Annotated in this window: 49 protein-coding genes (2 of these 49 only partly in view); 31 read left to right on the top strand and 18 right to left on the bottom strand. The window is 56.2% G+C overall.

Translation table 11 applies throughout. The features are described from left to right. A protein-coding gene (locus B9Y90_RS10110; RefSeq protein ID WP_085541146.1) for an AraC family transcriptional regulator crosses the window boundary here: on the top strand, positions 1 to 147 show its end. Its footprint begins 795 nt before the window's first position; 147 of the gene's 942 nt are visible here — the last part of the coding sequence; its start codon lies off the left edge, out of view; it ends in the stop codon at positions 145 to 147. Between the two features lie 5 nt (positions 148 to 152). On the opposite strand, the gene B9Y90_RS10105 is transcribed toward B9Y90_RS10110, so the two are convergent. Further along, positions 153 to 1,421 (bottom strand): chloride channel protein, encoded by a 1,269-nt coding sequence (locus B9Y90_RS10105; RefSeq protein ID WP_139827378.1) that lies wholly within the window; start codon positions 1,419 to 1,421, stop codon positions 153 to 155. Between the two features lie 120 nt (positions 1,422 to 1,541). Next, positions 1,542 to 2,885, bottom strand: a complete 1,344-nt coding sequence (locus B9Y90_RS10100) for an MFS transporter (RefSeq protein ID WP_085541145.1) — start codon at positions 2,883 to 2,885, stop codon at positions 1,542 to 1,544. A 130-nt stretch (positions 2,886 to 3,015) separates the two neighbouring features. Between B9Y90_RS10100 and B9Y90_RS10095 the strand changes: the two genes are divergently transcribed. Next, on the top strand, positions 3,016 to 3,909 hold the full coding sequence (locus B9Y90_RS10095; RefSeq protein WP_085541144.1) for a LysR substrate-binding domain-containing protein: 894 nt from the start codon (positions 3,016 to 3,018) through the stop codon (positions 3,907 to 3,909). Between the two features lie 65 nt (positions 3,910 to 3,974). Here B9Y90_RS10095 and fabF read toward each other — a convergent pair whose 3' ends face one another. Genes fabF through B9Y90_RS10075 form a run of 4 tightly spaced genes read right to left on the bottom strand, consistent with a single transcriptional unit; the run spans position 3,975 to position 8,415 of the window. Beyond that, positions 3,975 to 5,252 (bottom strand): beta-ketoacyl-ACP synthase II, encoded by a 1,278-nt coding sequence (fabF, locus tag B9Y90_RS10090; RefSeq protein ID WP_085541143.1) that lies wholly within the window; start codon positions 5,250 to 5,252, stop codon positions 3,975 to 3,977. Between the two features lie 18 nt (positions 5,253 to 5,270). After that, positions 5,271 to 6,833 (bottom strand): DHA2 family efflux MFS transporter permease subunit, encoded by a 1,563-nt coding sequence (locus B9Y90_RS10085; protein ID WP_085541142.1) that lies wholly within the window; start codon positions 6,831 to 6,833, stop codon positions 5,271 to 5,273. After that, a complete protein-coding gene (locus tag B9Y90_RS10080) occupies positions 6,830 to 7,873 on the bottom strand; it encodes an HlyD family secretion protein (RefSeq protein ID WP_085541141.1) in 1,044 nt (347 codons plus the stop codon). The genes B9Y90_RS10085 and B9Y90_RS10080 overlap by 4 nt, the downstream gene beginning before the upstream one ends. Beyond that, positions 7,873 to 8,415 (bottom strand): winged helix-turn-helix transcriptional regulator, encoded by a 543-nt coding sequence (locus tag B9Y90_RS10075; RefSeq protein WP_085541140.1) that lies wholly within the window; start codon positions 8,413 to 8,415, stop codon positions 7,873 to 7,875. Before B9Y90_RS10075 ends, B9Y90_RS10080 begins: the two co-directional genes overlap by 1 nt. A 272-nt stretch (positions 8,416 to 8,687) precedes the next feature. Here B9Y90_RS10075 and B9Y90_RS10070 point away from each other — a divergent pair, with 272 nt between their 5' ends. From B9Y90_RS10070 to B9Y90_RS10045, 6 genes are all read left to right on the top strand, one after another. Then, entirely contained in the window at positions 8,688 to 9,851 is a 1,164-nt protein-coding gene (locus B9Y90_RS10070) for a methyl-accepting chemotaxis protein (RefSeq protein ID WP_085541139.1), read from the top strand. Between the two features lie 269 nt (positions 9,852 to 10,120). Beyond that, entirely contained in the window at positions 10,121 to 11,671 is a 1,551-nt protein-coding gene (locus tag B9Y90_RS10065; RefSeq protein WP_085541138.1) for a methyl-accepting chemotaxis protein, read from the top strand. Between the two features lie 247 nt (positions 11,672 to 11,918). Continuing rightward, a complete protein-coding gene (locus tag B9Y90_RS10060; protein WP_085541137.1) occupies positions 11,919 to 12,770 on the top strand; it encodes an SDR family NAD(P)-dependent oxidoreductase in 852 nt (283 codons plus the stop codon). Between the two features lie 95 nt (positions 12,771 to 12,865). After that, complete coding sequence (locus B9Y90_RS10055; RefSeq protein ID WP_176227859.1) at positions 12,866 to 13,435, top strand: TetR/AcrR family transcriptional regulator; 570 nt, start codon at positions 12,866 to 12,868, stop codon at positions 13,433 to 13,435. A gap of 104 nt (positions 13,436 to 13,539) precedes the next feature. Then, positions 13,540 to 14,460, top strand: coding sequence for an SDR family NAD(P)-dependent oxidoreductase (locus B9Y90_RS10050; protein WP_085541135.1), 921 nt, complete (start codon positions 13,540 to 13,542; stop codon positions 14,458 to 14,460). A 58-nt stretch (positions 14,461 to 14,518) separates the two neighbouring features. Next, positions 14,519 to 15,196 (top strand): NAD-dependent epimerase/dehydratase family protein, encoded by a 678-nt coding sequence (locus tag B9Y90_RS10045; protein WP_085541134.1) that lies wholly within the window; start codon positions 14,519 to 14,521, stop codon positions 15,194 to 15,196. On the opposite strand, the gene B9Y90_RS10040 is transcribed toward B9Y90_RS10045, so the two are convergent. Further along, on the bottom strand, positions 15,193 to 16,386 hold the full coding sequence (locus tag B9Y90_RS10040; protein WP_085541168.1) for a TCR/Tet family MFS transporter: 1,194 nt from the start codon (positions 16,384 to 16,386) through the stop codon (positions 15,193 to 15,195). The two genes, B9Y90_RS10045 and B9Y90_RS10040, sit on opposite strands and share 4 nt — an antisense overlap. A gap of 65 nt (positions 16,387 to 16,451) precedes the next feature. On the opposite strand from B9Y90_RS10040, the gene B9Y90_RS10035 reads away from it, so the two are divergent. Both B9Y90_RS10035 and B9Y90_RS10030 read left to right on the top strand, forming a co-directional pair. Next, on the top strand, positions 16,452 to 17,090 hold the full coding sequence (locus B9Y90_RS10035; RefSeq protein ID WP_085541133.1) for a TetR/AcrR family transcriptional regulator: 639 nt from the start codon (positions 16,452 to 16,454) through the stop codon (positions 17,088 to 17,090). A 63-nt stretch (positions 17,091 to 17,153) separates the two neighbouring features. After that, entirely contained in the window at positions 17,154 to 17,774 is a 621-nt protein-coding gene (locus tag B9Y90_RS10030; RefSeq protein WP_085541132.1) for a LysE family translocator, read from the top strand. On the opposite strand, the gene B9Y90_RS10025 is transcribed toward B9Y90_RS10030, so the two are convergent. Continuing rightward, positions 17,771 to 18,544 (bottom strand): AraC family transcriptional regulator, encoded by a 774-nt coding sequence (locus tag B9Y90_RS10025; RefSeq protein ID WP_085541131.1) that lies wholly within the window; start codon positions 18,542 to 18,544, stop codon positions 17,771 to 17,773. The two genes, B9Y90_RS10030 and B9Y90_RS10025, sit on opposite strands and share 4 nt — an antisense overlap. A gap of 93 nt (positions 18,545 to 18,637) precedes the next feature. Between B9Y90_RS10025 and B9Y90_RS10020 the strand changes: the two genes are divergently transcribed. Then, positions 18,638 to 19,765 (top strand): multidrug effflux MFS transporter, encoded by a 1,128-nt coding sequence (locus B9Y90_RS10020; protein ID WP_139827377.1) that lies wholly within the window; start codon positions 18,638 to 18,640, stop codon positions 19,763 to 19,765. 48 nt (positions 19,766 to 19,813) lie between these two features. On the opposite strand, the gene B9Y90_RS10015 is transcribed toward B9Y90_RS10020, so the two are convergent. Genes B9Y90_RS10015 through B9Y90_RS10000 form a run of 4 tightly spaced genes read right to left on the bottom strand, consistent with a single transcriptional unit; the run spans position 19,814 to position 24,200 of the window. Then, entirely contained in the window at positions 19,814 to 21,259 is a 1,446-nt protein-coding gene (locus B9Y90_RS10015) for an NAD-dependent succinate-semialdehyde dehydrogenase (protein ID WP_085541129.1), read from the bottom strand. Further along, positions 21,256 to 22,299 carry an aldo/keto reductase gene (locus B9Y90_RS10010; protein WP_039287402.1) on the bottom strand — a complete coding sequence of 348 codons (1,044 nt, stop codon included), beginning with the start codon at positions 22,297 to 22,299 and terminating at the stop codon, positions 21,256 to 21,258. The genes B9Y90_RS10015 and B9Y90_RS10010 overlap by 4 nt, the downstream gene beginning before the upstream one ends. Before the next feature lie 9 nt (positions 22,300 to 22,308). Then, positions 22,309 to 22,812 carry a formaldehyde-activating enzyme gene (gene fae / locus B9Y90_RS10005; RefSeq protein WP_008458495.1) on the bottom strand — a complete coding sequence of 168 codons (504 nt, stop codon included), beginning with the start codon at positions 22,810 to 22,812 and terminating at the stop codon, positions 22,309 to 22,311. Between the two features lie 26 nt (positions 22,813 to 22,838). Further along, positions 22,839 to 24,200 carry an MFS transporter gene (locus B9Y90_RS10000; RefSeq protein WP_085541128.1) on the bottom strand — a complete coding sequence of 454 codons (1,362 nt, stop codon included), beginning with the start codon at positions 24,198 to 24,200 and terminating at the stop codon, positions 22,839 to 22,841. A gap of 242 nt (positions 24,201 to 24,442) precedes the next feature. Between B9Y90_RS10000 and B9Y90_RS09995 the strand changes: the two genes are divergently transcribed. The 4 genes from B9Y90_RS09995 (at position 24,443) to B9Y90_RS09980 (ending at position 28,984) form a co-directional block, all read left to right on the top strand. Then, complete coding sequence (locus B9Y90_RS09995) at positions 24,443 to 25,345, top strand: LysR substrate-binding domain-containing protein (protein ID WP_039287395.1); 903 nt, start codon at positions 24,443 to 24,445, stop codon at positions 25,343 to 25,345. Positions 25,346 to 25,698: 353 nt separating this feature from the next. Beyond that, complete coding sequence (gene wzz(fepE) / locus B9Y90_RS09990; RefSeq protein ID WP_085541127.1) at positions 25,699 to 26,820, top strand: LPS O-antigen length regulator Wzz(fepE); 1,122 nt, start codon at positions 25,699 to 25,701, stop codon at positions 26,818 to 26,820. Positions 26,821 to 26,914: 94 nt separating this feature from the next. Further along, a complete protein-coding gene (locus B9Y90_RS09985) occupies positions 26,915 to 27,613 on the top strand; it encodes an aspartate/glutamate racemase (protein WP_085541126.1) in 699 nt (232 codons plus the stop codon). Positions 27,614 to 27,817: 204 nt separating this feature from the next. Beyond that, a complete protein-coding gene (locus tag B9Y90_RS09980) occupies positions 27,818 to 28,984 on the top strand; it encodes an MFS transporter (RefSeq protein ID WP_039287386.1) in 1,167 nt (388 codons plus the stop codon). A 1-nt stretch (position 28,985) separates the two neighbouring features. Here B9Y90_RS09980 and B9Y90_RS09975 read toward each other — a convergent pair whose 3' ends face one another. After that, complete coding sequence (locus tag B9Y90_RS09975) at positions 28,986 to 29,909, bottom strand: LysR family transcriptional regulator (protein WP_085541125.1); 924 nt, start codon at positions 29,907 to 29,909, stop codon at positions 28,986 to 28,988. Between the two features lie 308 nt (positions 29,910 to 30,217). On the opposite strand from B9Y90_RS09975, the gene lysA reads away from it, so the two are divergent. Further along, positions 30,218 to 31,480, top strand: coding sequence for a diaminopimelate decarboxylase (gene lysA / locus B9Y90_RS09970; RefSeq protein ID WP_085541124.1), 1,263 nt, complete (start codon positions 30,218 to 30,220; stop codon positions 31,478 to 31,480). On the opposite strand, the gene B9Y90_RS09965 is transcribed toward lysA, so the two are convergent. Beyond that, positions 31,472 to 32,503: a LacI family DNA-binding transcriptional regulator gene (locus B9Y90_RS09965; protein WP_071842682.1), complete on the bottom strand. Its 1,032-nt coding sequence runs from the start codon at positions 32,501 to 32,503 to the stop codon at positions 31,472 to 31,474. The genes lysA and B9Y90_RS09965 overlap by 9 nt on opposite strands. Before the next feature lie 150 nt (positions 32,504 to 32,653). Here B9Y90_RS09965 and B9Y90_RS09960 point away from each other — a divergent pair, with 150 nt between their 5' ends. Further along, positions 32,654 to 33,103 carry a GNAT family N-acetyltransferase gene (locus B9Y90_RS09960; protein ID WP_085541123.1) on the top strand — a complete coding sequence of 150 codons (450 nt, stop codon included), beginning with the start codon at positions 32,654 to 32,656 and terminating at the stop codon, positions 33,101 to 33,103. Here the strand turns inward: B9Y90_RS09960 and galR are convergent. Beyond that, positions 33,100 to 34,110 carry an HTH-type transcriptional regulator GalR gene (gene galR / locus B9Y90_RS09955; RefSeq protein ID WP_039287369.1) on the bottom strand — a complete coding sequence of 337 codons (1,011 nt, stop codon included), beginning with the start codon at positions 34,108 to 34,110 and terminating at the stop codon, positions 33,100 to 33,102. The two genes, B9Y90_RS09960 and galR, sit on opposite strands and share 4 nt — an antisense overlap. Before the next feature lie 661 nt (positions 34,111 to 34,771). Here galR and aas point away from each other — a divergent pair. Beyond that, positions 34,772 to 36,931, top strand: coding sequence for a bifunctional acyl-ACP--phospholipid O-acyltransferase/long-chain-fatty-acid--ACP ligase (aas, locus tag B9Y90_RS09950; protein WP_039287364.1), 2,160 nt, complete (start codon positions 34,772 to 34,774; stop codon positions 36,929 to 36,931). Then, a complete protein-coding gene (gene lplT / locus B9Y90_RS09945) occupies positions 36,924 to 38,120 on the top strand; it encodes a lysophospholipid transporter LplT (RefSeq protein ID WP_039287361.1) in 1,197 nt (398 codons plus the stop codon). Before aas ends, lplT begins: the two co-directional genes overlap by 8 nt. 33 nt (positions 38,121 to 38,153) lie before the next feature. Here lplT and B9Y90_RS09940 read toward each other — a convergent pair whose 3' ends face one another. The 3 genes from B9Y90_RS09940 to mutH all read right to left on the bottom strand — a co-directional run bounded on the left by B9Y90_RS09940 (position 38,154) and on the right by mutH (position 40,403). Then, on the bottom strand, positions 38,154 to 39,197 hold the full coding sequence (locus tag B9Y90_RS09940; RefSeq protein ID WP_085541122.1) for an NADP(H)-dependent aldo-keto reductase: 1,044 nt from the start codon (positions 39,195 to 39,197) through the stop codon (positions 38,154 to 38,156). Positions 39,198 to 39,339: 142 nt separating this feature from the next. Continuing rightward, a complete protein-coding gene (locus B9Y90_RS09935) occupies positions 39,340 to 39,558 on the bottom strand; it encodes a YgdI/YgdR family lipoprotein (RefSeq protein WP_008458470.1) in 219 nt (72 codons plus the stop codon). A gap of 158 nt (positions 39,559 to 39,716) precedes the next feature. Further along, entirely contained in the window at positions 39,717 to 40,403 is a 687-nt protein-coding gene (gene mutH / locus B9Y90_RS09930; RefSeq protein WP_085541121.1) for a DNA mismatch repair endonuclease MutH, read from the bottom strand. A 687-nt stretch (positions 40,404 to 41,090) separates the two neighbouring features. On the opposite strand from mutH, the gene rppH reads away from it, so the two are divergent. The 12 genes from rppH to recD all read left to right on the top strand — a co-directional run. After that, positions 41,091 to 41,621 carry an RNA pyrophosphohydrolase gene (rppH, locus tag B9Y90_RS09920; RefSeq protein ID WP_008458467.1) on the top strand — a complete coding sequence of 177 codons (531 nt, stop codon included), beginning with the start codon at positions 41,091 to 41,093 and terminating at the stop codon, positions 41,619 to 41,621. Between the two features lie 12 nt (positions 41,622 to 41,633). After that, a complete protein-coding gene (gene ptsP / locus B9Y90_RS09915) occupies positions 41,634 to 43,880 on the top strand; it encodes a phosphoenolpyruvate--protein phosphotransferase (protein ID WP_039287351.1) in 2,247 nt (748 codons plus the stop codon). Positions 43,881 to 44,054: 174 nt separating this feature from the next. Beyond that, the gene (lgt, locus tag B9Y90_RS09910) at positions 44,055 to 44,927 is read left to right on the top strand and encodes a prolipoprotein diacylglyceryl transferase (protein WP_008458462.1); all 873 of its coding nucleotides are present in this window, start codon (positions 44,055 to 44,057) and stop codon (positions 44,925 to 44,927) included. Positions 44,928 to 44,933: 6 nt separating this feature from the next. After that, positions 44,934 to 45,728 carry a thymidylate synthase gene (thyA, locus tag B9Y90_RS09905; RefSeq protein WP_085541120.1) on the top strand — a complete coding sequence of 265 codons (795 nt, stop codon included), beginning with the start codon at positions 44,934 to 44,936 and terminating at the stop codon, positions 45,726 to 45,728. Between the two features lie 186 nt (positions 45,729 to 45,914). Beyond that, on the top strand, positions 45,915 to 46,382 hold the full coding sequence (locus tag B9Y90_RS09900) for a prepilin peptidase-dependent protein (RefSeq protein ID WP_085541119.1): 468 nt from the start codon (positions 45,915 to 45,917) through the stop codon (positions 46,380 to 46,382). Beyond that, positions 46,376 to 46,936: a prepilin peptidase-dependent protein gene (locus tag B9Y90_RS09895; RefSeq protein WP_085541118.1), complete on the top strand. Its 561-nt coding sequence runs from the start codon at positions 46,376 to 46,378 to the stop codon at positions 46,934 to 46,936. Before B9Y90_RS09900 ends, B9Y90_RS09895 begins: the two co-directional genes overlap by 7 nt. Then, positions 46,933 to 47,367 carry a DUF2509 family protein gene (locus B9Y90_RS09890; RefSeq protein WP_085541117.1) on the top strand — a complete coding sequence of 145 codons (435 nt, stop codon included), beginning with the start codon at positions 46,933 to 46,935 and terminating at the stop codon, positions 47,365 to 47,367. The genes B9Y90_RS09895 and B9Y90_RS09890 overlap by 4 nt, the downstream gene beginning before the upstream one ends. Further along, a complete protein-coding gene (locus B9Y90_RS09885) occupies positions 47,349 to 47,690 on the top strand; it encodes a prepilin-type N-terminal cleavage/methylation domain-containing protein (protein WP_085541116.1) in 342 nt (113 codons plus the stop codon). Before B9Y90_RS09890 ends, B9Y90_RS09885 begins: the two co-directional genes overlap by 19 nt. Positions 47,691 to 47,697: 7 nt before the next feature. Continuing rightward, positions 47,698 to 51,069 (top strand): exodeoxyribonuclease V subunit gamma, encoded by a 3,372-nt coding sequence (gene recC, locus B9Y90_RS09880; RefSeq protein WP_085541115.1) that lies wholly within the window; start codon positions 47,698 to 47,700, stop codon positions 51,067 to 51,069. A 149-nt stretch (positions 51,070 to 51,218) separates the two neighbouring features. After that, on the top strand, positions 51,219 to 54,104 hold the full coding sequence (gene ptrA / locus B9Y90_RS09875; protein WP_039287333.1) for a pitrilysin: 2,886 nt from the start codon (positions 51,219 to 51,221) through the stop codon (positions 54,102 to 54,104). Next, complete coding sequence (gene recB / locus B9Y90_RS09870; protein ID WP_085541114.1) at positions 54,104 to 57,649, top strand: exodeoxyribonuclease V subunit beta; 3,546 nt, start codon at positions 54,104 to 54,106, stop codon at positions 57,647 to 57,649. The genes ptrA and recB overlap by 1 nt, the downstream gene beginning before the upstream one ends. Further along, positions 57,646 to 57,671, top strand: the 5' portion of a protein-coding gene (recD, locus tag B9Y90_RS09865; protein WP_085541113.1) for an exodeoxyribonuclease V subunit alpha. The gene runs 1,816 nt beyond the window's last position; only the first 26 of its 1,842 coding nucleotides appear in the window; the start codon lies at positions 57,646 to 57,648; its stop codon lies beyond the right edge, outside the window. The genes recB and recD overlap by 4 nt, the downstream gene beginning before the upstream one ends.

Raw genomic sequence — 57,671 nt, 5'->3', positions numbered from 1 at the left:
CGTGTGGGATACGAAAGTGTGTCGCAGTTCAGCCGCGAATTTAAGCGTCTTTTTGGACTTACGCCGCTTAACGAGGTGGCGCGTATGCGGCAGCATTTCGCCATGCCGGCCCCGCGCGCAGAGCCGGCATTTATCTCTTCCCACTGAAGAGGTTAGTACCTGTATTTCTTATCCAGAACCCGGCAGGTGGTGTAAGCCCCTGCGGCGCAAAGCAGCGCGGGAGCAAAATAGCTATGATCCATATGGGTAAACTCCATCACCAGTGCCACGGCGGTGACCGGCATCTGCATCGAAGCGGCTAAAAACGCCGTGCCACCGACCAGCGCAAAGCTGCCCACGTCCCCGCCAGGGAAGACCAACTGCCAGACCATCGCCAGCAGCAGGCTCAGCAAAGCGCCCACCGTTAAGCCCGGTGTCAGCAGCCCACCCTCAGCGCCGCCTCGCAGGACGGCGAGGATCACCAGCATTTTCAGCGCCAGTAAAATCGCCGCGAAGTTAAAGTTCAGGCCGTTACTGATGGCGAGCTGCATCGGGCCTTTGCCGTTGCCCGGCAGCTGCGGGAACCACAGGCTAAGTGCGGCCAGCAGCGCAAAGGCCAGCAGGCAAAATACCGGCATCTGCCAGTTAGTTTTTACCTGCGTTCTCACGCTCGTTGTCGCCTTGCGGAACAGCCAGGCGGCATATCCCAGCAGCGGGCTGGCAACAATGGCCCAGCCGATAAATGCGTGGGGAAGCGCAAAAGAGGCAAAGTGATACTGCGACTCATCGCCCAGGCCAAGCGTTGCCACCCAGGCCGCCACTGCCGAAGTGATCACCGCCGCCAGCGCTTTCTCCCAGCTAAACGAGATCAGCAACACTTCCAGCGTGAACAGCGCTCCGGCGAGGGGCACGTTATACACCGCCGCCAGACCCGCGCCTGCGCCGCAGGCAATCAGCGTCCGGGTTTCATCCGGCTGCAGGCTGAATTTCCTGGCGAGAAGCCCGGCCGCCAGCGCACCCATTTCCCGAGGGGCAACTTCACGCCCGAGCGGAGAACCCAACGCAACGGTGATGATTTGCAGCAAAGCATGAAGAGTGGTGGTGCCTGTCGGCATTGGCACGGCGGGATTTGCCACGGCTGCAGCGATAGACACTCTTTTCTTGCCGTAGCGTGCGAGCAGCCACCAGCCAAACCCGGCGACGGCCCCGCCGCCAAGAATTGCCGCTATCCGTCGCAGATGCGTAGCGTCCGTCACGCCCTCAAGGAATGTCTCGCTGCCAACTAACTGGTCAATACTGTAGCCAAATGCCAGGTGCTGAATGGCGTGTAAAATCAGCGCGAGAAGCATCCCCGCGATGCCGGCAAGAATGCCGGTAAGTACGACCGCAATCAGGCGCACAAGGTAGTTTTTAGTGTCAGCCTGGTCAGCTTGCTGGGTCATATCGGGATCCTTAACGCGGGAAAATTTGATGATAAGGGAGAAGAATTAAACAGTTAGTATAAATGTAGCATTCATCCGGCCCGAATCCTTCTCACCTTTCCCCGTGCAGGTTCCCCTTGTTTAACTCGCTTTCTGGCAGGCGGCAATCAGCATACCCGCCACAGCAGCAGCGCCAAGCAGCCGGAAGGCCGTTGCCCACTGTGCTGTATCTGGAGCCTGCCCAAGGACGACAGACAGTACCGCCAGCATCATTGCCCCGGCCATATACTGGCTGGTGGCCATCAGGGCACTGGCGCGTCCTTGCTGGGCCAGTGGGGTGGATGACAGCCCCACGGCGAACATCGCCGGGAAGATGAGCCCGTGGCCAAGTCCGCTTAAGGCGATGCCGATGATGAAGACGGCAGACAGCGGGGACGCTAACCCAACGGACAGCAGCCATAGCCCCAGCGCCGAACAGGCAAACCCGGTGGCCAAAACCGTGGCGCTGGCGTAGCGGGCCGTCAGGCGGGTAAATAACGTATTGCCCGCGACGATTAACAGCGCGAGCGGCGTGAACATCAGCCCGGTGGTAACGGCATCCTGCTGCAGCGTCTGCTGCCAGAGCAGCGTCATGGCATAAAACTGGCTGCCCACGCTTGCCATATAGCAGGCGCTGCTGAGCCAGCCCGTCTGCAGGCCCGGCAGAGCGCGAAGTGAACGGGCCAGTAAAGGCTGCGGGGCGTAGCGTTCGTGCAGAAGGAACAGGACCCCCATGGCAACGGCGAAGCGATTGGCAACGTAGTCGGGCTGTCCGGTTTCGCCATAGCGCATCAGCGCCCAGACCAGCGTCCCGGCGGCGAAGCAGCCGACCAGTGACCCGATGCCCGTCTGCTGTTTTTCGCCCTGCGTGCTGAGCGGGAGATAATCCCGGCGGACCAGCCACAGCGCAAGAATTCCCGGCGGAATGTTTATAAAGAAAATGGTTCGCCAGTCCAGCGCGGCCAGGACGCCGCCCAGCATCACGCCAGCAACCAGGCCCAGCGCGCCGATGGCGCTCCATATTGCCAGCGCCCGCCGGTGCGCCTCGCCGTGAAATCGCTGCGCCATCAGCGCCAGCACCGCAGGCTGCAACAACGCCGCCGCCATCCCTTGCCCGCAGCGGGCGATCAGCAGCAGCGTGCCGCTCTGCGCCAGCCCGCCCGCCACCGATGAAAGCAAAAACAGCGCCATGCCCAGGCTGAACATCCGGCGTGCACCCAGCCGGTCACAGAGGCTGCCGCCCGCCAGCAAGAGGGCGGCAAACGTCAGGCCATAGAGAGAAACGACCCACTGCATCTCGCTGAGGGAAAGATTCAGATCCTGCGCCAGCGTGGGGAGCGCGACGTAGACAATAGCGTAGTCCAGCGCGATCAGCGCCTGCGCAATGCCGGGTGCGAATAAAGCGCGCCAGGCCCCGGCGGCGGGTATCGCATAAGTTTGTGTCATCGATGTTTCCTGCTATTTTCTTTATGATGAATCATTTTCATCATTTGATGAGCGTGAATAACAGGCTACGCCTTTATTTATGGTGCAATCAAAATCATATTATTCAGCAAGAGATGAGTTAAATTCATTCATGAAAAGTCGTCGACTCCCGCCACTCACGGCCATTCGGGCCTTTGACGCCGTGGCACGCCACGTCAGCTTTAAAGCGGCTGCGGAAGAAATTGGTGTGACGCCCACCGCCATCAGCCACCAAATACGCCTGCTGGAAGATTCACTGGAGCAGCGGTTATTCACCCGCTCCGCTCGTGGCGTAGCGCTGACTGCCGCGGGGGAGGTTCTGTTCCGCGCCTCCGGGAACATTTTCGCCACGCTACGCGAGGCTGTTGAGTCGATAGAAACGCTTTCCCACCCCGGCACGCTCACGCTCAGTACCACCTCGAACTTTTTGACTAACTGGCTGGTGCCGCGTTTACCGTCTTTACATCAGCGGCATCCCTCGCTGGAGCTGCGCTTTCACAGCGGCGTAGCCCTGGCCGATCTCCACGGCAAAATGGCGGACTGTGCAGTGCGTTACAGCATGCAGGCCGATGAAGCTCTCGACAGCACGCTGCTGCATAGCGACAGCTTTGTGCTGGTGGCAAGCCCGCAGCTAAAGCTCAGGAGCGTGAAGGATCTCCCGGGGATGACGCTTTTTCATATAGATAACCGGCATGTGCCCAGCCCCGAACCCAGCTGGCAGCACTGGAAATCGGTCTTTGGGCCGGAGAATTTAGACGTTCAGAGCGGTATTCATTTTGACGACGAAACCCATGCGATTCAGGCCGCGATAGCCGGGCAGGGGATCTTGCTGGCAAGCGAGCTGCTGATTCGCCGGGCGCTGCAGCAGGGTCTGTTGCATATTGCGCTGCCGGGCGCGTTGCCTGGGGCGAACTATTACTTTGTGAGCAGCCATGAAAAGGCCCGGAGAGAAGATGTGCGGCAGGTCAGGGCGTGGCTGCAGCAGGAGTTTGAGGCAGACGGGTGATGATTGCCCCTCACCCTCACCCTCACCCTCACCCTAACCCCGGAGGGGCTAGGGTTCTGTTATTCTCAGGATTCCCACCGCTTCAACAGCAGGCTGGCATTCACGCCGCCAAAACCAAAACCGTTCGACAGCGCATAACGCAGCGTCTGTGGCCGGGCGGTAAGTGCGACCAAATTCAGCCCGGCCGCCTCTTCATCGGGGTGATGCAAATTCAGCGTCGGCGGCACAACCTGGTCACGCAGTGCCTGAATGGTAAAGATAGCCTCAACGCCTCCTGCCGCGCCCAGCAAGTGGCCGGTGGCGGATTTTGTCGACGTCACCGCCACCGGATGCGTGCCGAAAAGCCCTTTAATTGCCGCCAGCTCGCCTTTGTCGCCAACCTGAGTCGACGTTGCGTGCGCGTTGATGTGGTCAATATCGGTGGCTGTAATACCGGCCTGGCGTAGGGCTGCCTCCATTGCTCGCCTTGCGCCGTTGCCGTCTTCCGGTCCGGCGGTCAGATGGTAAGCATCGGCGCTGGTGCCGTAGCCGACCAGCTCAGCCAGCGGCCTGGCGCCACGGGCGAGGGCGTGTTCCAGGGATTCAATCACGATAAGCCCGGCACCTTCGCCCATCACAAAGCCATCCCGGTCGCGGTCGAAAGGGCGTGAGGCGGCTTCCGGGTTGTCGTTGGAGGCGGTAGACAGCGCGCGCGCGGCGGCAAATCCGGCCATACTGACGCGGTGAATGGCCGCTTCTGCACCGCCACAAAGGGCAATATCAGCCTCGCCGCTGCGGATCAGGCGGGCGGCATCGCCAATCGCCTGCGCTCCGGCGGCGCAGGCGGTGACCGGGGCGCCAATTGGCCCGCGAAAGCCGTGGGCGATAGACACATGCCCGGCGGCGAGGTTGGCGAGGAAAGAGGGGATGGTAAACGGCGACAGGCGGCGTGGCCCGCGCTCGTCCGTGGTGTGCACGGCGTTGGCGATTTCGCCGAAGCCGCCGATCCCGGTGGCAATCACCGTTGCGGTACGGTCTTTCTCTTCCTGCGAAGCCGGAGACCAGCCCGCCTGTGCGAGCGCTTCATGGGCGGCAACCAGTGCAAACTCGATGAACCGATCCATCTTTTTACGTTCTTTGGCGGGGATCACTGCCAGCGGATCAAAGCCGTGCTGAGGATCCTGTTCAACAGACGGCACCTGGCCCGCCACTTTGCAGGGAATATCTTCCACGACTTTCTCATCCAGCGCCGAGATGCCGGATTTTCCCGCCAGTAGCGACTGCCAGACATGCTGCACGCCGCAGCCCAGGGGGCTGACGATGCCCATACCCGTAACCACAATGCGTTTAACTGAAACGCTCATCATTATTCTCCTGAAATATCAGTGTGGCTGCGGCTTCTTCATTAACGGAACCAGCATCGCAGCAATCAAAAAACCTATCATGATCAGGTAAAAAGCATCCGAAAATGCCTGCGTTCGTGCCTCGCGCAGCGCCAGAGAGGACAAGTTTTTTAGCGCTCCGCTGGTGGCGGCGTCCGGGGACAAACCCTGCGCAGTCAGACTGGCGGCGCTGCGCTGGACAAAGTCCGCCATCGCGAGATTAGCGGTATTGAGATGGTCGGCCAGGCGGCTGTAGTGCAGGTTGGTTCTGTCATTCAGCACGGTGCCGCACAGGGCAATGCCGATAGCGCCGCCGAGGTTACGCATTAAATTGAACAGGCCGGAGGCAAGCTTAAGCCGCGCGGGTGGCAGACTGCCCAGCGTTAACGTCACCGTTGGCGCGACGGCAAACTGCTGTGCAAGGCCACGAAACGCCTGCGGCAGCAGCAGCTGGTCCGCGCCCCAGTCGTGGGTAATCGGCACAAAGCTGTACATGGAAATGGCAAAGCCGATCAGCCCGGCCATCAGCAGCCAGCGGAGGTCCACGCGGTTCGCCAGCCAGGAATAAAAGGGAATCGACATCACCTGAAACAGGCCAGTGGAAAACACCGCCAGGCCGATTTCCAGGGCGCTAAAGCCACGCACGGTGCCGAGATACAGCGGCGTTAAATAAATCGTGGCGAAAATGCCCACCCCGGCCATAAACGAGAAATAACAGCCGAGGCTAAAGGTTCTGTCTTTCAGCGCCCGCAGATCCATCACCGGCTGGGCGTGGCGCAGCGTACGAATAATAAAGGCGATGCCGCACAGCAGCGCTATCCAGCCGGTAGTGGCGATGGTGTTGTCGTCAAACCAGCCCCAGCGAGGGCCTTCTTCCAGGGTGTATTCCAGGCAGCCGAGCGAGGCTGCCAGCAGCAAAATACTGAAATAGTCTGCGCCGCGAAGCAGCGAGAAGTCCGGGCTATCTACCTTCACCAGCAGCGGCACGGCGACGGCGATATATATCCCAGGGATGACGTTAATAAAGAACAGCCAGTGCCAGTTAAAGTTCTCGGTGATCCAGCCGCCGACGGTGGGACCAAGCGTCGGGGCCAGTGAGGCCAGGCCGCCGATAGTCGCGGCGGCAATAACGCGCTGTTTGCCCTGAAAGAAAGCGAAGGCGGTGGTAAACACCAGCGGGATCATGGAGCCGCCCGCCAGTCCCTGCAGGGCGCGGAAGGCAATCATACTCTGAATATTCCACGCCCAGCCGCACAGCAGGCTCATCAGGGTGAAGCCTGCCGCCGAGGCGGCAAACAGCCAGCGCGTGGACATCACCCGCGCCAGCCAGCCGGACAGCGGAATGATAATGATCTCGGCGATCAGGTAGCTGGTCTGCACCCAGACGGTTTCATCATCCCCCGCCGACAGGCCGCCGCCGATGTTCCGCAGTGACGCGGAGACGATTTGAATATCAATCAGCGCAATAAACATCCCCACGCACATGCTGGCAAAGGCGAAGATCTTTTTTGCCATTGGCATAGAGATGCCCTGCGGCATCGGTGCGGCCTGGGCGGTGCTCATCGCATGCTCTTTTGATCAACGGTGACGATGACCGACAGCCCTGGACGAAGCACATCCAGTTTTGCGCCGTCACCTTCCAGCGCGATCCGCACCGGAACTCGCTGAACGATTTTGGTGAAGTTCCCCGTGGCGTTTTCCGCCGGAAGAATGCTGAACCGGGAGCCGGTCGCCGGGGAGACGCTGGCAATGTGGCCTTTAAAGGTATGGTTCGGCAGCACGTCGGCAACCACGGTCACCGGTAAACCGGCCCGCATGTGTGCCAGCTGGTTTTCCTTAAAGTTGGCATCGACCCAAAGTCCCTGGGAAGGCACCAGCGAGAGCAACTGCGTGCCGCTGCTTACGAAGGAGCCTGTCCACGCGCGGCGGTTGCCGATCACGCCGTCGAACGGGGCGCGAATTTCGGTATAGCTGAGATTCAGCTTCGCCATCGCCAGGTTAGCCTGCGCCTGCTCCAGCGCGGCCTGGGTTTGTTTTTCACGGGCATCAAGTACCGCGAGCTGGCGCTGAGCCACGGCTTTGTCGGCCAGGGCTTTACTTTGTTCCGCTCGCGCCCGGCGATAATCCGCCGAGGCGTTGTCGCGTATCTGGGCTGAAATCGCGCTTGAGGCTTCCAGGGCGTTATAGCGGCGGTTGTCGTTGGCTGTTTTGTCCGTTGCCGCCGCCGCTGCCGCTAAAGAAGCGGCGGAACCTTCAATCGTCGCCTGCTGTAGCTGGCGTGTGGCGGCGATATCCGCCAAGGCAGCCTGCTGGGCGGCAACTTCGCCGAGGGCTTTGGCCAGCGCGGCCTGGTAATCACGATCGTCAATGCGGATCAGCAGATCGCCTTTTTTCACCGCCATGTTGTCCTGCACCGCAATCTGTTGAATGTAGCCGGAGACTTTGGTTGAAATGGCGCTGATATCCCCGCCGATGTAGGCGTCGTCGGTAGACTGAATAAAACGCCCGCTGTGCCACCACCATGCGCCATAGACCGAGGCCGCCAGTACTGCGGCACCAAGCACGGCCAGCGTAATCAATTTTTTCTTATGGGCGGCGTTCATCACTGAGGTTCTCTGTACGGTTCTGGCTGGAATTTAAGCCCGGCGTCGCCGGCGTGTTTACGCTGCAGGTAGTCGTGGCGGTATTTCATCATCGGTGAGGCCGCCGGACCCGGCACCATGGCGTATTTTCCGGGCACAATCGGCTCGCCGGTTTCTTTATCGGTGAGAATGGGCTCTACCGGGCGATGGGTTTCGCGTTCAACCAGCTGCATCTGCCGCCCTTCGGGCGCGAAGTGGCGGTTGCCCCATTCCGCCAGCGCCAGCAGCACCATCCGGAAATCGCGCCCGCGCTGGGTGAGGTGATATTCGTAGCGTGGCGGCGCGCTGCTGTAGCAAACCTTCTCCAGCAAACCGTCATCAACCAGCTCTTTCAGGCGGCGCGAAAGAATATTGGGCGCCACGTTGCTGCTCTTCTGGAACTCATCGAAGCGGGTAAAACCGGCCAGGGCATCCCGCAGGATCATGATGCTCCAGCTGTCGCCGATACGGCCGAGGCTGCGGGCAATGGGGCAAGAAGCGCTGCACAAAGGTTCGTTTTTCATGGATCGATCCGGTTACGGGTTATCGTCTGGCGACAAAGTGGCATAGTGACTTTCAAAATGCAAGTGACTTGCTGGGGCATGGAATAAAGTGACTTTGTCGTAACGTCACGGATATATTCAGAAAGACGTCGTTCTTAAACGAAAAGTGCGGATTTAAAAGCTTTTCAGTTGGCTTATGTCGGGATTAAACGCTGATTTATTTTATAAGATGGCTTTTACATAAATCCAGGTAATAAATAATATACCCGCCCAAGTCTCGCACAGGATTACCTATGCTTAAGAATGCCAGTGTTCGGAGCGTTATTGTCTATTTTTTGGCAATATCCTTTTTAGTTATAGATATCTTAGCATTCGCTTTATCAGCCAGCGTGCTTGTTTTAGCCATGCTTAATATTGCCTGGGTTGTCTTAATATTCTCCCTGTGGATGTATATGACGATATATCTTGTACGGCCCATTAATCACGTTAAGCGAAGCATTGACGAAATTAACTCAGGGAATTTATCGGTCCATATTCCTGAGTTTGGTAATAATTGCGCCGGACGATTAATTCCGGGCATCAATACGCTTTCCGCCGAGATTACTACCCTGGTAATGGATATTCGCAGGTCGTCCCAGTCGGCCAAAGCGCTCTCGGAGAGCCTGGCGCACCAAAGCGCCACGCTGTCGGTGAAAACCGAGCAGCAGTCGGCGATGTTGATTCAGACGGCATCCAGCATGGAACAGATTTCCGCCGGGACAAAAAACAATGCCGACAGTACCCGCGAGCTGAGCGACATTACCAGCGGCGCACACCGTTCGGCTAACCACGGCAGCGACCTGATGCAGAAGCTGACCAGCAACATGACTTCGATAACCGATTGTGCCAATAAGATGACGGAAATTATCACCATCATCGACAGCATTGCCTTCCAGACCAATATCCTGGCGTTGAACGCCGCGGTGGAAGCCGCTCGTGCCGGGGAACACGGCAAAGGCTTTGCGGTGGTGGCCGGTGAAGTCAGGAACCTGGCGCATAAAAGCTCGGAGTCGGCCAAGAACATTAAGTCGTTAATTGATATCACCAACCAAAATGTGCTGCAGGGCGCAAGCCTGGTCTCCGAAGCGGAAAAAAATATGAAGGATATAGTTTCCGGTTCAGAAAATATCGACACGCTGATGGGACATATTTTTATCTCCACCAACGAACAGGAAAAAGGTATTCAGCAAATTACCACGGCGCTCTCCGAGCTGGAGAAAGTCACCCAGGGGAACGTGGCGGTGGTGGAAGAACTGGCAGGATCTTCAGAAGTGCTGAATAAACAAGTGTTCGAGCTGGAAAAAAGGACCAGCAGCCTGCACCTGGGGGAAAACGATGAGGCCAGCGTCATATTATCGCCTCAGCTGGCACCGCGCAGGACGTTAAAAAGAGAAGAGGAACACTGGCAGGCGTTTTAATCTTTAACTTTAGAGCAAATAATAAAAGGCCCCTTCGCATGAATATGCCGGGGCTTTTTATTTTTTAATGACTTTTTCATTGTGATCCGGATCACATTAAAGCATTGCGTCGGGCCCAAATGCTGCTTTATCGACCGTTCCCCCCTGGTTTTTGCCTGCAGAAATAAGCGTGACCTCCGATATCGGTTAACAACGTGGTTACAAAACACGCCATTCCCTCGCGCCAGGCGTCGGGGGCACTCTGGGATGTGGTTTTCTAAGGAACGAGAATGAAACTAAGTAATTTGCGTGTAGGCGTAAGGCTGAGCGGCGGTTTTTTCCTGCTGTTATTTTTGATGATTCTGATGGGTATCGGCGCAAGCCTGTTCAGCCGGAACAATGTTCACGCCGTCGATGAGATGATTAACCAGCATTTGCTGAAGGAAAGGCTGGTCGAGGAATGGCTTGCTCAGGTCGACAAGAGCAGCGGGAACGCTATCGCGGCAATGGGGACTGAAAATGCGATGCTGCGTAAAAAACTGCTCGCCAGTATTGCCCAGAATTCGGCGGTAACCACCCGGGTCCAGTCGCAGCTCACGTCGCTGATTGCGTTGGAAACTGGCAAGCATCTGCTGGCGAATCTTGTGCCCGTGCGAGAAAAGTATCTGCAGGTTCGTTCCGAGGGGTTGGCCCGGGCTGAACGGAGCGAACATGAGGGCATGGATACCTATATCTCGGAACGTTTTATCCCGGTAAGCGAAGAATACCGCCAGACGCTACAGGCCCTGCTGGATTTCCAGAAGCAGCTTATCGACAATACGCATGCCAGTATTCAGAAAAACTCGCGTAATAATGAGCTGCTCATGTTGCTGCTAGTGGCGATTGGTGTGGCGCTGGGGGCGGCAACGGCCTGGTACATCACCCGCAGTATTACGCACCCGCTACAGCAGGCAGTTAACGTTGCCGGCAGGGTGGCGCAGGGCGATCTCACCGCTAAAGTGCATGTGCATGCTAAGGACGAGCTGGGGCAGCTCATGCACTCATTGAAGGAAATGATAACTTCACTTGGGAGTACGGTGAGGAACGTCAGCACCGGTGCGGAAAGTATTGCCCTGGCTGCGGATGAAATTGATGCCGGTAACCAGGATCTCGCCTCACGAACAGAGGAACAGGCGGCGAGCGTCGAGCAAACTGCCGCGACGCTAGAGCAGTTAACATCAACGATCAAGAGCACCGCCAGTAATGCCCATCGGGTGAATACGTTGTTTAATGAGTCCGGAGAAATGGTGAAGGCCAACAGCGAACGTATGCATGTGGTTGCCGATGCAATGGGCGAAATCCATGATGATGCAGGCAGAATGACCGATATCATCACGGCCATTGAAGGGATTGCTTTCCAGACGAACATCCTGGCATTAAATGCCGCCGTTGAGGCTGCCAGAGCCGGAGAGCAGGGGCGTGGTTTTGCTGTGGTAGCCGGGGAAGTGAGAACGCTGGCGCAGAGAAGTTCGGCTTCCGCAAAAGAGATTCGTGAAATCATTAGCGCGTCCGTGAACAAAATTACCGATGGTCGTAAGCTGGTCACGGAAGCGGATGAGGGTATGCAGGAAATCGTTGAAAACGTTGCCCGCGTTCAGCAACTGGTGGATGAAATTGCCCGCGCGAGTCATGAGCAAAGCGACGGCATCGCGCAAATCAATGCTGCGATGGGGCAGATTGATACCACCACTCAGCAAAACGCCTCCCTGGTTGAGCAGTCCTCCGCGGCCAGCGGTTCCCTGAAGGAGCAATCCGGGATACTGATTAACAGTATTCGTGTCTTTACGCTGCACGGCGCATAGTGCTTTGAGATTTGGGGCAGAAGATTGCCCCTTCTTCTCAAAAAAAATCCGATCCCAGCAAATTGATAAATCTGTCTTTTCTTCACATTCCCGTCTGACCGGGGAATAAATTTCCTTCCCGCGTATTGCAAATTAAATCGCCAGCTCTATAATTGAGTGAGTGGTCAGTCATTTAATGATTGACCGCAATACTTACCATAAAAAGCCGCCAGGCCACGCGCCGCGCTTATCAACCGAGGATACACAGATGACGTCTAAAACTGAAAAGTGGTTTATCACCGGGGCTTCCGGTGGTCTGGGCCTGGCACTGACCCGTCGCGTGCTGGAGGCGGGCAATACCGTCGTGGCCGCGGTGCGGAATCCTGCCGCTTTGGCCGGCCTACAGCAGCAGTATGCCGTGCAGCTTATTGTTGAAACGCTGGATGTGACCGACTTTGCAAGCCTGCCCGCTGTCGCCGAAAAGCACGGCGATAGCGATGTCGTCGTCAATAACGCCGGAGGGGCGATTATCGGCGCGATGGAAGAGTTCACCGGGCAGGAAATTGAACATCAGCTTGCCCTGAACCTGCTTTCGCCGGTGCATATCACTCGCGCATTCTTGCCCGCTTTTCGCGCCAAAAAACAAGGCCGCCTGATTTACATCACCAGCATGGGCGGCCGCGTCGCGTTCCCTGGCGGAGCGTTCTACCACGCGGCGAAGTACGGCCTGGAAGGGTTTGCTGAAAGCACCGCGCAGGAAGTGGCGGAGTTCGGCATTAAAGTGCAAATCATCGAGCCGGGTTCGATTAAAACTAACTTCCAGGCGAATGTACGCTGGACGGAAGAATCCGAAGCCTACAAAAACGGCACCGTGGGGCAGCTGCGCCGCTGGATTGCCGAGCACGGTGAAGAGAGCAACGCCGGTGACCCGCAGAAAATGGCCGACGCCATTTATAGCCTGAGCCAGCAGGCGGAGCCGCCGCTGAGAACCGCGCTGGGTGCGGATGCATTTCAGATCCTCAAGGGCAGCTATGAGAGGAACCTGCAGTCGCTGGAAGATCAAAAAGCGCTGTCTGCCTCGGTGGTGATCGAAGGTAAAACCGGGTTTATTCCCGAATAATGTGCGCTCCCGCCGCTCGCGGGAGCAAAGCTCAAACCCCGGTGGCTAAATCTATTACACTATCCGGATATTTTATTGACCCCGGAGACGCTGGAATGGCAAGACCCCTGAGCCCGCAAAAACAGGCGGCTCTTCTGGACGCCGCGGTGGCGATTATTGCGGAAAGTGGTTTATCGGCCACCACGGCCAGCATTGCGAAACGAGCGGAGGTGGCGGTAGGCACGCTGTTTACCTACTTCCCGACGAAAGATCAGTTGCTAAACGAGGTCTATTTAAAGCTGAAGCAGGATATGTCCGATCTGCTGGTGGCCGGTTATCCAAAGGAGGCCGACTTCCGTACGCAGATCCTGCATATCTGGCGTGGCTACACGGAATGGGCGCTAAAGAATCCTGAAGGAAAGCAGGTTCTCAGGCTGCTGACGATGTCGGATCTGCTGACCCCGGAAACGCTCGCCAGCACGCCGGAGGCGCTGAATCAGGCGGATAAGATGTTTGATGAGGCCATTAAACAATCGCTGTTTGTCACCGACAGCAAAACGTTTATCTACGCCATTATTCAAAATATTTCTGATGCCACCAGCGAACAAATCGTCAGGCATCCGGTGGACAAAGAGAAGTTGCTGCAGCTTGGTTTTACTATGATGTGGCGGGCTATTACCGTCTGAAGTTAAAGCTTTTATTCGGCCATTAAATATAACTGAAAGAGTTGGTGATTTATTTATCACCTGCTCTTTGCTACACCCTTTTAAAAATTTCAGAGTAATTAAATATGAAGATTAAAACGCAATTTAATTTTAATAGTACCGCCAATGATATTATCAAAGGCCAGAGTCTTAGCGCTAAGCGGGCGGTAGTCACCGGGGCTGCTTCGGGCATTGGCCTGGAGACTGCCAGGGCGCTGGCCAGCGCTGGTGCGGAGGTAACGCTCGCGGTAAGAAATATGGATGCAGGTAAACAGGCCGCAGAAGATATTATTCAAAGTACCGGGAATAAAAATATTTATGTTGCCTATTTAGATTTGACCAACAGAGACTCTATTGCCGACTTTATTTCTTCATGGTCCGGTGCGCTGCATATTTTAATTAATAATGCAGGCGTAATGGCAATGCCGGAAACCCGCACCTCCGAGGATTGGGAGACGCAGTTTGCGACCAATTATCTGGGGCATTTCGCATTAACCACGGGGCTGCATGGGGCGCTGAAAAAAGCGGGCGGCGCAAGGGTTGTGGTGGTTAGCTCCAGCGCACATCATTTTAGTCCCGTCGTGTTCGACGATATTCATTACCACATTCGCCCTTACGATCCGTGGACGGCTTACGCACAGTCGAAAACGGCGCTGGTGCTGTTCGCCGTTGAAGCTTCCCGGCGCTGGCTTGAGGATAGCATTTTTGTTAATGCGGTCATGCCTGGCGCGATTAAATCTAACCTGCAGCGCCACTCCGGTGAGCTGCCGGTCCCGGAGCATTTGTGGAAAAGCGCTCAGCAAGGGGCCGCCACATCAATCATGGTCGCCACGCTACCTGAACTGGAAGGTATTGGCGGGCGTTATTTTGCCGACTGCAACGAGGCTGAGTTGATTACCCGCACCAGCGGGGATCGTATGGCCGAGTTTTCCGTGGTTGCCGGTTGGGCGCTGGATAAAGCCAACGCCATGCGTCTGTGGGATCTGACGGAAGATCTACTAAATTGATACCAGAGCGGCCACCAAAAAGGTGGCCGACAAATGAAGCATTGGCCAGAGAGGGCGCATGAAAATTGTGATTGTAGGCTCCGGCGGCATGGTCGGGCAGGGCGTCCTGCTGGCGAGCCTGGCGGCAAAAGACGTGACCGACATTATTCTGCTCGTTAGGAAGCCGCCTGCGGGCGAGCACGATCCCCGGATTCGTTACGTGGTGAACGGTGATTTGCTGGCGTTTGACGCGGCCGATCCGCTATTTAGCGATGTGGATGCCTGTTTCTTCTGCGCCGGGATCAGCTCATCCGGCGTCAGTGAAGCTAAGTATCGGCAGATAACTTACGACATGACGCTGCGGGTGGCGGCACAGCTCAAAGCTCACAGCCCGCAGATGAAGTTTGTCTATGTCTCTGGCGCGGGGGCAGACAGCAGCGGGAAAAGCTCGCAGATGTGGGCTCGCGTGCGGGGCGAAGTAGAAAACGCATTGCTGGCGCTGTTCCCGGGCAATGCCGCTATCTTCCGCCCGGCGTTTATTTTGCCGACGCCGGAAGTGCAGTCCCGAACTCCGGCATACCGGCTGTTATATACCGTGATTGCCCCGCTCATGCGCCTTATCAGCGCCACCACCGGCAAACGCTTTTTATCGATTACCGACATCGGCAACGCCATGCTGAATATCACGCGTTTTGGCGTGGACAAAACCATCCTGGCGAAGCCCGATATCGTGGCCTGCGCTGACCGCCGGCGCTAGGCTGGATCTTGCGCTGCCTGTCTGCCGCGGGTGCTGAACAACACCAGCGGCACGGCAATGGCGTACACCACAATCACCGACAGCCAGATAGCGCCGGGCCACGAGTCCTGCACCACAAAATAGAAGCTTGAGAAACCCAGCGGGGCAATGATAGACGCGAGGCTGACCGCCGAGGCCAGAATCCCCTGCAGCTGGCCCTGGCTCGCTTCATCCACCCTGCGGGTGGCCAACGCCTGCAGGGCCGGGGTACCAACGCCGCCTAGCCCGAACAGCGGCATAATCAGAAATACCTGCCAGCCTGCTTGCACAAAGGCCAGCATCGTCAGCGCAAGACACGAACTCACAATGCCAAAAAGCACTGCGCCGCGCTCCCCCAGCCAGCGGGTTATCGGGCCGGGAAGCAGCGCCTGGGTGAGCGTCTGGCAGATGCCGTAGGCTCCCAGAGAGAGTCCAATCCACAGCCCGTTCCAGCCGAAAGTATCTGTCCCCCAAAGCGCCCAGCAGGTGCCGTACACTTCGCCGGTTGCGCTCAGAATGAAAAAGACCATCGCAATCGGGATAAGCCCTTTCAGGGTAAAAATGCGACGCAAAGGCTGCAGGGGATTGAGTACGGCAAAACTGAACCGCTGGCGGGCGGGTTCGCGTGATTCCGGCAGCATAAACAGCGCCATCAGCAGGTTAACGGTGTTTAGACCGGCAGCCGCAATAAACGGCAGCCGCACCCAGGCATCCCCCAGCAGGCCGCCAAGCACCGGGCCGATGATAAACCCGGCCCCAAACATGGCATTGAACAGCCCGAAGCGACGGGCGCGTTTATCTGCCGGGGTGACGTCGGTGATGTAAGCCATCGCCACCGAGACGTTAGCGCTGGTCAACCCGGCGATAGCGCGGCCCAGCAGCAGCATCCAGAGGTGCGGCGCGAAGGCCATGATTAAATAATTCACGGCGGCCCCGACAAGGGAAACGAGCAGCACGGGGCGGCGGCCATAGTTGTCGCTCAGTGCCCCCAGCAGCGGGGCGAAAACAAACTGCATCAGGGCATACAGCGCGGTCATGACGCCGATCCAGTGGGCGATATCCGGGGTGTGCGTCACCTCTTCCAGCAGGCGCGGCAGAATCGGAAAGATCAGGCCGATGCCGACGGCGTCCAGGCAAATGGTGGAGAAAATAACAACCAGCGCTTTGTTCATGTTTACCTGTACCAGGTACCAATATATACTCAGTACATAATTATCCATTCCGCAGGATCCTGTCAATGTCCGTCGATCGCCGAACCCTTAACCGACTCGCCACCCGCCAGAAAATTTCTAACGTTGCCACCCGGCTTTTCCTGGAAAAGGGGTTTGAACAGGTGACGATTGATGAAATCGCCACGGCGGCAGAGGTGGGGAGAATGACGGTGTTCAACCACTTCCCACGTAAAGAGGAGATGTTCTTCGACCGCGAAGAAGAGGGGCTGGAGATGCTGCGTCGTGCGCTGAGTCAGCGGGATAAAAACACGGGGCCGCTGGAAGCGCTGCGCCGCTTTGCTCACCATCTGGTGGAGCAAAATAGCCCGGTGGTGGCTTTCTCCGTGGCGGGGCAGGGGTTTGTCTCGACGATTGAGAACAGCCCGGCGCTGAAAGCGAGAGCCAGGGAGATACGGGATGAATTTACTCAGGCACTGGCCCATGAGCTGGCAGCCGGGGCTGGCCTTGAAAAAAGCGGCCCGCAAACTCAGCTGGCGGCGGGCCTGGTGCTGGCCACGTGGAGCGCGGCGCTGATTCAGGCTCACCGGACGTTTAACCAGACGCTGAGCAACGCCGCCGCCGCCGCCGTGTTTCTTGACCTGATCGACAGGGGAACAGCGGGTGTTATCGCGGCGATGACGGGGACAGTTTACGGCGAAAAATAACGATATCAGGGCATTGTCGGTTGAGCTGAATTTCAGTAGATTTATCGTTTTCGGAGTTAGAAAATGTCCGTCACCGATGCGCTTCTTGCTTTCACGCTAGCCGCCACCCTGCTCACGCTTACCCCCGGTCTTGATACCGCGCTTATCCTGCGAACCGCCGCCGCCGAAGGGGGCAAAAAGGCCTTTCATGCCGCACTGGGCATCGACGTAGGCTGTTTTGTCTGGGGGGCGCTGGTTGCCTTCGGGCTTGGCGCCCTGCTGGCGGTGTCTGAATTTGCCTACACTTTGCTGAAGTGGAGCGGCGCCGCGTATTTATGCTGGCTGGGTATTCAGCTGCTGTTGCGTCCTCGCCAGAGTTTTAGCCTCGCCTCCGCAGAGTCAAGCCGAGCCAGTAACTGGTTTTTGCGCGGCATGTTAGGTAACGTGCTTAACCCGAAAATGGGCGTGTTCTACGTCTCTTTCCTGCCGCAGTTTATCCCCTCCGGCCACTCCCCGATCTTCTGGACTTTCCTGCTGGTTTCTATTCATGTGGTGCTCGGTACACTGTGGTCCCTGACGCTGATTCTTGCCACGCGCTACGCTGCCGGCGTGCTCCGAAAACCCGGGGTCGTAAAGTGGATGGATCGCCTCACCGGCTGCGTGTTCCTGTTGTTTGCCGCAAAGCTGGCCATCAGCCGGCGTTAAGTCTGTCTCGACGTCAGCATGCCCGGCGTCTGGCCGGTCATGCTGCGGTAAAAGTAGATAAAGGCGCTGTCGCTGGAAAAACCGAGTTCTCCGGCAACAACGGTGACTCGCGCGTGGCTGGCCAGCATTTCCACCGCTTTCATTAAACGCCACTGCTGCCGCCATGGCTGGTAGGAGAGGCCGGTTTCCCGGAGGAAAATACGGCCAATGGTGCGTTCACTTGCGCCGGTTACGGTGGCCAGTTCGTTGAGCGGTGGTGGCAGCGTGTCGCCCGTCAGGTGGCGCAGCCGTTTATCCTGCGGGAAGCGCAGCGTCATCGGTACTTCTTTTGCGGCATTCAGTTCCGCTACACACAGGGCAGCCATGTGCATCGGGGCGCCTTGTCCCCAGTCCGTTTCCCAGGAGCTGGCTGACATCCTCTCCAGCAGTTCATTGAGCAACGGCGTGACGTTGAGCACCAGCACGGTGGCGGGCAGCGTGGGGTAACGCTTCATATCAAACCAGATTGAGCGGTAGGCCACACTACTTTTCATTTCGGCCCGATGGCTGACGCCGCCGGGGAGCCAGGCGACTTTACCCGGCGGCAGCAAAGAGAGCACCCGGCCTTCATCCAGCGTGAGCTTCACGCAGCCTTCCCGGGTAAACAGCAGCTGCCCCATCCGGTGCCGATGTAGCCCGGAATCATGATCCCCAAGTTCAGCCTGCACGCCAATCACGCCGTTATGCAGCGCGTCAGGGTTAAATTCTGCATCCGCACTTAGCCAGCTCATGATGTCTGATTTCCGATATTAAATGTCCTGATGTTTATAATGATTCATCTGACGTTCTCCTACAATAGCGCCTCTTTTTGAGGAGGACGTATTGTGAAAACACATCGCGGTATGGCGCTCTTAACGGCGCTACTGATGTTTCCGCAGATTGTGGAAACCTTTTATAGCCCGGCACTGACCGATATTGCCGGGTATTTCGCGGTCAGCGCGCAGGATGCATCCTGGACGCTGTCCATTTATTTCCCGGGCTTTGCCCTCGGTGTTCTGGTCTGGGGGCGGGTATGCGATCTGGCTGGCCGTAAGCCAGCGCTGTTGCTGGGCCTGGCATGCTACGCATTAGGGTCGGTACTTGCGCTGCTGGCGCACGATTTCAGGCTGCTGCTCGCGGCACGCGTTATCGCGGCCTTTGGTGCGGCGGCCGGGTCGGTTGTCACCCAGACGATACTCCGGGACCGCTTTAGCGGGCTGACGCTGGCAAAGATCTTCGCTTTTATGGGCATTGCGCTGGCGGTAAGCCCGGCGATAGGCCTGTGGGCGGGCGGGATGCTTGTTTCCTGGGGCGGATTCCGGGGCGTGTTTGATGCCCTCGTGGCGCTTGCCCTGTTGCTCTTTATCTGGAGCGCCTGGCGGCTGGAAGAAACTCGCCCTGTGCAGCATCAGAGTCAGTCTGTCGCCAGCGTCGCAGTGCGAATGCTGAAAGATATGCAGATCTGGCGTGCTACGGCGCTGGTCGCGCTGTTTAACGTGAGCCTGTTCAGCTATTACGGCCTGGCGCCGTTTATGTTTGAGCGGTTTGGCATGGAGCCCGGCACATTTGGATTGAGCGGTGTCCTGCTGGCGCTTGGCTCTTTGGCTGGCGCGCAGCTTAACCATCAACTCATCCAGCGCGGCACGAGTTCAGCCACGCTTTTACGCCTCGCCTGTATCTGGGCCCTGATCGGGAGCCTGGGCGTTGGCCTGCTGTCGGCCAGCCCGTGGTTCCTGGCACCGATGTTTATGGTGATGCTGGCTTTTTCGATGGCAATTCCGGTGGTGCTTGGCACTGCGCTTAGCGCCTACATGGATTGCCGGGGGACGGCAGGCGCACTTTTCGGCCTGGTTTATTACGTGCTGATTGGTGCCGGGCTTTTCGCCGCCGGCTGGGGACAACGGCTGGACATGACGCTGATCGTTTGTGCTGTGGGCATTACGCTTGTCGGTTGGAAATATTTACGGAGATAATACGATGTGCCCTCTCCTCGTGGTGAGGGCACATCGCTATGGCAACAGTTACAGCAGCCCACCCAGATTTACATACTTGGTTTCCAGGTACTCTTCCAGTCCACAGTCGGCGCCTTCGCGGCCGAGGCCGGACTCCTTCACGCCACCGAAAGGCGCGACTTCCGTGGAAATTATGCCTTCGTTAACGCCAACCATGCCGCTTTCCAACTGCTGGGTGACGCGGAAGGCGCGAGCCAGATCGCGAGTGTAGAGATAGGCGGCCAGGCCAAACGGTGTGGCGTTGGCGCGCTCAATCGCCTCCAGTTCATCGCTGAAGCGGAAGCAGGCTGCCAGCGGGCCGAAGGTCTCCTCGCGGGCCAGCAGCATGGCTTCGGTCGCGTCGGCCAGCACGGTAGGCTGGTAGAACGATGCGCCGAGGGCGTGACGCTCGCCACCGCACAGCAGGCGGGCGCCGTGCTCAAGGGCGTCCTTCACGTGGGCTTCCACTTTCTCAACCGCTTTCTGGTGAATCAGCGGCCCTTGCTGAGCACCCGGCGTCAGGCCAGGGGCAACTTTCAGCGCCCGCGCGGCGGCGGCGAGCTTCTCCACAAACTGCTCATACACGCCGGCCTGGATGTAGAAACGGTTAACGCACACGCAGGTCTGGCCGCTGTTGCGGAATTTGGCGGCCATCGCGCCCTCCACGGCGGCGTCAATGTCCGCATCGTCAAAGACGATAAACGGCGCGTTACCGCCCAGCTCCAGCGACAGTTTTTTCACGGTATCCGCCGCCTGGCGCATCAGCAGCTTGCCGGTTGGCGTGGAGCCGGTGAAGGAGATTTTACGCACCGTTGGGCTTGCCATCAGCGTGCTGCCGATTGCCACGGTGTCACCGGTGACGGCGTTAATCACGCCCGCCGGGACGCCTGCCTGTTCGGCGAGCACGATAAGCGCGAAGGCCGAAAGCGGCGTTTCGTTCGCCGGTTTAATCACGGCGGTGCAGCCCGCCGCCAGCGCAGGGCCGAGTTTGCGGGTCAACATCGCCAGCGGGAAGTTCCATGGGGTAATCGCTGCGACCACGCCAACCGGCTCCTTGAAGGTGAGGATTTGGTTACCCGCTTTTGTGGAAGGAATGGTTTTGCCGTTGGCGCGTTTGGCTTCCTCGGCAAACCATTCGATAAAGCTGGCGGCGTAGGTCACTTCGCCTTTGGCTTCCGCCAGCACTTTGCCCTGTTCGGTGACCATCAGTTCCGCCAGTTCGGCCTGATGCTCCATGATTAGCGCGAACCAGCGCTGGAGGATCTGTGAACGGGCTTTGGCGGTTAATGCTCGCCAGGCGGGTAGGGCGGAATGGGCTGCGGCAATCGCCGCCTCGGTTTCTTTTGCTCCGGCGTTGGCTACCTGAGCCACCACTTCATCGGTTGCCGGGTTTAATACGGCATAGCGTTCGTCGGCGTCCCGCCATTCACCGTTGCAGTACCAGCCGGTACGAACCAGTGCGTCAAAGCTGCTCATGCGATGTTCCTTGTGGTTACGTTGTCGATAAACAGGCCTCGAGCGGCGCGGCTCTCACGCGCAATACGTTTACCTGCGGTGTAGTCGTTGATGACGTCGCACGGCGTGTAGTTGCGCTCCAGTTCGTAACGTTCATCTTCATCCAGCGGTGTACCTAGCGCGGCAACTGCGCTGTCAATTTGCTGGACGGAATCCGCGCCAACCAGCATACAGTCCACGCCCGGATGGTTCAGGACCCACGCCTGAGCAATTTGCGCCGGAGGCAGGCCGCGCAGCTGAGCTACATGGCTGACGGATTGCGCGACGTTGCGGGAGGTGATGTCCGCATACATCTCCTGGGTGAAGAAGTCGGTCTGGTTGCGCACGGAGGTAAAGTCGCAGCTCAGCAGGCCGCGAGCGAGCGGGCTAAAGACTGACACGCCTAACCCCTGGTCGCGGCAGAAGGGGATCATTTCCCGCTCTTCTTCGCGGTAGGCGCAGTTCAGCTGTAGCTGCATGTTGATGGGTTTCGCGTAGCCGTAGCGCTCGCAGCACCAAAGGATTTTCGCCAGTTGCCAGGTGTACATGGTGGAAACGCCGACGTAGCGCGCTTTGCCGCTGCGCACGATGTCGTTCATCGCCGCCCAGGTCTCTTCGACAGGCGTATTCACATCGAAGTAGTGCAGCATGTAGATATCGACGTAGTCGGTGCCGAGGCGCTTCAGGCTGCCGTCGATGCTTTCCATGATGTGCTTGCGTGAATGGCCCTGGTTGTTAAAGCCGGTGCCGATGGGGTAGCCGACTTTGGTGGTGAGGACCAGGTCATCGCGGCGGGCAATGCGTTTTAACACGTTGCCGACCACTTCTTCCCCCGCGCCGCTGGAGTAGAAGTCCGCGAGGTCGATAAAGTTAATGCCGGACTCCAGCGCGTGGCGGATCAGCGGCTCGCTTTGCGACTCGTCAAAAATCCACGGTTTCCACTGTTTGCTGCCCATGTTCATGGTGCCGAGGCACAGGCGAGAGACTTTCAGGCCGCTGTGGCCCAGATTGACGTATTCCATTTCGCCTCCTCAGGCTTTTGGGGTGTAGAAAGGGTTGCCGAGCTGCGGCAGGGCGTCAGCAATCTGGCTGCGCTGCGGCAATTTGCCCATCGCCGCGCGGATGGCCTGACGGCAGGCGCGGTAGTTGTTGTGGTACACCTCATCGATATCGTTGCAACCGGGGTTCACCCAGTTGGCGGTGACGATGCACCAGTTGTCTTCCGCTTCCGGTGGTAGCGTGCCGTCCAGCAGCGCTTCGGTGACCGCTTTGGCAATGGCGGCCTGAGAAGCCCCCCAGGTAGCGTTGCCGTGCAGCTCGCCGCTGATTTCCGCTTTGTTGACGTACAGCGTCATCGGTTTGGCCGGAACGTTAGGCTTGATCACCACCATAAACGGGCAGTGACCCTGACTTGGCGACGCGAGGCTGCTGGAAAACGCCTGGCCAACCACGCCGCTGCGTGGGCCAATCATGATGTTGATGTGCGAGGCGTTAACGCCGTTACCTTCAAACCCTTCTCCGATATACATTTCCACGAGACTTCTCCTGTTAAACGTGAGCGTTATTTAGCCGGTTCAGCGGCGGCATTGCCGTGGCGCTGGGCCGGATCGTGAGCGGCATCGACCAGGGTTAACCCTTTGGTTTCAGGCGCCCAGGCGAGAGAGACAACGGCACCGATGACAAGGATCAGCGCCAGCATGGCGGTGGTGGCCTGCATGCCGTAATTCAGAATGGCCAGCGGCAGTAAACCGGTACCGATGGCAGAGCCGAGGCGGCTCATGGCGGTGGCAAAACCGACGCCCATCGAGCGCACTTCCGTCGGGAAGCTTTCTGCCGGGAAGACGCCCACCAGATTGCTGACCGCTGACATCACCAGCGTGAATGCGGCAAAGAACAGAATTAGCCAGCCGGACTGGCTGACCGGAATGATGCTGAGCATCACCAGGCAGGCGGCGAGGAAGACAAATGAACCGATCAGGAAGCCACGACGTGAGCAAACGACGGTCAGCAGGATCCCCACGAGGGCGCCGACGATCAGCAGGGCGTTCAGCAGCAGGTCGGTGGTGAAGTTATTGTTCAGCCCCATCACCTGCAGAATCGACGGCAGGAAGGTGTAGATGGCGAAATACGGGATCACCAGGCAGACAAAAAACAGACTGTTGAAGGCGGTGCGGCGGCGGTATTTCGGCCCGAACAGAGACATAAAGCGCTGTTTTGAGGCGACGGGGGCTTCATCCACCAGCAGCACGTTAGGGCCGAAGTGTTTATGGACAATCAGCATCGCTTGTTCTCGTCGCCCCTTGCCCATCAGCCAGCGTGGGGATTCCGGCGTGCCGATGCGCATCAGCAGGATAATCAGCGCGGGCAGGGCGGAAGAAGAGAGCAGCCAGCGCCAGGCGTCCGGGCCAAGCGCCGTTAAGAAGTGTCCGGCAAAGCCTGCGGCCACGTAGCCAAAGGTCCAGATCACACTGAATGAACCGAGCAGCACTCCGCGGTGTTTACGGGGGGAAAACTCCGCCAGCATGGTGTGGCCGACGGAGAAGTCGCCGCCGAGGCCGATGCCGACCATTACCCGCAAGAAGAACAACTGTTCTGGCGTTGTCGCGAAAAACTGCAGCGCCGAAGCGAGCGTGATCACCACGAAGCTGAAGCAGAAGATCTTCTGACGGCCAACGTAATCGGAGATCCAGCCCAACACCAGGCTGCCGAGAAACAGGCCGATCAGCGCCGAGCTGCCGAGCATTCCTTCCCAGAAGGGGGTTAACCCCATTTGAGGTTTGATCTGGGCCAGCGCGAAGCCGATGACGCCGAGCACGTAGCCGTCGGTAAAGTGTGCGCCGAAGGTCAGGCCGGCGATTTTGATATGGAAACGGTTTAACGGCACGTCATCCATACGGGTGTACTGTTGTGTCAGGTGGGACATGATGCCTCCTCCTGTGAGGTGGTTTTGTAGGGTATTTGTATTTTTTATGTTTCAAGTACGTTAACAATGTGGCAGCAAAGCGCCTCAGCAGGCGAGTGCGTTTTAGTCATACCCCCAGGCAAAAAACGCATGTGATCCTCCTCCTGTTTTGCAGAAATAGGTGCGGTGGGGGATGGTGTTTCAGGGCAGGTTAGAAACATATTATTAACATGACTGGCGCTTGCCCGCGGATAATGACAATAATGAGAAAACTCCCGTCACTCAGTATGTTAAGGGTCTTTGAAGAGACTTGCCGGACGCTTAGCTTTAGCAAAGCGGCGCAGGCCTTGTGCATTACCCAGAGCGCGGCCAGTCGGCAAATCAAACAGCTCGAAGCGTTTCTGGGCAAGCTGCTGTTCGTGCGTACCCACAGCGGGCTGGAGTTGACCCAGGACGCGATGCTGCTGCTGCCGGTGGTGCGTCAGTCGCTGGATATTCTTGAAGAGGGCGTGTGCCACGTTCAGCTACGCAACCCACTGCAGCACCTGCGTCTCCAGGTTGCCCCGACTTTTGCCACGCGCTGGCTGGCTCCGCGGCTGGTGGCGCTTCGCCAGCGTAACGGGCAGCTACAAATTGCCCTTATCAGTGAAACCCGGCAGAAATACAGTGATTTTGACTGCGCGATCCGTTTTGGCACCCGCCAGGAAAGCGAAGGACGGGGACAGTGGCTGTGCCATGAAAAACTGCTGCTGGTTGCCAGCCCATTGCTGATGATCGACGGGGTTTTCCCACCGCTGGCCTCACAGCCGCAGTTGCATATTCTGAATGGCGAGATTCGGCTGGATAACTGGTCGCGCTGGCTGGAGGCGACGGGAGAAAACGACAGCCTGCTTTCCGGCGGGCTTGAGTTCAGCACCGAGGATCAGGTGATCAACGCCTGCGTGACCGGGGCGGGTTACGCGGTGCTAGACAGGATGATGATTCGCAATGAGCTACGTGGCGGGTTATTGGTGCCGCTGGCGGAGCTGGAGCTTGAAAGCGGGAACGGCTACTGGCTGGAAGTCCCCCAGGGCAAGCGGGAGCTGCCGCGTGTCGGTTATTTTAGCGACTGGGTTCAGGCCGAAATTGCCCGGTTCTGGGGGGAAGAAGAACTGGTATTATCGTAAGCAGCTGCTTTGTAGTTTGTAGGAAAAGACTTATCACCCCCTCGGTGTGTTTCAATAAATATATAATACCTCTACGCTACGCCTCTGGTTTATTTATTTTTCGGCGAATCAGAGGTTTTTATTTCTTAATCAATTCGCTTTCAGAATTATATCGCCCTATATATTGATATTAATGATGTTTCCACGGAGGAAAATTTATAATTACTCCTTTTTCATTTGTGGTGACATCGATTTACTCAGAGTAATAAATTCAATGTTAAATTTAAGTGCTTAAATTGTTGTAATTGTCCTTTTTTTAAATTGTGTTTTCTAGCCAGAGCTTTTGTCTGGCACTTATATATGATTTGGTTTACATGTCTGAACTTAGATTGAAAGGTACTACCAGGGATGATCCCCGTCTGTTTCCTCTGGAGGCTGAGTCACACCAGGAAATCGATCTTATCGAGCTACTGGGGATGCTATACGCGGCCAAAAAGACGATTATGTCTATCACCTTGTCTGCCGTGTTGGCTGGTTTGTGCGGCAGCTTTCTGATGCCCCAGAAATGGTCGAGTCAGGCCGTGATTACTCCACCAGAAGCGTCACAGCTGATTGAACTTCAGCGTGCAACGGTCCAACTGACCGTACTGGACGTTGCTGTCAATAATGGTGCTGAGCATATTTATCAAAATTTCCTGAAAGATTTTGATTCCTTGGCATTGCGTGAAGAGTATTTAGCTAACTCTAATTATGTCAAACAGCTTGTCGATACACAAAATGCGAATGATAAAGCTAAATTGCATCGTGTCATTCAGGGGGCTGCTGTTAAATTTAAAGCAGTAAATAATGCAGATCCCAAGCTCGCAAATGCGACATCGTATTCTTCATGGACGTTAAGCTTCACCGGACCGAATGCTGAAGAATCCCGGAATGTGCTTAGCGGCTACATTGATTTTATTACCCGGCGTGTCAATCAGGATACGGTTCAAAATTTACGTTATGCTGTTGAGTTGAAAAATGCAGTAGAGAAAGACAGGCTGCAACTGGATAAGATAAATCTTGCGAATCAGCATAAAGTGAATATCCAGCGGTTGGGTTACTCTTTGGAAGTGGCCAACGCTGCCGGTATTAAAAAACCGGTATACAGTCATGGGCAGGCGGTTAAGGACGATCCTGACTATTCGGTTGCCCTGGGCGCTGACGGTCTGGCTGAAAAATTGAAAATCGAGTCATCGCTTAAAGATGCGGCAGAGCTCAATGCCAGCGTTCAAAACCGTGAGCACTATTTGACTAAGCTGGCGAAGGTCGAATTTAGCGACGTACACTTCCAGCCTTTTCGTTACCAAATGGCTCCTTCTCTACCGCTGAGGAAAGAGGGGCCAGGTAAAACTCTTATTGTCGTTTTGGCTACGCTAGTGGGCTTTATAGGCGGCAGCGGCTTCGTGTTATTGCGCAATATCGTGTCGGATCATAAGAAAAATTCGGGTGTTGTTTAGCCCCCTCAATCGTTTTCAGCCTCTCTCTTCTGAGACTTTTTTCTTGCCGGAATAAGGGTTATAACCGGAGGTAAATAGCAAACAGGGGATAAGAATGAAAACGATTGGGCTGCTGGGCGGCATGAGCTGGGAATCCACCATTCCTTACTACCGGTTAATTAACGAAGGGATCAAGCAACGTCTGGGCGGGCTGCATTCGGCCAAAATTGTGCTGCACAGCGTCGATTTTCACGAGATTGAGGCCTGCCAGTCTGCGGGGGAGTGGGACAAGGCCGGTGAGATGCTGGCCGACGCAGCGCTGGGGCTGCAAAAGGCCGGGGCTGAAGGCATTGTGCTGTGTACGAACACCATGCACAAAGTCGCGGAGCATATTGAATCCCGCTGCTCGCTGCCGTTTCTGCATATCGCCGACGCCACCGGGCGGGTGATTGCGGCGCACGGCGTAAGCCAGGTGGCCTTGCTGGGCACGCGCTACACCATGGAGCAGGATTTTTATCGTGGCCGCCTGCAGGCGCAGTTCGGGATCCGCTCGATTATTCCTGATGACTCTCAGCGCCAGCGTATCAACCAGATAATCTTCGATGAGCTGTGCCTCGGGGTGATCAACCCTGAGTCGAAACGCTATTACCAGCAGGTGATTCAGGCGCTGCAGGCGCAGGGGGCGGAAGGGGTTATTTTCGGCTGTACCGAAATTGGCTTGCTGCTCAGCCAGCAGGACTGCCCACTGCCGGTGTTTGATACCGCCGCGATCCACGCCGCCGATGCAGTTCGCTTTATGTGCGGTGAAGAGTAAGAGTTTATCCTTCTATATCAATTAAATAATTGAAAATACCGTTTTTCCCCCACGACGAGCCGGGTCATGCCCGGCCGCTAATGTGTTATAAATTTGTTATGTAGCGCACATTATTCCAAAAAGCTGCTCCTCTGAAATCCTCACTTTGCAGACCGTTGCATTTCGCAATGGCCTTTCATCATGTTCGTAACCGGGAGTTATACAATGCCTGTTTCCTTACTGGCGCTGGCGATGAGTGCGTTCGCCATCGGCACGACGGAGTTCGTGATTATGGGACTGCTGCCCGAAGTGGCAGGGGATCTCCATGTCTCCATTCCCGTCGCCGGCTGGCTTATCAGCGGCTACGCGCTGGGGGTTGCCATTGGCGCGCCCATCATGGCGCTGCTGACCGCCCGACTGCCGCGCAAGCTGTCGTTAATTTTGCTGATGGTGATTTTCATCGTCGGCAATCTGCTGTGCGCTCTCGCGCTGAGCTACAACTTCCTGATGCTGGCGCGCGTTATTACGGCGCTGTGCCATGGCGCGTTCTTCGGGATTGGCGCTGTCGTAGCGGCAAGCCTTGTACCTGCCGGGCGCAAAGCTTCGGCGGTGGCACTGATGTTTACCGGTTTGACGCTGGCTAACGTGCTGGGCGTGCCGATTGGCACCTGGTTCGGGCAGCTTTACGGCTGGCGGGCCACTTTCTGGGGCGTGGCCGTTATCGGGGTGATTGCCTTTCTCGCGCTGGTGGTTAGTCTGCCGTCGCAAAAAGATGAAGAGGCCACTGACTTAAAAAGTGAAATCAAAGCGCTGGCGCACGGCAAGCTGTGGTTGTCCCTCAGCATGACGGTGTTCTTCTCTGCGGCGATGTTCGCGCTGTTCAGCTATGTTGCGCCGATGCTGTTGCAGGTGACGGGCATTACGCCAGAGGGCGTGAGCTGGACGCTGTTCCTGATTGGCGCAGGGCTGACGGTGGGGAATATTCTGGGCGGGCGCCTGGCGGACTGGCGGGTCTCGTTCAGCCTGATCCTTAGCTTTAGCCTGATTGCCGTCTTCTCGTTACTGTTCAGCTGGACCAGCCACGCCGCATGGCTGGCGGAAATTACGCTGTTCCTGTGGGCGATGGCGGCGTTTGCTACCGTACCGGCGCTGCAAATCAATGTGGTGCTGCACGGCAAGGAAGCGCCTAATCTGGTGTCCACGCTGAATATTGCGGCCTTTAACGTGGGCAATGCGCTCGGTGCCTGGGTCGGCGGCACGGTCATTGACCGTGGCTTCGGCCTGACTGCTGTGCCGGTCGCCGCTGCCGCGCTGGCAGTGGTAGGCCTGATACTTTGCCTGATTAACTTTAGCAACGGCACGGGGCATCAGCAGCCGGTGACCGGACAGTAAGCTAGCGGTTGAGCAGCGCGTTGAGCGGGTCGCTATACAGATGCATGTTGTGCTGTAGGTGGTCGCTGAACGCGCTGACCAGCGCTGATGCCGGGCGGTGCAGGGGCCGAATCAGGCTGACGGTAAAAGGCACCGCCACGCTGAACCGACGTACGACAACACCTCGCTCGTGGTAATCCAGCGCGGTTAACGGGTTAACGATTGACACGCCAGCTCCCGCCTGAATCATCGCGCAGACGGACGCCGCGCTGTGGGTTTCCACCACCATTCTTCGCTTGACGTCATGTTCCTGAAACAGCGAGTCCAGCAGCTGGCGATAGCTGTCGGTCCGTGACAGGCTGATGTAATTTTCCCCGGCAAAATCCTGCGGCGTAAGTTCTGCTTTTGCGGCGAGCTTGTGCCCGGCGGGCAGCACGCAAACCTCATTTAGCGTGAGCAAGGTCTGGCGCTCCGTTCCGGCGGGCGTGGTGACGTTTTCCGTCAGGCCAAGGTCATGGCGCTGGGCTGACAGCCATTCTTCCAGCAGCGGGGATTCCTGCGGCACGATGTTCAGGCTGAGATCCGGGTAGCGGGCCAGAAACGGCTGCATCAGGCGCGGTAAAAAGGACTGGGAAAATACCGGCAGGCAGGCGATGGAAAGTTCGCCCTGGCGGAACTCACGCAGGCTTTCGGCGGCATTAATAATACGATCCAGCCCGTACCAGGAGCGTTGAACCTCTTCAAACAGCCGCAGCCCCTGAACGGTGGGGTAAAGGCGGCCCCGGCTGCGCTCGAACAGCTGCAGGCCGATGAGCTTTTCAAAGCGTGCCAGTTCCCGGCTGACCGTAGGCTGGGAGGTGTGCAGCAGGCCTGCGGCTTCGGTGAGGTTGCCGGCCGTCATCACGGCGTGGAAGATTTCGATGTGGCGCAGGTTGATGGCTGGCATGGTTTTGTTCCGCTGATGTTGTTTACCCTCACCCCGGCCCTCTCCCTGAAAGGGCGAGGGGGAAAAACTAGTTTGCTCGAGGCCGGGAGTGATCTCTTTCATTCTGGCTCTCTCCCTGGAAGGACGAGGGGGAAACAGAAATTGCTTCGGGACTATTTACTGTCCCCCCTCCCCTCTGGGGAGAGGGTTAGGGTGAGGGGTATTCTCTAAACCATATCATATTTGAATAGACTCGCTAGAAAACGATATTTTTTATCCCTCACTCTCTGTGGCGTAATAAAGAAAATGACGTTTACCCGGAGTTCACCATGCCACGCTCGCTGCACGACACCACCACCGCGCTGAACGCGCAAAACTTGCTGACCCTGCCCGCCGAATTTGGCTGTCCGGTTTGGGTATATGACGCGGAGATCATTCGCCAGCAAATTTCCCAGCTGCGCCAGTTCGATGTGATTCGTTTTGCCCAAAAGGCGTGCTCGAATATCCACATCCTGAAACTGATGCGTGAGCAGGGCGTGAAGGTGGATTCTGTGTCGCAGGGTGAAATCGAGCGCGCGCTGGCGGCAGGCTACAAGCCGCTGGAAAACCCGGATGATATCGTCTTTACCGCCGACGTAATTGATAACGCTACGCTGGCGCTGGTGGCCGAGCAGAAAATTCCGGTCAACATCGGGTCTGTGGATATGCTGCACCAGCTCGGCGAAGTCTCGCCGGGGCACCGTGTCTGGCTGCGTATTAACCCGGGCTTTGGGCACGGGCATAGCCAGAAAACCAACACCGGCGGCGAGAACAGCAAGCACGGCATTTGGCTGAGCGATATGCCAAAAGCGCTGGAAGCTATGCAGCGTTACGGGATCCATCTGGTCGGTATTCATATGCACATTGGTTCCGGCGTGGATTATGGCCATCTGGAGCAGGTTTGTGGCGCGATGGTGCAGCAGGTGATCGATTTCGGCCAGGATCTTGAGGCGATTTCGGCCGGTGGCGGGCTGTCTATTCCTTACCGCGAAGGGGAGGAAACGATCAATACCGATCATTATTACGGGCTGTGGAATACCGCGCGTGAAAAAATTGCCGCTCATCTGGGGCATCCGGTTAAGCTGGAGATCGAGCCGGGGCGTTTCCTGGTGGCGGAAGCAGGGGTACTGGTTTCGCAGGTGCGTGCGGTGAAAGATATGGGATCTCGTCACTTTGTGCTGATCGACGCCGGTTTTAACGATCTGATGCGTCCGTCTATGTACGGCAGCTATCACCATATTTCTGCGCTGGCGGGCGACGGGCGGGATCTGTCTGTTCTGCAGCCGAAAGAAACGGTTGTGGCGGGGCCGCTGTGCGAGTCCGGGGATGTATTTACCCAGCAGGAAGGCGGCAAGGTAGAAACCCGCCTGCTGCCGCCGGTAAAACCGGGTGACTACCTGGTGCTGCACGATACCGGCGCATACGGGGCTTCGATGTCATCTAACTACAATAGCCGCCCGCTGCTGCCGGAAGTGCTGTTTGATAACGGCAGCGCGCGCCTGATTCGCCGCCGCCAGACGATTCAGGAGTTGCTGGCGCTCGAGCTACTTTGAGACTTTGCGTCCGGCTTCGAAAAAGGGGCCGGGCGCAACGGAGTCCCTCAGTACCAGCGTGCCTACAAATGGCGGGATTGGAGCTAACGGTTCGCCGCTCGCCAGCTTAATGGCCTGATCGATGGCGGTAATGATCATGTTGTCGATGGGCAAATAGACGGATGACAGCGCTGGCTCCAGCCACTGGGCACTCGGCGCGTCGTCAAAGCCGAACAGCGAAATATCCTGCGGAATACGGATCCCGGCCTGGTGCAGCGCTTTCGAGGCACCCAGCGCCATATCATCGTTGCAGGAAAACAGCGCGCTGAAGGTCACGCCGCTGGTCAGCAGCTCCTGGCACAGGTGGTGCCCTTCGGTCATACTGGAATCTCCGTATTTCACCCGGTTCTCATCCCACGCAATGCCATGTTTTTGCAGTGCCTTCCGGTAACCCATCAGGCGCGCCTTGCCGGTTGGTGTGGTAATCGGCACGGTAATGCAGGCAATTTCCCGGTGACCTTGCTGGATCAGGTATTCGGTAGCCTGAAAGGCGGCATCCTGCTGTTCGAAAAAGACGCAACGTTCTCGGGCCTGGGGAACGTCCCGGTTAATGACGACCAGCGGCACCTGAATGGCATCCATCAACGACATTAACGCCCGCTCGCTCATAAAACGCGTGTACAGCACAATGGCATCACAGTGCCGGTCCGCCAGCATTTGGACAGCGTCCAGCTCTTTTTCCGGCGTGTCATGCCCGTCGGTGACGATCAGCTGTTTACCGTAGAATTCCGTGCGGCGTGAAGCCTGCTGCAGCAGACGACCGAAGTAGAAACCATCAAAGGTAGAGACAACCAGCCCGATGCTGTTGCTGCTCCGGTTTGCCAGCGATCGTGCCAGAAAATTAGGCTTATAGCCCAGCTCTTCCATGGCCTTAAACACCTGTTCGCGGGTGCTTGCTTTAACCTGTCCGGTGCCGTTTAACACGCGAGATACCGTCGCTTTGGAAACCCCTGCGCGTAACGAGACATCTAACATTGTTACCATTGTTTCCTTCCCGATCTGGACGCTGTCGCGATTTTCCAGCAGTTTATCACAGGAGTTTCGCTCACAAGCGGCCTTGCCGTTTCGCCGTGCAAATTGTCGTACCAGATCACGCTTTCAGAATTTGGTGTGGTTTTTTAGGAGTATATCGTTGTGAAAATTGTCCCGTTGTACCAGGCCCCTCAACATGCAGAACAAGTGACGGAGTGGCTTTGGCAGGCGTTTGGCAGTCAGGAAAGCCGAGACTTTTTTGCCTCTATTGTTGCCACCAGCCAACGGGAAGGCGAAATGCCCCTGACGTTTATTGCGCTGGAGGGAGAAAAGATGGTGGGGACCGTGGGGCTGTGGCGCTGCGATTTGATCAGTCGGCAGGATCTCTGGCCCTGGCTGGCGGCGCTGTATATTGATGAAAGCCAGCGAGGAAAGAGGCTGGGCGAGCTTTTACAGCGGCACGTCGTAGAATATGCCCGTGGGCTGGGTTTTGAGTCTTTGTATCTCTATTCGGCCTGTAAGGCCTATTATGAGCGGTTTGGCTGGCGCTACATTGGCGATGGGCTGGATTACCCCGACCAGCCCGTACATCTTTATCAACTCACGCTTTAACTGTTGTCGCCTGGAGAAGCCACCGAGTGGCGGCGAACCAGCGTCGGGCTGAACATATGGGTGATTTCCGGCAGCGGCAGGTTTTCGGCCAGCGCCAGCGCGAGCTCTGCTGCCTGAGTCGCCATAGTCACAATCGGATAGCGAACCGTGGTCAGCTTTGGCCGCACGTAGCGTGAAATTAATACGTCATCAAAGCCAATCAGCGAAATCTCACCGGGAACATCAATGCCGTTGTCGTTCAGCACGCCCATCGCCCCGGCGGCCATTGAGTCGTTGTAGCAGGCTACTGCGGTGAAGTTTTTGCCGCGCCCCAGCAGCTCCGTCAGAGCCTGCTCGCCGCCGCTTTCATCGGGTTCACCAAAGGTGACCAGGCGCTCGTTGATGGGAATATTGTGCTCGCGCAGTGCGTCGTAGTAACCCTGGAGGCGGTCTTCTGCGTCCGATATCTGGTGGTTGGAACAGATGTAGCCGATACGGGTGTGCCCCTGCTGGATCAAATGGCGCGTAGCAAGCCAGGCGCCGTAGCGGTCATCCAGCGCAACACAGCGCTGCTCAAACCCTGGCACAATGCGGTTGATGAGCACCATGCCGGGGATTTGCTTCATCAGCGAAATCAGCTCGTCGTCAGGAAGCTTTTTGGCGTGAACGACCAGCGCTGCGCTGCGGTGGCGAATAAGCTGTTCGATGGCCTGGCGCTCTTTTTGTTCGCTGTGGTAGCCGTTGCCGATAAGTAAGAAGTTGCCGGTGCGGTAGGCAACCTGCTCCACGGCTTTGACCATTGCGCCAAAGAAGGGATCGGAAACGTCGCCCACGATCAGACCAATGGTTTCAGTGGCCTGTTGGGCAAGCGCCCGTGCATTAGCGTTGGGATGATAGTTCAGCGCTTCCATAGCGCTATTCACCGCCTGCTTTGAGGCATCGCTGGCTTTTGGGGAGTGGTTGATGACGCGCGAAACCGTGGCGACAGACACACCAGCCAGCCGAGCCACATCCTTAATTGTCGCCATGAAAAGCCTTCCTGTTAGGGGTAATCGTTTACACTGCGTTTAGTTTTACGGAAATCCCTGATGACTGCAAGGCAACAACTGATGGGTGTATCGCAAAGTAGAACAAAATCAAGGCGAAAGCGTGTAACGGTTACACTCGCCTCACTCAGTTGCCTCTTTTTAGTGCATGTCGCGGATTTTTAAACGTTTCCGCTCAAATCTTTGCTTACATTTTGCAGTCGGCTGTTGCGATTTCAGCGTAGCTTAATAGAAGACGCCGCTGCTACATTTGTGGTCCCAGAGGTATTGATAGGTGAAGTCAGCGATTATTTGCTGATCCTATGAATTACACCAACCTGCGCGGATGCGCAGGTTTTTTTTTGCCTGAATCCCGCCGCCTGTAACAAGAATCGAGAATTTAAACACCTGGTTGCACTTGGGCTCATTCCTTTGCTTTTTGCCGCTGGTTTCGCCGCTGGCGGCACGAGACAATTCAGATCCCAGAGGTATTGATTGGTGAGAATTCCTGGTACTCTGCTGAGTACAATTCTTTTGCACCAACCTGCGCAGATGCGCAGGTTTTTTTTTGCCATTTTTTGAGCCCCCTCCCGCACTTAACGCAACTGGTGTACTCTGCGACTCTACACTTAATGCTGACCGACAGACGACAAAGAGAGTCGCTATGCTTTTTGCTTTTTTCCGCGCGCTATTTCGCATTCTGTTCCGGGTAACGCTTTCCGGCGATCCGCAGGTGCTTCAAGGACAGCGGGTGCTGATTGTGCCGAACCACGTCTCGTTTCTGGATGGGATCCTGGTTGCACTCTTCTTGCCGGTGCGCCCGGTATTCGCGGTCTACTCCTCAATTAGCCAGCAGTGGTTTATGCGCTGGCTTAAGCCGCTGATTGATTTTGTCCCGCTGGACCCGACCAAGCCGATGTCTATCAAGCATCTGGTACGTCTGGTGGAGCAGGGGCGTCCGGTGGTGATTTTCCCGGAAGGGCGCATCAGCGTGACCGGGTCGTTGATGAAAATCTACGATGGCGCCGGGTTTGTGGCAGCTAAAGCACAGGCCACGGTTGTGCCTTTGCGCATCGACGGCGCGGAGCTGACTTTCTTTAGCCGCCTGAAAGGACTGGTAAAACGCCGGGCTTTCCCACGCATTAGTCTGCATCTTTTACCTCCAACCTCCATTGCAATGCCGGAAGCCCCACGGGCCCGGGATCGCCGTAAAATGGCCGGCGAGATGCTGCACCAAATCATGATGGAAGCGCGTATGGCCGTGCGCCCGCGTGAGACACTTTTTGAGGCGCTACTGGCGGCGAAGGATCGTTACGGTTCGCGTAAAAACTGTATTGAAGACATTAACTTCAAGCCAGATACCTACAGCTCGCTGCTGAAAAAAACGCTATTTGTAGGCCGAATTCTCGATAAATACAGCAAACAGGGTGAAACCATTGGTTTGATGCTGCCGAACGCAGCGATCAGCGCGGCGGTAATTTTTGGCGCTTCTTCACGCGGCCGCATTCCGGCAATGATGAACTACACGGCCGGCGTAAAAGGGCTGACCAGCGCGATTACTGCGGCGCAAATCAAGACGGTCTTTACCTCCCGACAGTTCCTGGAAAAGGGCAAGCTGTGGCACCTGCCGGAACAGCTGACGCAGGTGCGGTGGGTTTATCTGGAAGATTTAAGGTCGACCATCACTCTGCAGGATAAAGTGTGGATCTTTGCTCATCTGCTTGCGCCTCGCCTGGCCCAGGTGAAGCAGCAGCCGGAAGACGCGGCGATGGTGCTGTTTACCTCCGGCTCGGAAGGCAACCCAAAAGGCGTGGTGCACAGCCATAAAAGCCTGCTGGCCAACGTAGAGCAGATTCGCACTATCGCGGATTTCACCGCCGATGACCGGTTTATGTCCGCGCTGCCGCTCTTCCACTCTTTTGGTCTGACGGTGGGGCTGTTCACGCCTTTGCTGACCGGGGCGGAAGTGTTCCTTTATCCAAGCCCGCTGCATTACCGTGTGGTACCGGAGCTCATTTACGACCGCAATTGTACGGTGGTGTTTGGTACTTCGACGTTCCTCGGTAACTATGCCCGTTTTGCTAATCCGTATGATTTCTTCCGCCTGCGCTATGTGGTTGCCGGGGCAGAAAAGCTGCAGGAAAGCACTAAGCAGCTGTGGCAGGACAAGTTTGGCCTGCGCATTCTGGAAGGCTACGGCGTGACCGAGTGCGCGCCGGTGGTGTCTATCAACGTGCCGATGGCGGCGAAGCCGGGCACAGTGGGCCGTATTCTCCCGGCAATGGATGCTCGCCTGCTGGCGGTGCCAGGCATTGAGCAGGGCGGAAGGCTGCAGCTGAAAGGGCCAAACATCATGAACGGCTATCTGCGTGTGGAAAATCCGGGCGTGCTGGAGAAGCCTGAAGCTGAAAACGGCCTCGGCGAAATGGAACCCGGCTGGTACGACACCGGCGATATCGTGACCTTTGACGAGCAGGGCTATTGCGTGATCCAGGGGCGTGCGAAGCGCTTTGCCAAAATCGCCGGGGAGATGGTGTCGCTCGAGATGGTTGAACAGATGGCTATCGGCATTTCGCCTGACAAGCTGCATGCCACGGTGGTGAAGCACGACGCCGCCAAAGGCGAAGCCTTGGTGATGTTTACCACCGACAGCGAGCTTAACCGCGAAAAACTTCTGCATTATGCGCGCGAGCACGGTGTGCCTGAGCTGGCGGTGCCGCGCGATATTCGCTTCCTCAAGCAACTGCCGGTGTTAGGCAGCGGAAAACCAGATTTTGTCACCCTGAAAGCACAGGTTGATGAAGCGGAGAAAGCCCATGGCTGAACAGGCTGGCAATAGCGGTTCTTTGTGGTCTCGCGGCATGATGGCGGTGACCGCGGCGCAGTTTTTATCGGCTTTTGGTGATAACGCGCTGCTATTCGCCACGCTCGCGGTGCTCAAGCAGCAGTTCTACCCGGACTGGAGCCAGCCGGTGCTGCAAATGGTGTTTGTCGGTGCGTATATCCTCTTTGCGCCGTTTGTAGGGCAGGTAGCCGACAGCTTCGCCAAAGGGCGAGTGATGATGCTGGCGAACAGTATGAAACTTGTTGGTGCGGCGGTTATCGCGCTGGGGCTAAATCCGTTTGTCGGCTATACGCTGGTGGGCATCGGCGCGGCGGCCTATTCACCGGCTAAATACGGCATTCTTGGCGAGCTGACCACGGGCGATCGGTTGGTGAAGGCCAACGGCCTGATGGAGTCCTCTACCATTGCGGCGATCCTGCTGGGATCCGTTGCCGGCGGCGTGCTGGCAGACTGGAACCTGACGGCGGCGCTGGTCGTGTGCGCGCTGGTATACGGTGGGGCGGTGGTTGCCAACGTCTTTATCCCTAAACTTGCCGCCGCGCGCCCCGGTCAGTCATGGCGTTTCAAGCCGATGACGCACAGCTTCTTTTCCGCCTGCCGCAGCCTTTGGCGCAGCGGAGAAACGCGCTTCTCGCTGGTAGGCACCAGCCTGTTCTGGGGAGCGGGCGTGACGCTGCGCTTCCTGCTGGTGCTGTGGGTGCCGGTGGCGTTAGGGATCACGGATAACGCGACGCCGACTTACCTTAACGCGATGGTTGCCGTTGGGATTGTGGTAGGGGCCGGGGCAGCCGCGAAACTGGTGACGCTGGAAACCGTCGCCCGCTGCATGCCTGCCGGGATTTTAATTGGCGTTGGTGTACTGATTTTTGCTCTCCAGCATTCTCTGCTGCCTTCTTACGCTTTGCTGGTGTTGATTGGCCTGTTGGGTGGTTTCTTCGTGGTGCCGCTCAACGCGCTGCTGCAGGAGCGCGGCAAGCACACGGTCGGGGCCGGTAACGCCATTGCTGTGCAAAACCTGGGTGAAAACACGGCCATGCTTTTGATGCTGGGTCTGTTCTCACTGGCGGTGAAAACCGGGGCGTCCATCGTTGGCATTGGCATTGGATTTGGGGCGGTGTTCGCGCTAGCGATTAGCGCGCTCTGGCTGTGGCAAATCAAACAGAAATAACAAAAAGGCCCTCTTTTCGAGGGCCTTAATTTTTTATGGTGCAGGGTAAGTATAGATGCGATGCACCGCTTCAATCTCCTCAATCACCTCTTCGCTTAGCGTCAAATGCAGGCTTTCAAGGTTAGTTTTCAGCTGGTCCAGCGTCGTGGCACCGAGCAGCGTGCTGGCCACAAACGGCTGGCGGCGAACGAAGGCCAGCGCCATTTGCGCCGGGTCGAGGTTATGGTGTTTAGCTATCTCCACGTAGGCCGCCACGGCTTTTTGCGACTGCTCGCCGCTGTAGCGCGTAAAGCGGCTAAACAGCGTGTTGCGAGCGCCCGCCGGTTTGGCCCCGTTAAGGTATTTACCCGACAGTACGCCGAAGGCGAGGCAGGAATAAGCCAGCAGCTCAACGCCTTCGTGCTGGCTGATTTCAGACAGGCCCACTTCAAAGCTGCGGTTTAACAGACTGTAGGGGTTTTGAATGGTCACAATGCGCGGCAGATCGTGTTTTTCCGCAAGCTGCAGATAGCGCATTACGCCCCACGGCGTTTCGTTCGAGACGCCGATATAGCGAATTTTCCCGGCACGCTGGCACTCAGTCAGCGCTTCAAGAGTTTCCAGCAGCGTTACCGGTAGCGAGGTCGTGTCGCTCCAGGTGTAGCCAAGTTTGCCAAACATGTTGGTCTGGCGCTGCGGCCAGTGAACCTGGTAGAGGTCGAGGTAATCGGTTTGCAGGCGCTTGAGGCTGGCATCCAACGCTTCGCGGATGTTTTTCCGGTCGAGGATCTGGTTTGGGCGGATGCCCGCATCGTTGTTGCGTGTTGGGCCAGTGACTTTGGAAGCAACAACCAACTTTTCGCGGTTGCCGCGAGCTTTAAGCCAGCTGCCGACATAGCTCTCGGTTAAGCCCTGAGTTTCCGGGCGCGGCGGTACCGGGTACATTTCCGCGACATCAATCAGATTCACGCCCTGACTGACTGCGTAATCGAGCTGTTGGTGGGCATCGGCCTCGCTGTTTTGTTCACCAAAGGTCATGGTTCCCAGCCCCAGCGTGCTGACTTCAAGTGAACTGTGGGGGATACGGTGATAGTGCATAGCCGGCTTCCTGTTGTTCTTTTGACTCGTCAGGCATCGTTACCCGACAAAAGGTCTATAAACATGGCAGAGGCCGGAGCAAAGCGGAAGAGGGGAAAAGAAGAAAAATCATCAGGCCAGCCGAGGGGCTGACCCTGGGAGATTAGCGCTCAATAATCTGGGAGACGTCGTTGCGGTTGATCTGCATTTCATTACCTTGCTGGTCACGGTAGCTTACCAGGCCGGTATCTTCATCGACCTTCGGCTTGCCTTCGGTCAAAATCATTCGTCCATCTTTGGTGGCCATTACGTAGTCACTGCTGCAGCCTGAAACGGCAAAGGCAAGACCAATGGCGGAGATTGCTACTGCCCATTTAGTCATCGTTAGGTTCCTCGTCAGGAAGGGATCTCGTTAATAAGTCTAGTAATAACCTGATGAACAGGGGAAGGAAAGCAGCAAATTCTTAATAGGCTAAGGGAAATGTAACATTCTCCGGCACTTGCTGACAGAAACCTGGATTCGCTTTCTCATTGCTTGTTTTAAAGCGTAAAGTGCCGTGCGAGCAAGGCGGCGGTGAAATTCTTCTTTAAGTAGAAGCCGCGAGGTAGCGTGAGAATAGGTGAGCCGTCAGCACCAATGGCCTCTGTTAACGCCCGACTGTTGGCGGCTTTTGGCCGCAGCTGCAGTACTTCGCCGTGACGGGCGGTAATGCGCTCGACCTGGCCCAGCACGATCAGATCCATCAGTTCTTCCCAGTCCAGGCGCAGCTGCTGCTCTTCTTCTTCTGAAGGACTCCATAACAATGGAGAACCGACGTGTCGCTCGGCAAGCGGGATCTGCCTTTCTCCCTCAACCGGGATCCACAGCACGCGCTTGAGCTTATGCCGTACATGGCTGGTTTCCCAAATGACGCCGCTATTACCGGTTAACGGCGCGACGCAGACGAACGTGGTTTCCAGCGGGCGGCCAAGGCTATCCACCGGGATCGTTTTCAGTTCGATCCCGAGAGCGGCAAAGTCTTGTTCGGGTTTACTGCCCGCGCTGGCACCCAGCCACAGCTCCAGCAGCACGCCAATCCAGCCTTTATCTCTCTTCAGGTCTTTCGGCGTCTTTATGCCGGCGCAGGCCGCCAGTTCGCCAAGGGTGTAACCTGCGACGCTTTGCGCCTGCTGGAGCAGCTCGGCTTCACTGCGTGGGGGCGTGATGAGCGGACGTATTGGTTGCATAACTCATTGATGTTTTTTGGTTAAAAAATGAACGCACTTTGTGCACAGCGAAAGCTTAGTTTAGTCGTCTGAGGATAAGATTAACAATATTCTGATTTATAATGAGTTTTTAAAGGCAGCCGTTTCGTTGCAGCAACATTAAAAAGGCTTTTCCAAATCTGGTCACTGACAATGAACAGGATCTTACACCATGTTATCCACAGAAAAGTGGGATAACTGGGAAAAAGCATGACTACTGGTTCCATTTACAGCCTTGACGGGGCGCTAAAATACAATTTATCACCGATTTGTGACTAACTTGTTGGCACAATCTGTGGATAAAAACGACATTGCTCGATCTTTCATCAGTAGGCGATCTTCATATGTGACGATCATCACATTATGAAATTCATGTGTCATTTTTATAGTATTATAATTATGAAATATAAAGACTTTAATGTGTGTTAGGATTGCTCCTGATTTTACTTGTCCCGAGTTGTCCCGATGTAATTCGGTAGTTCTTCACAGTTATATCCACAGAAAAAGTGAATAAAACCGCCGGTTTTGACCAGTCCCTGTTTATAACCCGGCTATCTTTTGTGAGTTATTCAAATGTTATTCCATGCAAACGCCGCCGAGAGAGTGGTTTACCGCCTGACACTTGTATGAAACAATCGATGCAATCTAAGTTTGTTTTGAGGTAGTCCGGTGATCGATGATGATGGCTACCGCCCCAACGTTGGGATCGTAATATGTAATCGGCAGGGACAGGTGATGTGGGCGCGACGCTTTGGTCAACATTCCTGGCAATTTCCTCAGGGGGGCATTAATCCTGGCGAGTCCGCTGAACAGGCAATGTACCGGGAGCTTTTCGAAGAAGTCGGCCTACAAAGAAAAGATGTTCGCATTCTTGCCTCGACCCGAAACTGGTTGCGTTACAAATTACCTAAACGTTTGGTGCGTTGGGACACAAAGCCGGTTTGTATCGGCCAAAAACAAAAATGGTTTCTTTTGCAGTTGCTGAGCAGCGACGGTGAGATCAACATGCAAACCAGCAGCACGCCGGAATTTGATGGCTGGCGCTGGGTCAGTTATTGGTATCCGGTCCGTCAGGTTGTTTCATTCAAGCGCGATGTCTATCGCCGCGTGATGAAAGAGTTTGCCAGCGTGGTGATGCCACTGCAGGAAGTTACGCCACCACGCAATAACTCGCCTGCATGGCGACGTAAAAGAGGTTAAGTCACGCGAAAAATGCTCACCCGTCTGCGAGAAATAGTCGAAAAAGTCGCTAGTGCCCCGCGTCTCAATGAGGCGCTGGACATTTTGGTGACTGACATCTGCCTTGCGATGGATACCGAGGTTTGCTCGGTTTATCTCGCCGATCACGAGCGCCGCTGTTTTTACCTTATGGCGACGCGTGGATTAAAGAAACCTCGCGGCCGAACCGTCACGCTTGCCTTTGACGAAGGTATTGTTGGCCTGGTTGGGAGGCTCGCGGAGCCGATTAACCTTGCCGATGCGCAAAAACACCCCAGCTTTAAATATGTGCCCGCGGTAAAAGAGGAGCGTTTTCGCGCTTTCCTCGGGGTGCCTATTATCCAGCGCCGTCAGCTTCTGGGCGTGTTGGTTGTCCAGCAAAGAGAGCACCGGCAGTACGATGAGAGCGAAGAGTCTTTCCTCGTTACGCTGGCAACGCAGATGGCCGGGATATTATCCCAGTCTCAGCTAGCGGCTCTGTTTGGGCAATATCGTCAGACGCGTATTCGCGCGCTGCCTGCATCACCTGGGGTGGCCATTGCCGAAGGCTGGATGGACACTACCGTCCCGCTGATGGAGCAAGTGTTTGAGGCGTCGACTCTCGATACTGCACTTGAGCGCGAGCGTTTGACCGCCGCGCTCGAAGAGGCTTCCGGGGAGTTCCGCCGCTACAGCAAGCGTTTTGCCGCCGGGGCTCAGAAAGAGACTGCGGCAATCTTCGATTTATATTCTCACCTGCTGACCGACGCACGCCTTCGCCGCGAGCTTTTTGCCGAAGTGGATAAAGGCCTTGTGGCGGAGTGGGCGGTGAAAACGGTGGTGGAGAAATTCGCTGAACAATTTGCCAGCCTTTCAGACAGCTACCTGAAAGAGCGGGCGGGTGACCTCAGGGCGCTGGGGCAACGCCTGTTGTTCCACCTCGACGACACGATTCAAAGCCCGAATACCTGGCCTGAACGCTTTGTGCTGGTGGCCGACGAGCTTTCAGCCACCACGCTTGCCGAACTGCCGCAAAACCGTCTGGCGGGCGTTGTCGTACGCGATGGTGCGGCAAACTCTCATGCTGCCATTATGGTCCGCGCGCTGGGTATCCCAACCGTCATGGGGGCCGATATTCAGCCATCGGCGCTGCATCGCCGTATGCTGATCGTGGACGGCTATCGCGGTGAGTTGCTGGTGGATCCTGAGCCGGTTCTGCTGCAGGAATACCAGCGCCTGGTGACCGAGGAGAACGAACTTAGTCGCCTGGCGGAAGATGATGTGGAACAGCCCGCGGCGTTAAAAAGCGGCGAGCGGGTGCAGGTGATGCTGAATGCCGGGCTTAGTCCTGAGCATGAAGAACAGCTTGGCAGCCGTATCGACGGCATCGGGCTGTACCGCACCGAAATTCCGTTTATGCTGCAAAGCGGTTTCCCGTCTGAAGAAGAGCAGGTTGCGCAGTATCAGGGCATGTTGCAGATGTTTAACGACAAACCTGTGACGCTGCGAACGCTGGACGTTGGGGCGGATAAACAGCTTCCGTATATGCCCATCAGCGAAGAGAATCCTTGTCTCGGCTGGCGAGGTATCCGTATTACGCTGGATCAGCCAGAGATCTTTCTGATCCAGGTCCGCGCAATGCTGCGGGCGAATGCGGCCACGGGGAATTTGAGTATCCTGCTGCCGATGATCACCAGCATTGATGAGATCGATGATGCGCGCAGACTTATCGATCGTGCGGGCCGGGAAGTCGAAGAGGAATTAGGCTATCAGCTGCCTAAGCTGAGGCTTGGGGTAATGGTTGAAGTGCCGTCCATGGTGTTCATGTTGGGGCATCTGGCTGGGCGTATTGATTTTATTTCCGTTGGCACAAACGACCTTACGCAGTATTTGCTTGCGGTTGACCGTAACAACACCCGAGTGGCTAACCTTTACGATAGCCTGCATCCGGCGATGCTTCGCACGCTGAACCTGATTGCGCGTGAAGCGGAGCGTTATGACATCGACCTGTGCCTGTGCGGTGAAATGGCCGGTGACCCGATGTGCGTCGCGATTCTGGTTGGGATGGGCTACCGTCATCTCTCAATGAACGGCCGTTCCGTCGCACGTATTAAATACCTGCTGCGCCATATCCAGCTTGAAGAGGCCGAGGTGCTCGCTCAGCGTACACTTGAGGCTCAAATGGCGACGGAAGTGCGCCATCAGGTTGCGGCCTTTATGGAGCGGCGTGGCATGGGTGGCCTGATTCGCGGCGGGCGTTGATCCGTTCGCAATGTCCCGGTATCGCCGGGACATTACACATCTTTTACAACTTCCATAATCAATCACTCCGGCCGTTTGTGCTATGATCCGCTGCTTTCGGAGCGCATCGAGAGCGGTGCGTACTTGCCACTCACCTTCTATTTTGGGTGAGGTAACAATAGCTTGTGGTGACAGATGAATAGTGGCTATCTGCGTTTCCCTGAATTTGACCCGGTGCTTTTCTCCATCGGGCCGGTTTCCCTGCACTGGTACGGGCTCATGTACCTGGTTGGGTTCGTGTTTGCCATGTGGCTTGCCGGGCGCCGCGCCAGCCGCCCAGGCAGCGGCTGGACGAAAAATGAAGTAGAGAATCTGCTGTATGCAGGGTTCCTTGGCGTGTTCCTGGGAGGACGTCTGGGCTATGTCTTCTTCTACAATCTGCCGGTCTTCCTTGCCGATCCTCTCTACCTGTTCAAAGTCTGGGACGGCGGTATGTCCTTCCACGGCGGCCTGATCGGTGTTATCTGCGTGATGATTTGGTTCGCGCGTCGCACCAAACGTACTTTCTTCCAGGTCTCTGATTTTATTGCGCCGCTGATCCCGTTTGGTTTGGGGGCTGGCCGTCTCGGCAACTTCATCAACGGCGAACTGTGGGGCCGCGTTGACCCGAACTTCCGCTTCGCCATGCTGTTCCCAGGCTCGCGCAGTGAAGACGTTGGCCTGCTGGCTACGCACCCGGAATGGCAGTCGCTGTTCAACACCTACGGTGTTCTGCCTCGCCATCCATCGCAGCTTTATGAGCTGGCGCTGGAAGGGGTTGTGCTGTTCATCATCCTGAACCTGTTTATTCGTAAGCCTCGCCCGATGGGCTCGGTCTCTGGTCTGTTCCTGATTGGCTACGGCGCGTTCCGCATCATCGTGGAATTCTTCCGCCAACCTGATGCACAGTTCACCGGCACATGGGTGCAGTACATCAGCATGGGGCAGATCCTGTCGATTCCGATGATTGTTGCCGGTATCATTATGATGGTCTGGGCTTACCGCCGTCCGCAGCAGCAACTTTCGTGAGGTGACATGAAACAGTATCTTGATTTGATGAAAAAAGTGCTCGAAGAGGGCACACCAAAAGCGGACCGTACCGGTACCGGCACGTTGTCGATTTTTGGGCATCAAATGCGCTTTAACCTGCAGGAAGGCTTCCCGCTGGTTACCACCAAAAAATGTCACCTGCGTTCGATCATTCATGAGCTGCTTTGGTTCCTCAATGGCGATACCAATATCGCGTACCTGAAAGAAAACAAGGTGACGATTTGGGACGAATGGGCGGATGAAAACGGCGATCTTGGCCCGGTTTACGGTAAGCAGTGGCGCTCCTGGGCAACCCCTGATGGGCGTTATATTGATCAGCTAACTACCGTTTTGAAGCAACTGAAAGACGACCCCGATTCCCGGCGCATTATTGTCTCTGCGTGGAACGTGGGCGAGCTGGATAAAATGGCGCTGGCCCCATGCCACGCGTTTTTCCAGTTCTATGTGGCAGATGGCAAACTCTCTTGCCAGCTCTACCAGCGCTCTTGCGACATCTTCCTTGGTTTGCCGTTCAACATCGCCAGTTATGCGCTGTTGGTGCATATGATGGCGCAGCAGTGCGAGCTGGAAGTGGGCGATTTTGTCTGGACCGGGGGGGATACACATCTGTACAGCAACCACCTGGAACAGACCCGCCTGCAGCTAACCCGTGAGCCGCGCGCGCTGCCGAAGCTGGTTATCAAGCGCAAGCCGGAGTCATTGTTTGACTACCGTTTCGAAGACTTCGAGATTGAAGGCTACGATCCACATCCGGCGATCAAAGCGCCTGTCGCCATTTAACTTGTCGACAGCGTGACAGAACCGGTGCCTGAGTGCGCCGGTTTTTTTTGCCCTGGTTTTGCTTCTTCGGCATTGATTCCAGAGCGTATGCAACTCTCCGTAACGTCTTAATTTTCTTCCGGCATGTGTCGAATCATTCGATTTGCGAGCTGGCTCATTGAGCCTCTGTTGCCCACACTCACCCCCATGAAAATCAACCAACGTGGTTTTAGCGTTATTGAGGTGATGGTGGTGATGGCCATTGTTGCCGTACTCAGCGCAGGGGGGCTTCACGGCTGGCAAGAGTGGCAGCAGAGAGTGCAGTTGCGGCAAACGGCTCAGCAGCTGAGTCACTTTCTCTCGCGGCTAAGAAATGACGCTAACTGGAACAACCAAACCCATCTTTTGGCGCTGCACCGATTTGGCAAAAGCTGGTGTCTGGCAAGCCGTGCCGCTGAAGAAAACTGTTCGGAAAACCCAAGGCTGGCGTTTACCTCCGAGTTTGACGATATCGCCGTGGAAGAGATGACTGCCGGGTTAGGTTTCTACGGTATTCGCAATACGACCTGGCCTGGGCACCTTATTTTGAAAAGTAAGGCCGGTCGCTGGAAAGTGACGATATCGGTTTGGGGGCGAATCCGGTTGTGCGAAATGTCTGGTGACAAGTCATGTTAAACGCTCAGAGAGGGTTTACGTTACTCGAAACGCTTATTGCGATGGCACTGAGCAGCGCGTTGTTGCTTGGTACCTCAAGGCTTTTCCCCGCTTTGCAGGGGGAGATTTTACGCCAGTACAGTTACGTTGCCCAGCAGGAAGCTCTCTGGCAAATGGCGTTCACCGTTGGAAAAAATTTACAGCGCGCGGGTTATTGTCGCGGCCAGTGTCAGGGGGAGGCTGTAAAGCTTATGAACAACGGAAGCTGCGTGGTATTGCAGTGGGATGCCAACGGTAATGGCCGCTGGGACACGGCCCCCGGTAGTCAAAATGAACAGACGGGCTATCGCTTGCGTGACGGCAGTCTGGAGACCCAAAAGGGCGTAGATCATTGTGAAGGCACCGGCTGGGAAAGAATGTCTGACCCGACGCAATTGGTGGTGCAACATTTTTCCTTGATTCGCCAGAAACGCAAAACCGGCAGGCCTTTATTACTCGTTAGTCTTGCCGCGTATCTGAAGCAAGGTGGACGTCCTGTGGAGCTTAGCTACACGGTGAGTGGAGAGAATTTATGAGCAGCAAGCAAGAGAAAGGGAGTACCTCTTTGCTGATGGTGTTGATGCTGCTCGCGGTTGGTTCTCTGATGCTGAGTGGGCTTTCCCGGCAACTTAGCGCCCAGCGCTTTGAGGTTGCCGCCGAGATTCAGTTTATTAAAAATCAGACGGCTGCAAGATCTGCGCTGGCATGGGGGGAAAAACAAAGCTGGCAGCCGCAGAGAACCTGGCAATGTCAGTTTGAGTCACGTAATCAGTGGCACGCCTGTCTGCACTTAACCAATAAAGGTGAGGCCTTACTGGCTGCTTCCGGTTCTGCTGCAGGGCCCACGTTACCGTTTACATTGTGGCGCTGGGGTGTACTTCAGGGGAATAAATTAGTGGCTTCCGCGCAGGGCTGGCTGGATTTTTGCCCTTTACTGGACGATGACTTATGCAAACTGCCTCGATAGTCTCCCGGCAGGGTGGGTTCAGCCTCCCGGAGGTGCTATGTGCCCTGGCGCTGTTTGCGATTGTGATGACGGCATTACTGGGGTACCACCGCGTATTGCAGCAGGGTTTCACCAGCCAATGGCAGCTAAGGCAGTTGTGGCGGGTCGCGCGTGAGCAGACAGAGCCAGAAGTTCGTCCACTTTCAGATGCATGGAATGTGCATCAACAGCAGACATCGTCTTTGGGATGTGTCAGCATCGACGTTACTGTAACAAGTCCAGAGGGCCGGATAGCGCAGCTTTCGAGGCTCGAGTGCCCACGGTCAGAACAACGTCAGGAGTAGCGATTTTATGTTGCGTGTCTACCATTCCAACCGCCTTGATGTGCTGGAAGCTATCATGGAGTTCATTGTGGAGCGGCAGCCGCTGCCGGATCCTTTTGAGCCGGAAGTGGTACTGGTGCAAAGCACCGGGATGGCACAGTGGCTGCAAATGACGCTGGCGCAGAAGTTTGGCATTGCAGCGAACATCGAGTTTCCGCTGCCCGCCAGTTTTATCTGGGACATGTTCGTGAGGGTATTGCCCGACATCCCAAAAGAAAGTGCTTTCAACAAGCAGAGCATGAGCTGGAAGCTGATGACGCTTATCCCCAATATGCTCCACAAACCTGAGTTCACACTACTTGGCCACTATCTGCAGGAAGACGACAGCAGCCGTAAGCTGTTTCAACTTTCTTCCCGGATTGCCGACCTTTATGACCAGTATCTGGTCTATCGCCCCGGCTGGTTAAGCCGTTGGGAGAAGGGCGAGCTTGTCGAAGGTGTGGGAGAGTCTCAGCTCTGGCAGGCCCCGCTTTGGGCCGAACTGGTGCGCTACACCGCCGAGCTGGGGCAACCTGAATGGCATCGTGCCAATCTCTACCAGCGTTTTATTAGCGCTCTTGAGAAAAGCGAGGTTTGCCCGGCAGGTCTCCCGCCTCGCGTCTTTATTTGTGGGATATCCGCTCTGCCACCGGTGTACCTTCAGGCTCTGCAGGCGCTGGGTAAGCATATCGATGTCCATGTGCTGTTTACCAACCCCTGCCGCTACTACTGGGGTGATATTAAAGATCCGGCGTTTCTTGCTCGTCTTGTTAGCCGCCGCCGCCGTTTGCACCAGGCCGACCGGGAACTGACCTTGTTTAAGGACAACGACAATGCCTCTTCGCTGTTTAATGAACTTGGTGAGCAGGACGTAGGGAATTCCTTGCTAGCCTCTTGGGGGAAATTAGGGCGCGACTACGCCTTTTTGCTTTCTGAGCTGGAGCGTTTTGAAGAGATCGATGTTTTTGTCGATTTAGAACCCGGTAACCTTCTCCACGGGCTGCAGCATGATCTGCTGGAGCTGAAGGATTCGCAGGTACTGGGGCTGACGGCTAAGGAGTATGAACGCAGTGACGGCAAACGGGGGCTGGATCTTAACGATCGTTCTGTGACATTCCATGAATGCCACAGCCCGCAGCGTGAAGTTGAAGTGTTGCACGATCAACTGCTGGCGATGCTGGAGGCTGATCCGGAACTTACGCCGCGCGATATTATCGTGATGGTTGCCGATATTGATAGCTACAGCCCGTTTATTCAGGCGGTATTTGGTCGCGCGAAGGATGAACGTTGGTTGCCGTTTGCCATTTCTGACCGGCGTGCTCGCCAGGCTCACCCGGCGCTGCAGGCGTTCATTTTACTGCTTGGCTTGCCGGAAAGCCGTTTTGCGGCAGAGGATGTACTGGCGCTGCTGGAAGTGCCTGCGCTGGCGGCGCGTTTCTCTATTGATGAAGAAGGGCTGCGCTACCTGCGTAAATGGGTGAATGAGTCTGGAATTCGCTGGGGTATTGATGATGACAACGTTCGCGAGCTGGCGCTGCCTGCTACCGGGCAGCACACCTGGCGTTTTGGCCTCACCCGTATGCTGCTGGGTTATGCGATGGAAAGCCAGGCGGGAGTTTGGGATTCAGTCCTGCCCTATGATGAATCCAGCGGCCTGATTGCCGAACTGGTGGGGCAGCTTGCGGAGTTACTGATGCAGCTGAACCGCTGGCGTCAGCTGTTAACTCAGGAGCGCCCTTTAGACGAATGGTTACCGCTATGCAGGGAGATGCTGAACAGCTTCTTCTTGCCGGATAGTGAAACAGAAGCCGCGCTGGCGCTCATTGAGCAACAGTGGCAGGAGATGATTGAAAAAGGCACTGATGCTGCCTATCAGCAACCCGTGCCATTAACCTTACTGCGCGATGAACTGGCTCAGCGTCTTGACCAGGAGCGCATCAGCCAGCGTTTCCTCGCCGGACCGGTAAACTTCTGTACCCTGATGCCAATGCGCGCCATTCCCTTTAAGGTCGTTTGTTTGCTGGGCATGAATGACGGTGTCTATCCGCGAACGCTTGCGCCATTGGGCTTTGACCTGATGAGCCAGCACCCGCAGCGTGGGGACCGCAGCCGCCGGGACGACGACCGCTACCTATTCCTTGAAGCGCTTATTTCGGCCCAGCAGCGGCTGTACATCAGCTATATCGGCCGTTCGATTCAGGACAACAGCAGACGTTACCCGTCGGTGCTGGTGGAAGAACTGCTGGACTATGTCGCTCGCAGTCACTACCTCCCCGGGGATGCGGCAAGTAATGCCGATGACAGCAGCGAACATGTGAGAAAGCACCTGGTCATGCTTCATGCCCGAACGCCTTTCGACAGCACCAACTACCTTGCTGGTGGCGATCAACAAAGCTTTGCTCAGGAGTGGCTACCCGCAGCCAGCGGCACCGGTGAGGAGCATGCTCACTTTATTCAACCTCTGGCCGTTGAGCCCTGCGCCGAAATAACCCTTGAGCAGCTCCAGCGCTTTTGGCGGCACCCGGTGCGGGCATTTTTCCAAATGCGTCTGGGTATTAACTTCCGCCTTGAAGAGACCGAATTGCCGGATGAGGAGCCTTTCACCCTTGATGTGCTCGATCGCTTTCAGTTGAATCAGCACCTGCTTAATACGCTGGTTCAACAAGACGATCCGCATCAACTGTTTGTGCGCTATCGGGCTGCTGGCGTTTTACCGTACGGGGCTTTCGGTGAAATCTTGTGGGAAAACCAGCGCAATGAAATGCAAACGCTGGCTGAAACAGTGCTGGCCGAACGGCAAAAAGGGGAAAGCTGTGAAGTTGATCTTCACATCGACGGAACCAGAGTAACGGGCTGGCTGTCGGACGTACAGGCTGATGGCTTGCTGCGCTGGCGTCCTTCGGTACTGAATGTGGCTCACGGTATGCAGCTATGGATTGAACACCTGGTCTACTGCGCCAGCGGCTACCTGGGTGAGAGTCGAATGTACGGGCGCAAAGATTCACAGTGGCGTTTCCCTCATATGGCGCAGGACGAAGCGAAGGCATGGCTTTCGCAACTGGTTGAGGGTTATAAAGAAGGTCTCCGTCAGCCATTACTGCTGCTGCATAACAGCGGCGGCGCGTGGATAAAAACCTGTTATGACCCACAAAATAATGCCATTTTATGGGATGAGGAGACGCAGCAGAAAGCCCGCACTAAGCTGCTGGCTGCCTGGGAAGGAAACCATATGGTAGAAGGGGAAGGGGCTGATATCTGGCTGCAACGTTTGTACCGTACCCTTAATGCCGAGTATTACGAAGCGATTATCTCAGAGGCCCAGCGCTACCTGTTGCCTTTGTTCCGATTCAACCAATCCTGAATAAGGGTTGTATAAAAATTGCACAGCCCGGTGAGTTCCATTATGATGCGATTTCTTGCTCAGGGCTGGCGAAGTATAACAACGGCGTTCGACGGATTGCTTCGAAAAGTTGTTAATGATGAGTAAGTTAGTGAAGACGAGGTTTGTGAATGCCTAAATGCAGCACCTGGTTTACCGCGCTTTTCTTGTTCGTTGCTCTTTGGGCACCCTGCAGTCAGGCAGATAACGGATGGCAACCGATTCAGGACACCATTCGTAAAAGTGAAAAAGATCCTCGTCAGTATCAGGCTATTCGTTTAGATAACGGTATGACCGTGCTGCTGGTTTCCGACCCGCAGGCGGTGAAGTCGCTGTCAGCGCTGGTGGTGCCAGTTGGCTCACTGGAAGATCCAGATGCTCACCTCGGGCTTGCCCATTTTCTGGAACATATGACGCTGATGGGTTCCAAAAAATACCCGGACCCGGATAGCCTGTCTGAATTCCTCAAAAAACATGGCGGCAGCCACAATGCCAGTACCGCCACCTATCGAACTGCATTTTATCTTGAAGTGGAAAACGATGCCCTCGACGGCGCCGTAGACCGCCTGGCCGACGCCATTGCTGAACCTAACCTCGCGGCGCAATATGCCGAGCGTGAACGTAACGCGGTCAACGCCGAGCTGACGATGGCCCGCGCGCGTGACGGGATGCGCATGGCGCAGGTTAGCGCTGAAACAATCAACCCGTTGCACCCAGCGGCGCGTTTCTCCGGAGGCAACCTTGAAACCCTGCGCGATAAACCCGGCAGCAAGCTGCTCGATGCGCTGGTGGCATTCAGAGATAAGTACTACTCCGCAAACCTGATGAAAGCGGTTATCTACAGCAACAAGCCTTTGCCTGAACTGGCGAAGATTGCCGCTGAAACCTACGGCCGGGTGCCAAACAAAAATATCGAAAAGCCGGTTATCGACGTACCGGTGGTGACTGATGCGCAAAAAGGTATCTTCATCCACTACGTGCCGGTCATGCCGCGCAAGGTGGTTCGCGTTGAGTTCCGCATCGATAACAATAGCGATAAATTCCGCAGCAAAACCGATGAGCTGATTGGTTACCTGATAGGTAACCGCAGCCACGATACGCTGTCGGATTGGCTGCAAAAGCAGGGGCTTGCGGAAAGCGTACGCGCAGATTCTGACCCGATGGTGGCCGGCAACAGCGGTGTTTTCGCCATCTCCGTCTCTCTGACTGATAAAGGCCTGGCCAATCGTGACCAGGTGGTTGCAGCAATATTCAGCTATCTCGATCAGTTGCGCGCCAAAGGTATCGATAAACGTTACTTTGACGAACTTGCGCACGTGCTGGATCTCGACTTCCGCTACCCGTCCATCACCCGTGATATGGACTACATTGAATGGCTGGCAGATACCATGCTGCGCGTTCCGGTCAGCCATACGCTGGATTCCGCGAACATTGCTGACCAGTACGATCCTAATGCGATTAAAGCGCGTCTGGATATGATGACGCCGCAGAATGCCCGTGTGTGGTACATCAGCCCGCAGGAGCCACACAATAAAACGGCCTATTTCGTTGATGCGCCTTACGAAGTTGACAAAATCCCTGCGCAGACTTTTGCCGACTGGCAGCAGAAGGCAGATGCCATCAAGCTTGAGCTGCCTCAGCTGAACCCTTACATTCCCGATGACTTCACGCTTTATAAACCGCAGAAGGAATACCAGCATCCTGAGCTGCTGATCCACGAACCGGATCTGCGCGTGGTATATATGCCGAGCCGCTATTTTGGCAACGAGCCAAAAGCGGACGTGACGCTTGTGCTGCGTAATCCACAGGTGATGAACAGCGCGAAGAATCAGGTGCTGTTTGCCATCAATGATTACCTTGCGGGCATTGCGCTGGATGAACTCAGCAATCAGGCATCGGTTGGCGGCATCAGTTTCTCATCTAACGCGAATAGCGGGCTGATGATTAACGCCAACGGCTATACGCAGCGGCTGCCGCAGCTGTTCGAAGCGCTGTTGAAGGGCTATTTCAGCTATACCCCAACGCAGGAACAGCTGGATCAGGCTAAGTCCTGGTATGCGCAGATGATGGACTCGGCGGAAAAAGGTAAAGCCTTTGAGCAGGCGATTGCGCCGGTGCAGATGGTTTCGCAGGTGCCTTATTATGAGCGTAGTACCCGCCGGGCGCTGCTGCCGGAGCTGACGCTTAAGGACGTGCTGGATTACCGTGAACGGCTGAAAACCAATTCCCGACCTGAGTTTATGGTCATTGGTAATATGTCTCCGGAGCAGACCAAACAATTGACGGAAAACGTCAAAACGCAGCTGGCGCCGAAGGGCAGCGAATGGTGCCGTAATGACGATGTGCTGATCAATAAGCGGCATCTGGCGATGTTTGAAAAGGCCGGAAGCAGCACCGACTCAGCGCTGGCGGCAGTTTATGTACCAAAAGGCTATAGCGAAGCCACCAGCACGGCTTACGGTTCAATGCTGGGTCAAATCGTTCAGCCCTGGTTCTATAATCAGTTGCGGACACAAGAGCAGCTTGGCTATGCGGTGTTTGCTTTCCCTATGTCTATTGGTCGCCAGTGGGGCGTGGGCTTCCTGCTGCAAAGCAGTGATAAGCAGCCTGCTTACCTGTACGAGCGGTTTAAAGCGTTTTACCCGGTTATCGAGAAAAAACTGCGCGGCATGAGCGACGCCGAATTTGCCCAAATCCAGCAGGGGATGATTGCCCAGATGCAGCAGGCGCCTCAAACGCTTGCGGAAGAGGCGGCGCAGCTTAGCAAAGATTTCGATCGCCGAAACATGGCGTTTGATTCCCGTGATAAAGTGATAGCTGAAATTAAGAAATTAACGCCACAGAAGCTGGCTGATTTCTTCCATCAGGCGGTGATAGCTCCCCAGGGGATGGCGGTGCTGTCACAGATTTCCGGCAGCCATAACGGCAAAGCAGAGTATGCGGCTCCAAAAGGGTGGAAAACCTGGGAGGGGGCACGCAGTCTGCAGCAGACGTTACCACTAGTAAGCGAGAAATAATGACCGATGTAACCGCGCAGCCCCTTGATCCTTTAAGTTTGCCGCTGTTCGGCGAACGGTTGATAGAAGCTTCCGCGGGGACCGGTAAGACCTTTACCATTGCCGCGCTTTATTTGCGGTTGTTATTGGGCTTAGGGGGAGAGAATGCTTTCCCCCGCCCGCTAGGTGTTGAAGAACTGCTGGTGGTGACCTTCACCGAAGCGGCCACCGAAGAACTGCGTGGTCGTATTCGGGCAAATATCCACGAATTGCGCATCGCCTGTATTCGTAACCGCACCAAAAACCCACTTCTGCAAAACCTGCTTGCCCAGATAGCGGACAAGCAGCTTGCTGCCCGTACCTTGCTGTTAGCCGAACAGCAGATGGATGAGGCCGCTATCTTCACGATCCACGGCTTTTGCCAGCGAATGCTCAGCCTCAACGCTTTTGAGTCCGGAATGCTGTTCGAGCAACAGCTCCTTGAGGATGAATCCGTGCTGCGCCGCCACGCGTGTGCTGATTTCTGGCGGCGTCACTGCTACCCGTTGCCAAAACCAGTCGCTCAAGCGATGAGTGAAGAGTGGTCTGGCCCGGAAGCGCTTTTAAAAGACATCAATAGCTGGCTTCAGGGGGAACAGCCCCGGTTGAAACAGCCCCCGGCGGATGACGAAACGCTGCTGGCTCGCCATGAAAAAATAATCTCCGCTATCGACGGGGTCAAAGCTCAGTGGAGAGCAGCCGCGGGTGAGCTGGCAAGCCTGATTAGCGATTCTGGCGTGGATAAACGTAGCTACAGCAGTAAACATTTGCCGAACTGGCTGGAGATTGTTGGGCAGTGGGCGCAGCTGGAAACCACCAGCTATCAGCTCCCTGACGCGCTGGCGAAGTTTGCGCAAAGCACGCTTGAAGAGAAAACCAAAAAAGGTGAAGTGCCCCGGCATAGCTTGTTCACTGCCATAGATGCATTGCTTGCAGAGCCGCTAACGCTGCGCGACCTGGTGATAGCCAGAGCGATGGCGGAAATTCGTTATATTGTTCAGCAAGAGAAGCGCCGCCGCGGCGAACTGGGCTTTGACGATATGCTGAGCCGGCTCGATGAGTCTCTGCATCAGCCCGGCGGCGACGCCTTAGCGACGGCGATCCGTAGCCGTTTCCCGGTGGCGATGATCGATGAATTCCAGGATACCGACCCGCAGCAGTACCGTATTTTCCGCCGGCTGTACATCAAGCAGCAGGGTACCGCGCTACTGTTGATTGGTGACCCCAAGCAGGCTATTTACGCTTTCCGCGGCGCCGATATTTTTACCTACATGAAGGCGCGTCAGGAAGTTAGCGCCCACTACACGCTGGATACTAACTGGCGCTCGTCTCCCTCGATGATCCACGGCGTAAACACGCTGTTCCAGCAGGTTGATAATCCGTTCTTATTCCGCCAGATTCCATTCCTGCCGGTCAAATCAGCGCCCGGTAACGGTGGGCTACGGTTTACCATCCGGGGTGAAAGCCAGGCGGCGGTGAAAATGTGGCTCCAGCCGGGCGATGGCGTCGGTGTGAGTGATTACCAACAAGCGATGGCAATACAGTGCGCCCGGCAAATTCGCGACTGGCTCACCGCCGGGCAGCGCGGGGATGCGCTGCTTTGGCATGGGGATGAGCCCCAGCCGCTCAGGGCATCAGACATGACGATTCTGGTCCGTAGCCGTGGAGAAGCGGCCATTGTGCGCGATGCGCTAAGCGCGCTGAATATTCCATCGGTATATCTCTCTAACCGTGATTCTGTGTTCGCTACGGTTGAGGCGCGTGAGTTGCTGTGGGTATTACAGGCCGTGCTGACGCCTGAAATTGAAACCGCCATGCGCAGCGCCATTGCGACGAGCATGCTAGGACTGGATGCCCAGGCTATTGAGTCTCTGAACAAAGACGAACTGACCTGGGATAACCTGGTTGAAGAATTCTTTGGCTACCGCGAACAGTGGCTTAAGCGGGGCGTGATGCCCATGTTGAGGGCCTTAATCGGGGCGAGAAATATAGCTGAAAACCTGCTGGCCACGCCGGGCGGGGAACGCAGGCTGACGGATATTCTGCATATCAGCGAGCTGTTGCAGGAGGCCTCAGCAGAAATGGAGAGCGAGCATGCGCTGGTGCGCTGGCTGGCGCAGCGCATTGCCGAGCCGGACAGCAACGCTTCCAGTCAGCAGTTGAGGCTCGAAAGTGATAAACATTTGGTGCAGGTGGTGACCATTCACAAATCCAAAGGGCTGGAGTATCCGCTGGTCTGGCTGCCGTTCGTGGCCAACTATCGCCCGCAGAGCAGCGGCCTGTATCACGACCGGACCACCTTTACCTCGCTTCTGGATTTGAGCAACGACGCGGAAAGCCTGGGGCTGGCCGAAGAAGAACGTCTGGCGGAAGACTTGCGTTTGCTGTATGTGGCATTAACGCGTTCCGTCTGGCACTGCAGCCTGGGCGTGGCGCCGTTGTTCCGGGGTTCGAGAGCCAAAAAAGGCAGCAGCGATCTGCATCTCAGTGCGCTGGGCTATTTGCTACAGAAAGGAGAAGCTCTTGATGCCGAAGGGCTGCGCCAGGCGCTGGAAGGCCTGAAAAGCGAGGCTATCGATGTCGAAACATTATCTCCCGGGGATGATACTCCGTGGCAGCCTGTATCCGATGCGTTGCCCGAGCTTGCCGCCCGTCAGCTCAAGCGTCGAATCACCGATAACTGGCGCGTGACCAGTTATTCCGGTCTGCAGCAGCACGGCAGCAGTCGGGTTCTGGATTTAGTGCCACGCCTGGACGTTGACGCCGTAGGGGAAGCCCCCGAACAAAGTGAGCCGTTACTTACGCCGCATACTTTCCCGCGCGGTGCTTCGCCAGGTACCTTCTTGCATAGCCTTTTCGAAGAGGTTGATTTTACGCAGCCAGTACAGCCTGAAGAGATAGAAAAACACTTGCTTGCCAATGGGTTTGGCGGCGAGTGGGGGCCGGTGGTGAGCCGCTGGCTGGAAGCGGTGCTTGCTGCGCCGCTCAATGACGCCGGCGTTGCCCTGAACCTGCTTTCTGCGAAGGAAAGACAGGTGGAGCTGGAATTTTATTTACCTATCGACAATGAACTACAGGCACCGGCGTTAGACGCGCTGATTCGCCATTACGACCCGCTGTCTGCTGGCTGCCCGCCTTTGGACTTCCGTCAGGTGAAGGGGATGCTGAAAGGGTTTATTGACCTGGTGTTCCGCTGGCAGGGGCGCTACTACCTGCTGGACTATAAATCTAACTGGCTAGGTGAAGACAGCAGCGCTTACACCCAGGAGGCGATGGCGGTGGCGATGCAATCCCATCGCTACGATTTGCAATATCAGCTCTACACGCTGGCGCTGCATCGCTACCTGCGCCACCGTATGGCCGGGTATGACTACCAGCAGCATTTTGGTGGGGTTATCTATTTGTTCCTGCGCGGCGTGGAGCAAGGTAAGCCCGAGCAGGGTATTTTTTCTACGCGACCGGACGTCAGGCTGGTTGAAGCCATGGATGCGCTGTTCGCCGGGGCAGCAGAGGAGATCCCACTGTGAGTATGTCTCAGCTACTCAATCA

The sequence above is a fragment of the Cedecea sp. NFIX57 genome (genome assembly GCF_900177785.1).
In the GTDB taxonomy this organism is placed as follows: Bacteria; Pseudomonadota; Gammaproteobacteria; order Enterobacterales; family Enterobacteriaceae; genus Cedecea; species Cedecea neteri_C.
This window is presented reverse-complemented; position numbering and strand designations above follow the sequence as displayed.

Bases quoted from the DNA above. Each gene is read 5' to 3' on its own strand.
- B9Y90_RS10105 (WP_139827378.1), bottom strand. From the start codon at position 1,421: ATGACCCAGCAAGCTGACCAGGCTGACACTAAAAACTACCTTGTGCGC.
- B9Y90_RS10100 (WP_085541145.1), bottom strand. From the start codon at position 2,885: ATGACACAAACTTATGCGATACCCGCCGCCGGGGCCTGGCGCGCTTTA.
- B9Y90_RS10095 (WP_085541144.1), top strand. From the start codon at position 3,016: ATGAAAAGTCGTCGACTCCCGCCACTCACGGCCATTCGGGCCTTTGAC.
- fabF (WP_085541143.1), bottom strand. From the start codon at position 5,252: ATGAGCGTTTCAGTTAAACGCATTGTGGTTACGGGTATGGGCATCGTC.
- B9Y90_RS10085 (WP_085541142.1), bottom strand. From the start codon at position 6,833: ATGAGCACCGCCCAGGCCGCACCGATGCCGCAGGGCATCTCTATGCCA.
- B9Y90_RS10080 (WP_085541141.1), bottom strand. From the start codon at position 7,873: ATGAACGCCGCCCATAAGAAAAAATTGATTACGCTGGCCGTGCTTGGT.
- B9Y90_RS10075 (WP_085541140.1), bottom strand. From the start codon at position 8,415: ATGAAAAACGAACCTTTGTGCAGCGCTTCTTGCCCCATTGCCCGCAGC.
- B9Y90_RS10070 (WP_085541139.1), top strand. From the start codon at position 8,688: ATGCTTAAGAATGCCAGTGTTCGGAGCGTTATTGTCTATTTTTTGGCA.
- B9Y90_RS10065 (WP_085541138.1), top strand. From the start codon at position 10,121: ATGAAACTAAGTAATTTGCGTGTAGGCGTAAGGCTGAGCGGCGGTTTT.
- B9Y90_RS10060 (WP_085541137.1), top strand. From the start codon at position 11,919: ATGACGTCTAAAACTGAAAAGTGGTTTATCACCGGGGCTTCCGGTGGT.
- B9Y90_RS10055 (WP_176227859.1), top strand. From the start codon at position 12,866: ATGGCAAGACCCCTGAGCCCGCAAAAACAGGCGGCTCTTCTGGACGCC.
- B9Y90_RS10050 (WP_085541135.1), top strand. From the start codon at position 13,540: ATGAAGATTAAAACGCAATTTAATTTTAATAGTACCGCCAATGATATT.
- B9Y90_RS10045 (WP_085541134.1), top strand. From the start codon at position 14,519: ATGAAAATTGTGATTGTAGGCTCCGGCGGCATGGTCGGGCAGGGCGTC.
- B9Y90_RS10040 (WP_085541168.1), bottom strand. From the start codon at position 16,386: ATGAACAAAGCGCTGGTTGTTATTTTCTCCACCATTTGCCTGGACGCC.
- B9Y90_RS10035 (WP_085541133.1), top strand. From the start codon at position 16,452: ATGTCCGTCGATCGCCGAACCCTTAACCGACTCGCCACCCGCCAGAAA.
- B9Y90_RS10030 (WP_085541132.1), top strand. From the start codon at position 17,154: ATGTCCGTCACCGATGCGCTTCTTGCTTTCACGCTAGCCGCCACCCTG.
- B9Y90_RS10025 (WP_085541131.1), bottom strand. From the start codon at position 18,544: ATGAGCTGGCTAAGTGCGGATGCAGAATTTAACCCTGACGCGCTGCAT.
- B9Y90_RS10015 (WP_085541129.1), bottom strand. From the start codon at position 21,259: ATGAGCAGCTTTGACGCACTGGTTCGTACCGGCTGGTACTGCAACGGT.
- B9Y90_RS10010 (WP_039287402.1), bottom strand. From the start codon at position 22,299: ATGGAATACGTCAATCTGGGCCACAGCGGCCTGAAAGTCTCTCGCCTG.
- B9Y90_RS10000 (WP_085541128.1), bottom strand. From the start codon at position 24,200: ATGTCCCACCTGACACAACAGTACACCCGTATGGATGACGTGCCGTTA.
- B9Y90_RS09995 (WP_039287395.1), top strand. From the start codon at position 24,443: ATGAGAAAACTCCCGTCACTCAGTATGTTAAGGGTCTTTGAAGAGACT.
- B9Y90_RS09985 (WP_085541126.1), top strand. From the start codon at position 26,915: ATGAAAACGATTGGGCTGCTGGGCGGCATGAGCTGGGAATCCACCATT.
- B9Y90_RS09980 (WP_039287386.1), top strand. From the start codon at position 27,818: ATGCCTGTTTCCTTACTGGCGCTGGCGATGAGTGCGTTCGCCATCGGC.
- B9Y90_RS09975 (WP_085541125.1), bottom strand. From the start codon at position 29,909: ATGCCAGCCATCAACCTGCGCCACATCGAAATCTTCCACGCCGTGATG.
- lysA (WP_085541124.1), top strand. From the start codon at position 30,218: ATGCCACGCTCGCTGCACGACACCACCACCGCGCTGAACGCGCAAAAC.
- B9Y90_RS09965 (WP_071842682.1), bottom strand. From the start codon at position 32,503: ATGGTAACAATGTTAGATGTCTCGTTACGCGCAGGGGTTTCCAAAGCG.
- galR (WP_039287369.1), bottom strand. From the start codon at position 34,110: ATGGCGACAATTAAGGATGTGGCTCGGCTGGCTGGTGTGTCTGTCGCC.
- aas (WP_039287364.1), top strand. From the start codon at position 34,772: ATGCTTTTTGCTTTTTTCCGCGCGCTATTTCGCATTCTGTTCCGGGTA.
- lplT (WP_039287361.1), top strand. From the start codon at position 36,924: ATGGCTGAACAGGCTGGCAATAGCGGTTCTTTGTGGTCTCGCGGCATG.
- B9Y90_RS09940 (WP_085541122.1), bottom strand. From the start codon at position 39,197: ATGCACTATCACCGTATCCCCCACAGTTCACTTGAAGTCAGCACGCTG.
- B9Y90_RS09935 (WP_008458470.1), bottom strand. From the start codon at position 39,558: ATGACTAAATGGGCAGTAGCAATCTCCGCCATTGGTCTTGCCTTTGCC.
- mutH (WP_085541121.1), bottom strand. From the start codon at position 40,403: ATGCAACCAATACGTCCGCTCATCACGCCCCCACGCAGTGAAGCCGAG.
- ptsP (WP_039287351.1), top strand. From the start codon at position 41,634: ATGCTCACCCGTCTGCGAGAAATAGTCGAAAAAGTCGCTAGTGCCCCG.
- lgt (WP_008458462.1), top strand. From the start codon at position 44,055: ATGAATAGTGGCTATCTGCGTTTCCCTGAATTTGACCCGGTGCTTTTC.
- thyA (WP_085541120.1), top strand. From the start codon at position 44,934: ATGAAACAGTATCTTGATTTGATGAAAAAAGTGCTCGAAGAGGGCACA.
- B9Y90_RS09900 (WP_085541119.1), top strand. From the start codon at position 45,915: ATGAAAATCAACCAACGTGGTTTTAGCGTTATTGAGGTGATGGTGGTG.
- B9Y90_RS09895 (WP_085541118.1), top strand. From the start codon at position 46,376: ATGTTAAACGCTCAGAGAGGGTTTACGTTACTCGAAACGCTTATTGCG.
- B9Y90_RS09890 (WP_085541117.1), top strand. From the start codon at position 46,933: ATGAGCAGCAAGCAAGAGAAAGGGAGTACCTCTTTGCTGATGGTGTTG.
- B9Y90_RS09885 (WP_085541116.1), top strand. From the start codon at position 47,349: ATGCAAACTGCCTCGATAGTCTCCCGGCAGGGTGGGTTCAGCCTCCCG.
- recC (WP_085541115.1), top strand. From the start codon at position 47,698: ATGTTGCGTGTCTACCATTCCAACCGCCTTGATGTGCTGGAAGCTATC.
- ptrA (WP_039287333.1), top strand. From the start codon at position 51,219: ATGCCTAAATGCAGCACCTGGTTTACCGCGCTTTTCTTGTTCGTTGCT.
- recB (WP_085541114.1), top strand. From the start codon at position 54,104: ATGACCGATGTAACCGCGCAGCCCCTTGATCCTTTAAGTTTGCCGCTG.